Annotated in this window: 54 protein-coding genes and 1 tRNA gene (1 of these 55 only partly in view); 31 read left to right on the top strand and 24 right to left on the bottom strand. The window is 71.3% G+C overall.

Annotated elements, in window-relative coordinates; translation table 11 throughout:
• Positions 1–586, bottom strand: partial view of an ABC transporter ATP-binding protein gene (locus tag ACTT8P_RS06875; protein ID WP_442830627.1) — the 5' portion only. Its footprint begins 185 nt before the window's first position; the window shows 586 of its 771 coding nt (coding positions 1–586); the start codon lies at positions 584–586; its stop codon lies off the left edge, out of view.
• A gap of 408 nt (positions 587–994) precedes the next feature.
• On the opposite strand from ACTT8P_RS06875, the gene ACTT8P_RS06870 reads away from it, so the two are divergent.
• Positions 995–1,081, top strand: a tRNA-Leu gene (locus tag ACTT8P_RS06870).
• A 72-nt stretch (positions 1,082–1,153) separates the two neighbouring features.
• On the opposite strand, the gene ACTT8P_RS06865 is transcribed toward ACTT8P_RS06870, so the two are convergent.
• Positions 1,154–1,324 (bottom strand): hypothetical protein, encoded by a 171-nt coding sequence (locus ACTT8P_RS06865; RefSeq protein WP_442830626.1) that lies wholly within the window; start codon positions 1,322–1,324, stop codon positions 1,154–1,156.
• 209 nt (positions 1,325–1,533) lie between these two features.
• Complete coding sequence (locus ACTT8P_RS06860; protein WP_442830625.1) at positions 1,534–2,466, bottom strand: hypothetical protein; 933 nt, start codon at positions 2,464–2,466, stop codon at positions 1,534–1,536.
• A gap of 598 nt (positions 2,467–3,064) precedes the next feature.
• On the opposite strand from ACTT8P_RS06860, the gene ACTT8P_RS06855 reads away from it, so the two are divergent.
• The 7 genes from ACTT8P_RS06855 to ACTT8P_RS06825 all read left to right on the top strand — a co-directional run bounded on the left by ACTT8P_RS06855 (position 3,065) and on the right by ACTT8P_RS06825 (position 10,598).
• Positions 3,065–3,625 carry a hypothetical protein gene (locus tag ACTT8P_RS06855; RefSeq protein WP_442830624.1) on the top strand — a complete coding sequence of 187 codons (561 nt, stop codon included), beginning with the start codon at positions 3,065–3,067 and terminating at the stop codon, positions 3,623–3,625.
• On the top strand, positions 3,618–4,178 hold the full coding sequence (locus ACTT8P_RS06850) for an ATP-binding protein (protein ID WP_442830623.1): 561 nt from the start codon (positions 3,618–3,620) through the stop codon (positions 4,176–4,178). The genes ACTT8P_RS06855 and ACTT8P_RS06850 overlap by 8 nt, the downstream gene beginning before the upstream one ends.
• Before the next feature lie 181 nt (positions 4,179–4,359).
• Positions 4,360–5,529 carry a phosphotransferase gene (locus ACTT8P_RS06845; RefSeq protein ID WP_442830622.1) on the top strand — a complete coding sequence of 390 codons (1,170 nt, stop codon included), beginning with the start codon at positions 4,360–4,362 and terminating at the stop codon, positions 5,527–5,529.
• Complete coding sequence (locus ACTT8P_RS06840) at positions 5,526–6,452, top strand: lactate/malate family dehydrogenase (protein ID WP_442830621.1); 927 nt, start codon at positions 5,526–5,528, stop codon at positions 6,450–6,452. Before ACTT8P_RS06845 ends, ACTT8P_RS06840 begins: the two co-directional genes overlap by 4 nt.
• Entirely contained in the window at positions 6,449–7,582 is a 1,134-nt protein-coding gene (locus ACTT8P_RS06835) for a hypothetical protein (protein WP_442830620.1), read from the top strand. The genes ACTT8P_RS06840 and ACTT8P_RS06835 overlap by 4 nt, the downstream gene beginning before the upstream one ends.
• Before the next feature lie 808 nt (positions 7,583–8,390).
• Positions 8,391–9,563, top strand: a complete 1,173-nt coding sequence (locus tag ACTT8P_RS06830) for a 4-hydroxybenzoate 3-monooxygenase (protein ID WP_442830619.1) — start codon at positions 8,391–8,393, stop codon at positions 9,561–9,563.
• 147 nt (positions 9,564–9,710) lie between these two features.
• Entirely contained in the window at positions 9,711–10,598 is an 888-nt protein-coding gene (locus tag ACTT8P_RS06825) for a Bax inhibitor-1/YccA family protein (RefSeq protein WP_442830618.1), read from the top strand.
• A gap of 77 nt (positions 10,599–10,675) precedes the next feature.
• On the opposite strand, the gene ACTT8P_RS06820 is transcribed toward ACTT8P_RS06825, so the two are convergent.
• Positions 10,676–10,906, bottom strand: coding sequence for a DUF4287 domain-containing protein (locus ACTT8P_RS06820; protein ID WP_442830617.1), 231 nt, complete (start codon positions 10,904–10,906; stop codon positions 10,676–10,678).
• Positions 10,907–11,008: 102 nt separating this feature from the next.
• On the opposite strand from ACTT8P_RS06820, the gene ACTT8P_RS06815 reads away from it, so the two are divergent.
• Positions 11,009–11,320, top strand: coding sequence for a hypothetical protein (locus ACTT8P_RS06815; protein ID WP_361156958.1), 312 nt, complete (start codon positions 11,009–11,011; stop codon positions 11,318–11,320).
• Between the two features lie 114 nt (positions 11,321–11,434).
• Here ACTT8P_RS06815 and ACTT8P_RS06810 read toward each other — a convergent pair whose 3' ends face one another.
• From ACTT8P_RS06810 to ACTT8P_RS06800, 3 genes are all read right to left on the bottom strand, one after another.
• Positions 11,435–12,235, bottom strand: a complete 801-nt coding sequence (locus tag ACTT8P_RS06810; protein WP_442830616.1) for a hypothetical protein — start codon at positions 12,233–12,235, stop codon at positions 11,435–11,437.
• A 270-nt stretch (positions 12,236–12,505) separates the two neighbouring features.
• Entirely contained in the window at positions 12,506–13,726 is a 1,221-nt protein-coding gene (locus ACTT8P_RS06805) for an acetyl-CoA C-acetyltransferase (protein WP_442830615.1), read from the bottom strand.
• A gap of 163 nt (positions 13,727–13,889) precedes the next feature.
• Positions 13,890–14,915 (bottom strand): SGNH/GDSL hydrolase family protein, encoded by a 1,026-nt coding sequence (locus tag ACTT8P_RS06800; protein WP_442830614.1) that lies wholly within the window; start codon positions 14,913–14,915, stop codon positions 13,890–13,892.
• Between the two features lie 215 nt (positions 14,916–15,130).
• On the opposite strand from ACTT8P_RS06800, the gene ACTT8P_RS06795 reads away from it, so the two are divergent.
• Positions 15,131–16,519: a cystathionine beta-synthase gene (locus ACTT8P_RS06795; RefSeq protein ID WP_442830613.1), complete on the top strand. Its 1,389-nt coding sequence runs from the start codon at positions 15,131–15,133 to the stop codon at positions 16,517–16,519.
• A gap of 547 nt (positions 16,520–17,066) precedes the next feature.
• On the opposite strand, the gene ACTT8P_RS06790 is transcribed toward ACTT8P_RS06795, so the two are convergent.
• On the bottom strand, positions 17,067–17,471 hold the full coding sequence (locus tag ACTT8P_RS06790) for a hypothetical protein (protein ID WP_442830671.1): 405 nt from the start codon (positions 17,469–17,471) through the stop codon (positions 17,067–17,069).
• A gap of 191 nt (positions 17,472–17,662) precedes the next feature.
• On the opposite strand from ACTT8P_RS06790, the gene ACTT8P_RS06785 reads away from it, so the two are divergent.
• Entirely contained in the window at positions 17,663–18,520 is an 858-nt protein-coding gene (locus ACTT8P_RS06785) for a MurR/RpiR family transcriptional regulator (RefSeq protein WP_442830612.1), read from the top strand.
• A 141-nt stretch (positions 18,521–18,661) separates the two neighbouring features.
• The gene (locus tag ACTT8P_RS06780; RefSeq protein ID WP_442830611.1) at positions 18,662–19,246 is read left to right on the top strand and encodes a hypothetical protein; all 585 of its coding nucleotides are present in this window, start codon (positions 18,662–18,664) and stop codon (positions 19,244–19,246) included.
• Between the two features lie 81 nt (positions 19,247–19,327).
• Here ACTT8P_RS06780 and ACTT8P_RS06775 read toward each other — a convergent pair whose 3' ends face one another.
• Complete coding sequence (locus ACTT8P_RS06775) at positions 19,328–20,704, bottom strand: diaminopimelate decarboxylase (protein ID WP_442830610.1); 1,377 nt, start codon at positions 20,702–20,704, stop codon at positions 19,328–19,330.
• Positions 20,705–20,830: 126 nt separating this feature from the next.
• On the opposite strand from ACTT8P_RS06775, the gene hutU reads away from it, so the two are divergent.
• From hutU to hutI, 4 genes are read left to right on the top strand one after another with little or no spacing between them, the layout of a single operon-like run.
• Positions 20,831–22,540 carry a urocanate hydratase gene (gene hutU / locus ACTT8P_RS06770; protein ID WP_442830609.1) on the top strand — a complete coding sequence of 570 codons (1,710 nt, stop codon included), beginning with the start codon at positions 20,831–20,833 and terminating at the stop codon, positions 22,538–22,540.
• The gene (locus tag ACTT8P_RS06765) at positions 22,537–23,754 is read left to right on the top strand and encodes an allantoate amidohydrolase (protein ID WP_442830608.1); all 1,218 of its coding nucleotides are present in this window, start codon (positions 22,537–22,539) and stop codon (positions 23,752–23,754) included. Before hutU ends, ACTT8P_RS06765 begins: the two co-directional genes overlap by 4 nt.
• A complete protein-coding gene (locus ACTT8P_RS06760) occupies positions 23,751–25,094 on the top strand; it encodes a formimidoylglutamate deiminase (protein ID WP_442830607.1) in 1,344 nt (447 codons plus the stop codon). The genes ACTT8P_RS06765 and ACTT8P_RS06760 overlap by 4 nt, the downstream gene beginning before the upstream one ends.
• A 23-nt stretch (positions 25,095–25,117) precedes the next feature.
• A complete protein-coding gene (hutI, locus tag ACTT8P_RS06755; RefSeq protein ID WP_442830606.1) occupies positions 25,118–26,320 on the top strand; it encodes an imidazolonepropionase in 1,203 nt (400 codons plus the stop codon).
• Between the two features lie 159 nt (positions 26,321–26,479).
• On the opposite strand, the gene ACTT8P_RS06750 is transcribed toward hutI, so the two are convergent.
• Positions 26,480–27,394 (bottom strand): RNA polymerase sigma factor SigF, encoded by a 915-nt coding sequence (locus tag ACTT8P_RS06750; protein ID WP_442830605.1) that lies wholly within the window; start codon positions 27,392–27,394, stop codon positions 26,480–26,482.
• Positions 27,395–27,647: 253 nt separating this feature from the next.
• Here ACTT8P_RS06750 and ACTT8P_RS06745 point away from each other — a divergent pair, with 253 nt between their 5' ends.
• Complete coding sequence (locus ACTT8P_RS06745) at positions 27,648–28,025, top strand: STAS domain-containing protein (RefSeq protein ID WP_442830604.1); 378 nt, start codon at positions 27,648–27,650, stop codon at positions 28,023–28,025.
• A 204-nt stretch (positions 28,026–28,229) separates the two neighbouring features.
• On the top strand, positions 28,230–28,775 hold the full coding sequence (locus tag ACTT8P_RS06740; RefSeq protein WP_442830603.1) for an ATP-binding protein: 546 nt from the start codon (positions 28,230–28,232) through the stop codon (positions 28,773–28,775).
• Positions 28,776–29,295: 520 nt separating this feature from the next.
• On the opposite strand, the gene ACTT8P_RS06735 is transcribed toward ACTT8P_RS06740, so the two are convergent.
• Complete coding sequence (locus ACTT8P_RS06735) at positions 29,296–30,792, bottom strand: MFS transporter (protein WP_442830602.1); 1,497 nt, start codon at positions 30,790–30,792, stop codon at positions 29,296–29,298.
• Positions 30,793–31,278: 486 nt separating this feature from the next.
• On the opposite strand from ACTT8P_RS06735, the gene ACTT8P_RS06730 reads away from it, so the two are divergent.
• Together ACTT8P_RS06730 and ACTT8P_RS06725 are read left to right on the top strand one after the other, a co-directional pair.
• On the top strand, positions 31,279–31,956 hold the full coding sequence (locus tag ACTT8P_RS06730; protein WP_442830601.1) for a response regulator transcription factor: 678 nt from the start codon (positions 31,279–31,281) through the stop codon (positions 31,954–31,956).
• A 21-nt stretch (positions 31,957–31,977) separates the two neighbouring features.
• Positions 31,978–33,252 (top strand): ATP-binding protein, encoded by a 1,275-nt coding sequence (locus tag ACTT8P_RS06725; protein ID WP_442830600.1) that lies wholly within the window; start codon positions 31,978–31,980, stop codon positions 33,250–33,252.
• A 10-nt stretch (positions 33,253–33,262) separates the two neighbouring features.
• Here ACTT8P_RS06725 and ACTT8P_RS06720 read toward each other — a convergent pair whose 3' ends face one another.
• Positions 33,263–33,814 (bottom strand): GtrA family protein, encoded by a 552-nt coding sequence (locus ACTT8P_RS06720; protein ID WP_442830670.1) that lies wholly within the window; start codon positions 33,812–33,814, stop codon positions 33,263–33,265.
• 176 nt (positions 33,815–33,990) lie between these two features.
• On the opposite strand from ACTT8P_RS06720, the gene ACTT8P_RS06715 reads away from it, so the two are divergent.
• The 4 genes from ACTT8P_RS06715 (at position 33,991) to ACTT8P_RS06700 (ending at position 38,284) form a co-directional block, all read left to right on the top strand.
• Positions 33,991–35,133: a 5-(carboxyamino)imidazole ribonucleotide synthase gene (locus tag ACTT8P_RS06715; protein ID WP_442830599.1), complete on the top strand. Its 1,143-nt coding sequence runs from the start codon at positions 33,991–33,993 to the stop codon at positions 35,131–35,133.
• Complete coding sequence (gene purE, locus ACTT8P_RS06710; RefSeq protein WP_442830598.1) at positions 35,130–35,663, top strand: 5-(carboxyamino)imidazole ribonucleotide mutase; 534 nt, start codon at positions 35,130–35,132, stop codon at positions 35,661–35,663. The genes ACTT8P_RS06715 and purE overlap by 4 nt, the downstream gene beginning before the upstream one ends.
• Before the next feature lie 6 nt (positions 35,664–35,669).
• Positions 35,670–36,848, top strand: a complete 1,179-nt coding sequence (locus ACTT8P_RS06705; RefSeq protein ID WP_442830597.1) for a dipeptidase — start codon at positions 35,670–35,672, stop codon at positions 36,846–36,848.
• Between the two features lie 296 nt (positions 36,849–37,144).
• Entirely contained in the window at positions 37,145–38,284 is a 1,140-nt protein-coding gene (locus ACTT8P_RS06700; protein ID WP_442830596.1) for a dipeptidase, read from the top strand.
• A 12-nt stretch (positions 38,285–38,296) separates the two neighbouring features.
• Here ACTT8P_RS06700 and ACTT8P_RS06695 read toward each other — a convergent pair whose 3' ends face one another.
• Positions 38,297–38,689 (bottom strand): VOC family protein, encoded by a 393-nt coding sequence (locus ACTT8P_RS06695; RefSeq protein ID WP_442830595.1) that lies wholly within the window; start codon positions 38,687–38,689, stop codon positions 38,297–38,299.
• Between the two features lie 17 nt (positions 38,690–38,706).
• Complete coding sequence (locus ACTT8P_RS06690) at positions 38,707–39,069, bottom strand: VOC family protein (RefSeq protein WP_442830594.1); 363 nt, start codon at positions 39,067–39,069, stop codon at positions 38,707–38,709.
• Positions 39,070–39,157: 88 nt separating this feature from the next.
• Between ACTT8P_RS06690 and ACTT8P_RS06685 the strand changes: the two genes are divergently transcribed.
• Positions 39,158–39,664 carry a CGNR zinc finger domain-containing protein gene (locus ACTT8P_RS06685; protein ID WP_442830593.1) on the top strand — a complete coding sequence of 169 codons (507 nt, stop codon included), beginning with the start codon at positions 39,158–39,160 and terminating at the stop codon, positions 39,662–39,664.
• A gap of 1 nt (position 39,665) precedes the next feature.
• On the opposite strand, the gene ACTT8P_RS06680 is transcribed toward ACTT8P_RS06685, so the two are convergent.
• Positions 39,666–41,009, bottom strand: a complete 1,344-nt coding sequence (locus tag ACTT8P_RS06680) for a UDP-glucose dehydrogenase family protein (protein WP_442830592.1) — start codon at positions 41,007–41,009, stop codon at positions 39,666–39,668.
• A 187-nt stretch (positions 41,010–41,196) separates the two neighbouring features.
• Here ACTT8P_RS06680 and ACTT8P_RS06675 point away from each other — a divergent pair, with 187 nt between their 5' ends.
• Complete coding sequence (locus ACTT8P_RS06675) at positions 41,197–42,354, top strand: acyl-CoA dehydrogenase (RefSeq protein WP_442830669.1); 1,158 nt, start codon at positions 41,197–41,199, stop codon at positions 42,352–42,354.
• Positions 42,355–42,618: 264 nt separating this feature from the next.
• Complete coding sequence (locus tag ACTT8P_RS06670) at positions 42,619–43,134, top strand: DUF6879 family protein (protein WP_442830591.1); 516 nt, start codon at positions 42,619–42,621, stop codon at positions 43,132–43,134.
• 40 nt (positions 43,135–43,174) lie between these two features.
• On the opposite strand, the gene ACTT8P_RS06665 is transcribed toward ACTT8P_RS06670, so the two are convergent.
• On the bottom strand, positions 43,175–43,303 hold the full coding sequence (locus ACTT8P_RS06665) for a hypothetical protein (protein ID WP_361157022.1): 129 nt from the start codon (positions 43,301–43,303) through the stop codon (positions 43,175–43,177).
• Between ACTT8P_RS06665 and ACTT8P_RS06660 the strand changes: the two genes are divergently transcribed.
• Entirely contained in the window at positions 43,248–43,997 is a 750-nt protein-coding gene (locus tag ACTT8P_RS06660) for a helix-turn-helix domain-containing protein (protein WP_442830668.1), read from the top strand. The two genes, ACTT8P_RS06665 and ACTT8P_RS06660, sit on opposite strands and share 56 nt — an antisense overlap.
• A 97-nt stretch (positions 43,998–44,094) precedes the next feature.
• On the opposite strand, the gene ACTT8P_RS06655 is transcribed toward ACTT8P_RS06660, so the two are convergent.
• From ACTT8P_RS06655 to ACTT8P_RS06645, 3 genes are read right to left on the bottom strand one after another with little or no spacing between them, the layout of a single operon-like run.
• Positions 44,095–44,619 (bottom strand): DUF6879 family protein, encoded by a 525-nt coding sequence (locus ACTT8P_RS06655; protein WP_442830590.1) that lies wholly within the window; start codon positions 44,617–44,619, stop codon positions 44,095–44,097.
• Between the two features lie 50 nt (positions 44,620–44,669).
• The gene (locus ACTT8P_RS06650; RefSeq protein WP_442830589.1) at positions 44,670–44,852 is read right to left on the bottom strand and encodes a DUF397 domain-containing protein; all 183 of its coding nucleotides are present in this window, start codon (positions 44,850–44,852) and stop codon (positions 44,670–44,672) included.
• Positions 44,853–44,864: 12 nt separating this feature from the next.
• Entirely contained in the window at positions 44,865–45,719 is an 855-nt protein-coding gene (locus tag ACTT8P_RS06645) for a helix-turn-helix domain-containing protein (protein ID WP_442830588.1), read from the bottom strand.
• 141 nt (positions 45,720–45,860) lie between these two features.
• Between ACTT8P_RS06645 and ACTT8P_RS06640 the strand changes: the two genes are divergently transcribed.
• The gene (locus ACTT8P_RS06640; protein WP_442830587.1) at positions 45,861–46,316 is read left to right on the top strand and encodes an ATP-binding protein; all 456 of its coding nucleotides are present in this window, start codon (positions 45,861–45,863) and stop codon (positions 46,314–46,316) included.
• A gap of 51 nt (positions 46,317–46,367) precedes the next feature.
• On the opposite strand, the gene ACTT8P_RS06635 is transcribed toward ACTT8P_RS06640, so the two are convergent.
• Positions 46,368–46,934, bottom strand: coding sequence for an acyl-CoA thioesterase (locus ACTT8P_RS06635; protein WP_442830586.1), 567 nt, complete (start codon positions 46,932–46,934; stop codon positions 46,368–46,370).
• 119 nt (positions 46,935–47,053) lie between these two features.
• Here ACTT8P_RS06635 and ACTT8P_RS06630 point away from each other — a divergent pair, with 119 nt between their 5' ends.
• Entirely contained in the window at positions 47,054–48,328 is a 1,275-nt protein-coding gene (locus ACTT8P_RS06630) for an LCP family protein (RefSeq protein ID WP_442830585.1), read from the top strand.
• Between the two features lie 10 nt (positions 48,329–48,338).
• Here the strand turns inward: ACTT8P_RS06630 and ACTT8P_RS06625 are convergent, their stop codons facing one another.
• On the bottom strand, positions 48,339–49,829 hold the full coding sequence (locus ACTT8P_RS06625) for an LCP family protein (RefSeq protein ID WP_442830584.1): 1,491 nt from the start codon (positions 49,827–49,829) through the stop codon (positions 48,339–48,341).
• A gap of 165 nt (positions 49,830–49,994) precedes the next feature.
• Between ACTT8P_RS06625 and ACTT8P_RS06620 the strand changes: the two genes are divergently transcribed.
• A complete protein-coding gene (locus ACTT8P_RS06620; RefSeq protein WP_442830583.1) occupies positions 49,995–51,059 on the top strand; it encodes a glycosyltransferase family 2 protein in 1,065 nt (354 codons plus the stop codon).
• A gap of 11 nt (positions 51,060–51,070) precedes the next feature.
• On the opposite strand, the gene ACTT8P_RS06615 is transcribed toward ACTT8P_RS06620, so the two are convergent.
• The 3 genes from ACTT8P_RS06615 to ACTT8P_RS06605 all read right to left on the bottom strand — a co-directional run.
• Positions 51,071–52,615 (bottom strand): LCP family protein, encoded by a 1,545-nt coding sequence (locus tag ACTT8P_RS06615; protein ID WP_442830667.1) that lies wholly within the window; start codon positions 52,613–52,615, stop codon positions 51,071–51,073.
• Positions 52,616–52,697: 82 nt separating this feature from the next.
• Positions 52,698–54,353, bottom strand: a complete 1,656-nt coding sequence (locus ACTT8P_RS06610; RefSeq protein ID WP_442830582.1) for an LCP family protein — start codon at positions 54,351–54,353, stop codon at positions 52,698–52,700.
• Positions 54,354–54,629: 276 nt separating this feature from the next.
• On the bottom strand, positions 54,630–56,184 hold a 1,555-nt coding region (locus ACTT8P_RS06605; protein ID WP_442830581.1), incomplete at its 5' end, for an LCP family protein.

The raw sequence follows: 56,184 nt of genomic DNA, 5'->3' as shown, positions 1-56,184 counted from the left end.
GCAGGAAGCCCAGCACCTCGGCGCCGGACCGGGAGTCGAGGTTGCCGGTCGGCTCGTCCCCGAAGATGATCTCCGGCCGGGAGGCCAGCGCGCGGGCCACGGCGACCCGCTGCTGCTGTCCGCCGGACAGTTGCGCGGGCCGGTGCCCGAGCCGACCGGACAGCCCGACCATGCCGATGACCCGCTCCAGCCACTGCTTGTCCGGCTTGCGGCCCGCGATGTCCATCGGCAGCGTGATGTTCTCCAGGGCGGTCAGGGTCGGCAGCAGGTTGAACGCCTGGAAGATGAACCCGATCTTGTCCCGGCGGAGCTTGGTGAGCTGCTTGTCCTTGAGCGAGCCCAGCTCGGTCTCGCCGATCCGCACCGACCCGGAGGAGAAGGTGTCCAGCCCGGCGACGCAGTGCATCAGCGTGGACTTGCCGGAGCCGGACGGCCCCATGATCGCGGTGAACTCGGCCTGCCGGAAGTCGACGGAGACCCGGTCCAGGGCGACCACCTCGGTCTCGCCCTGCCCGTAGATCTTCGACAGCTCCGCCGCGCGGGCTGCCACGCCGGTCGACCGGTCGATGGGGGGTGCGGTGGTCACGGAGGCGCTCCTGTGGGGACGACGACGGGGGGACCGGATGGCCCGGTGCTCGATCCTGATCCATCGTCGCGGCCGCGGGCCGCCGTGTAGTCAGCCGCTGTTCCCGTTCCGGGGGGCGACTTCGGTCGGACTCCGACGGCTCGTGTCATACCTGCGGATGACGCCGCACCCCGAGACGGCGGGCCGGGTCGAGAACCGGTGGAGCGACCTCGTTCGGACGGTGAAATTCCGTCATTCCGCATGCGCGGCGGACCGTCGCGCGCGAGGCTATTGGCAAGTGCGGATGGCCCGTTCGGCTGTCTGATGCCCCCTCAGGCATCAATAAAATAAGACAACATCGGCCCACCCGGCCGCTGTTCGGGGGAGCCGCCCCGATAGGGTCGATCCTCGACGCGGAGCCCACGGCCTGCCCGGATGGTGGAATGCAGACACGGCGAGCTTAAACCTCGCTGCCCCTTAGCGGGCGTGCCGGTTCGAGTCCGGCTCCGGGCACCATCACTGTCACCCTACGTGACCAGTGACAATGGCCCTACGGGGCCGTCAGGGGGTACGGCCGGTCGGCTTCGGTCAGCGCTTCGTTTCGCCGAGGGCGGTGCGGAGCCAGTCGAGAGAACCCGTCTCCAGGACGGCGTCCGCGAGGGCCTGGCCGCTCTTGGTGACGATCCGGCCGCGGCCGTTGTGAATCCACCAGTGTGCGTTCTTGTATCTTCGGACTCGGTCTTCGATGCCCTGGATCATGCACTTCAGCTTGCCGGCGTCCCTGGCACACCTCTTCGGGCATGCCAGCGACCTGATCGGCTGCGATCGCGTGGGTCGGTTTGGCCCTCGTTGTACTTCTTGCCGAGGCGGTTGACATCCCCGGTCCGGGTCTCGCCAGTGTCGTGCCAGACGGCAGGGAAGTGCCGGGACCTGCCTGTAAAGGTACTGCCCGGCACTGACAGCCGGGTCTACGCGTAGGTGAGCTGCCAGCTGCGGGCCCGCTCATCGAGCTCCGCGGCAGCGCCGACTCCGCGCCGATCGAAGACCGCGAGCTGCCGGCGGATGCTGGCGATCTGCTTCACCGCGCGGTCGGAGTAGACGCCCTCGAAGTACCCGAGGGCCTGCCCCCATGTCCCGCACGCCTGTTCCAGGTGCCCCTGTGCCGCCTGTTCCCCGCCCTGCGAGGCGAGAGACAGGGCGGTGATGCGGTGCAGGCCGGTGTCGTGGCTGCTGTAGCCGCGTCCGGCGATGGCGTACTGCCGTTCCGCGTTGCGGTGGTCACGCAGCGTGCGGAAGGTCTTCGCCGCGTGGCTGCCGACCGATGCCCGGGGCGGGCCGTGCAGGGCGGTCCAGTACGGCATGACCTCGTCCTCACCGCGCGTCGCGAGGTCCTGTGCGCGGCGGATCTCCGCGACGGCCTCCGGGCCCCTCCTCGCGTTGGCGAGGGCGCGGGCGCGGCAGACGACGAAGACCGACAGCATGCCGGGCGCCGCGCGGCCGGTGGCGAGGCTGAGCGCGGCGTCCGCGAGGTCGAGGGTGTGCTCCGGGCACTGGATGTCCATGCCGTTGTGGGCCATGATCCGCAGCACCCAAGCCGTGTGCAGCGGGTTGCCGGCCTCGCGGGTCAGGGCGAGCGTCTGGAGGTAGTAGCGCTGGGCCAGGCCGTGCTCGCCGGCATCGTACGCCTTCCATCCGGCGAGGAAGCTGACGCTCGCCGCGGCGGTCAGCGCGTCGGCGCGGAGGGACTCCTTCGCGAACCGGCCGTGCACGATGTCGGCGACGTCGGAGCGGAGGTACTGCACGACGGCGGAGCGCCCGTGCCGGCCGCCCTGGCGCTCGTCGATGGACGTGAACGCGCGGAGCATGGCGCGGACGGTGTCGATGTCGGAGTCCCCGATCATGCGCCCGCGTGCGGTCTCGGCGCGTTGCTGTGCCTCCGCGGCCTGGGCGTGCGACAGGGGGAGCGCGGCGGCAGCAACGCTGTACGCCGCGGTGGTCAGAATCTTCCGGCGGTTGATGTCGGCCTCCCCAATTCGCCGTAGAATGTCGATCGCATCTGGCCCCAAGCCCAACCCAAGCAGGGCTTGGGGCTGGTCCGTGTCCGGGGCACTGAACCCCAGGTCCGATGGCCGGAGTTGACGGCCGAGACGGCGACTGATCGCCTCCACAATGTACGACGCGGTTTCGGATGCGGGCTCCTTGCTGCCGGCCACCCAGTGCGCCACCGCGGACTTGTTCGTCCGGAGGTCGTGACCGGCTAATGCGCCGATGCGCCGGACGTCGTCAGCGAGCTGCTGGTACGTCATCCCCGCTTCCCGCAGGGCCTCTCTGAGCGCATCGTCGGGCGCGCAGGAGTGAATAGTCACTCGGATCACCCTCCCAAGCAGGGCGTTAAACCCGGTAAACCAGTTTCCGGCTCCGGGGGCTACACCTCCCACTGTATGCCTCGGTGTACTCGCTGTAATCACGAACGCGAGACGGCCGCTTGGGGGCGTCGAGATGGAGCAAGACAGCACCGCCGGACACGGCGATGAACTGGAGCACTACGGGCCGACGGGAGGGATCCTCGTACACACCCGCGCCGTACGGGATTTCGCGGCGTCGACCTGGCTGTTGATGGCGGCCCCGGACATACAGCAGGCGCGGGAGGAATGGGCGGCGCACGGCGTCGCGCTGCTGCGGTGCGGCACGCTGTTTACCGTCGTCCGGGACCCGCTCGTCCTCATCGAGGCCGCCGCCGGCACGGAGGACAGGCAGCAGATCGGCGAGTACCTGTCCCAGGCGCTACTGGGCGGGCCAGCCTTCCTCGATCAGACGGCGCACAGTGTGTACTTCCTCGTCCCCGGTTCGACCGGCCGCACCTGGCGGGTGCCGGACACGGACATCGCGGGCGCCGATACCTACATCGGTGTGCCGGTGCCGGGCGTGCAGCCGGACGGCCGCCGGTACTGGCTGGTGGAGATGGACGGGCCGGGCATGCTGTGCTCGCCCAGTGCCGTCATGCAGCTGGTGATGCACGCCCGGTACCGGGCCGTCGCGGGGGGACGGGGCGGTGCGTGAGGCGCTGCGGCGCCGCCGCCTCACGCCCACCTACCGGGAGGAGACGGACGGCACGCGCGGCGTGAGCGACGTCTTCCGCCGGGAACCGGCATCCGTGCCCGCTGTCCGCCGGTTCGTCACCGACGCGGTGATGGACTGGAAGATGCCGGAGCTCGCCGACGCGGCGGAACTCGTCGTCTCCGAACTGACCTCGAACACCGTGCGACACGCGCGGGCCGACCACTTCCGGGTGACCCTGTACCGGCTGAGCGACACGGCGCTGAGGGTCGCCGTCTTCGACCGCAGCCGGGACCTCCCCGTCGTGCAGCGCGCCGACGACGAGAAGGACCACGGGCGCGGCCTGATCCTCGTGGACGCGGTGGCCGCGCGCTGGAGCTCGGAGCAACTCCGGTGGGGCAAGCGGGTGTGGGCCGAGCTGGAGATGCCCCCGCCGGTCGAGTCGCCGGTCTCCTCTGCACAGGAGCCCTACGGACGTGTCTCGCAGGCCGTTTGCGTCCTGATAGTGATCGCTGTCGCCGCGTTCCTCGTCGCGGGCGTGGCCGCGCAGCGCTGACGCGCACTCGAGAACGTCCCGTCGGTGCATGACGTGACCGCAGCGGCGGGACCCCTCCGGCCGTCCGCTTCCTCCACGGGCGGCCGGACCTCATGTCACAGACAACTGGCAGCCCGAGGAGGCGCCTGTGATCACCAGCGTCCCAGCCGTTCCGGCACAGGACAGACAGACCCCACCTCGCGTGGTCGACGTCTTCGTCCACGCTGCCGCGCTCATCCACCGCGCCGCAGCCGAGATATGGCCCACCGCGCCCGTCGAGCTGGAGTGCCACGTCCCCAGCGTCACCGGCTACGTACACCGCACCCGAGTCGGCGAGCGCATCCTGTACGCGAAAACCTCGCTGCTCGGCGTCTCCCTCGTCTCGCTCCTCCGAGGCGCCCGCGGCCCCTGGCCCGCAGTGCTGGAGGAACAACAGGCGTTTGTGCAGCAGCCTGACGGGCTGCTCCAGCGCGAAGCCGCTCAGTTGCGGCTCCTCGCCGGCCTCGACCGGCCCCGCGTGTGCGCGGTCGCCGGCCTCGCCCAGGGCGTCCTCTTCACCGAACCCGTCACCGGCCCGTCGCTGGCCGACCTGCTGCTCGTTCGCCCGAGCGACACCGCTGAGCTGCTGGCCCTCGCGTTCCACGAACTGCGCCCGCTCCACCAGGCCGGTGCCGCGCGCCGCCTCGACCCGGCTGGCGTCATCGGCGAGCGCAGCATCGCGGGCACCTTCCAGCGGAAGTTCAACGGGCTGTCCGGCGCGGCCTACATCGAGCGGCTCGGCGCGGAGCGCTGCACCCCAGAGACGAACGCGGAACTGGCGGCGCTGGTACGCCTCAGCGTCGAGCGGCTGCGGCATCTGCGTATGGGCCTGCCTGCTCCCGTGGGCACGACGCTGGTGTATGGCGACTTGAAGCCGGAACACGTCGTCTTCCCCGACGGGGCGACCGGCCGGCCGGTGCTGCTCGATCCCGGCCTGATGCGGGCGGCGCCCATGGTCGACGTGGCCAAGCTGCTCAGCCGCATGATCCTGGTCCTCATCGCCCGCCGACCTGACGCGACGACGACTCGCGAGATCCTCGACGGCTTCACCGTGTTCGCGGTGACCCGGGTAGCGCAGATGTCCGCCAGGGACCGGAAGGCGTGGCTGCGGCACCTGCTGACGCTGTGGCTGATGGACGCTCTGAACATCCTCACGACCTACCTGTCGGCCCCGGCCGCCCTGCCGCTGCCACCCTTGGGGCTGACGCTCATCGAGCGGGCCGCGCCGGTCTGCCGCCTCATCGACACGGTCAGCGCCGATCTGGCCAGGGACCCCGCCCGATCCGACGCGTGGGACCTCGCGCTCGACGAAGCGATGGCGGTCGCGTCATGACGGGCCGCGACGTGGCCGTAGGGATCGTCGGCACGGGCGCTGTAGCGCAAGCCGTCGGCGGCGTACTGGTGACCGCCAGGCTGTGCAGTCGGATCCTCGTGACCGGACGCACCGACGAGCAGGCAGCGGCACTTGCAGACGACCTCACCGACATGCGCACAGCCCTGCGCTCGACGGTCCACGCGTCCACCGCGACGGCCGCCGGCCTGCGGAACTGTGACGCCGTGGTCGTCACTGCGCGGGCCTCGTTCTACAACGCTCGTGCCACCGACGTCCGCATGGGCGGCGTGCAGGCAAACACGCCCCTGATGCGGGCGCTGGCCTCGCAGCTCGCCGGCTACCAGGGCACTGTGCTGGTGGTGACGAACCCGGTCGACCTGATGACTCGGCTCTTCGCCGAAGAGTCCGGCTGCACCCGCGTGTTCGGCATTGGCTCAAGCCTCGACACAGCCCGCTACCGGTCCACCCTCGCCCGCCTCCTGGGCGTGCCGCTGCATGCCGTGCGCGGACACGTCATCGGCGAGCACGGCGACGCCGCTGTGGTGTGCGCCTCGTCGACGACCGTCAACGGCCATCCCGTCCCGGTACCTCTTCAGGAGGTACGTGACGAACTCGTTGTCCGGCCCGGCCGGATCAGCAGCGGCATCGGCCGAACCAAGCACGGACCAGCCGGTGCCGTGGCGTCTGCCCTCCGCCTGGCCCTTGGCGTGGAGGACGGGTCCACCGAGCTGTCCGCGCCGTTTGGTGACGGCTTCCTCGGAATGCCGTTGCGGTTCACCCAGGGCCAGCCCCTACCGTGCATGCCTCTGCTCGACGACTCCGAGACTCGTCAACTGGAGGCCGCCCGCATCAAGCTCCGCGACGCCTACAGGGCCGTGCGCGGCATCCCCACCCAGCCGCTTCCCACAGGGAGAAACTCGTGACCCCTCACGCCGTACGCCTGGACGTCGCCAGTGCGACCGCGACCATCGTGTCCACCGACAAGGCCGTCACCGACTGGACGGCCCGCTACTTCGGGCAGTGGTGGAACGCCACCACCGTGGACGCAGAGAGCATCTGCGCCGGGTCGGTGGTCATCGCCAACGTCGACAGCGACCGGTACGACGACCTGGCGTACGCGGTGACGCAGGAGCCGCATACCAGCGTCGAGTACGCCAAGGCCCAGCTCCTCGTGACCCGCGACGTCTCCGCCGGCGTGTTCCGCGCCGTCTGCCCGGAACAGCGGCTCGCCTACCGATCCGAACCGGGCAGGAGCCAGCTGCACATCATCGGCTGCGACAGCGAGGCCGTCGCCACGGCGACCGCCCGCCTCGCCCGTGAGGTCGTGCGCGGCATCCTGCTGCGGGACGGGTGGGCTGTGCTGCACGCATCCGCCGTCGTCGACCAGGACGGCCGGGCCCTCCTGACCTTCGGGAGCAAGGGGGCGGGCAAGACGACCACGGCCCTCGCCCTGGCTGCCCGCCACGGCCTCCGCCTTCTCGCCAACGACCGGGTCTTCGTCCGCCCCGACGAGGACGCCGGTGTCGACGTCCTGCCGTGGCCGTCGGCTGCCGCGATCGGCCTGGGCCTCCTCGACGCCTTGAAGTGGTTCGACGTCGCGCAGGAGCGGCTGCGCGGCGGCGAGCAGCTCCACCCGACGCAGCATGAGCAGGTGACGGCCGCGCTCCTCGCGGGCGACCGCAAGCCACTGTGGAAGGAGGGCGGAACGGAGATGAAGGCACAGGTCTTCCCCGACCAGTTCGAGCGCTGGTTCAGCGTTCCCCTGGCCACCGGGGGAGGCGCCGCCGCACTCATCTTCCCCCGCATCGAGGCGGGCGCCACCCCGGCCGAGGAGAACACCGTCCGGACGTTGAGTGACGACGACTTCATGAGCGGCAAGACCGAGGACCGGTACCCGGACGTCTTCGCGCTCCTGGCCGTCGACGGCGGCGGTTCCACCAGCGTGCGGCAGGAGGTCTCGCGGCGCCTGGGCGCGATGACGCACCACTCCGTCGTCCTCGGCCACGACGTGGGCGCCAACGCCGACTTCCTCGCCAAGCTCGTCGGCGCCTGACCGGCTGCTGCCCGAGGAGGGCTGACGGTTCAGCCAGCCGTAAGGATGCGGGGGCGAACGGACGTCCGGCTGCATGACCTTGGCATGCTTGGGAACGCGGGCCGGTATTTCGAACCTTTCCCGAAAACCGGACTCCTGTGTGCAAGATAGTTGCCCGAAGAACCGGTTGACTTTGGGAATGACTCGCCGTGCCCCCGTGTGCGGTGGGGCGGCCCTGGCCCTTGCTCCGCAGGCAGGACCAGAGCCGCTGAGCGAGTCCGGCAACCCTTGCTCCGCAGCGAGGCGCCGGACTCGCGAGGTGGGCCCGGCAGACCTAATGCCGGGCCCACCGTCTTTTCGGCGCCCTTCGCCGCATGGATGCACTCCCGGGATGGAACCGGCCAAGATTGTTCGGTGAATGGCTGAGACACGAGCGGTGCTCATGTGCTCCGTCTCGCACGTCCTAGCAGGGCTTTACGGGGGTGCGCCAGAGCGTGCGCCAGTTGGCGCACCACCCCGTTGCGTAGCGGGCCGATGCGGGGGGATGCGTGAAGATCCGGGCGCATGCGACGAGGTCAGAGGATCGCCGCAGGTCAGAAGGGGTGCCGGGTCAGGTTCAAGTCCGGCTCCGGGCACTTTCTCCCTTGTGCGGCGCTTTCCCCTTGCTGCTGCTCCCGGGGCGCGCGGCCAGGGCGCCGTCGTCCACCCGTTGACACCAGCCGTTTCCGGTCGGAAACTCACCTCAGCGATCGGTGAAAGAAATTTCACCAGGCGAACACCGCGTCTCGCATCAGATATCGGCAATGACGCCAATCGAAGGGAACGACCGATGCGCACCACCGTCGGCATCATCGGGGCCGGCCCGGCCGGACTCCTGCTCGCCCGGCTGCTGCACAACGCCGGGATCGACTCGGTCGTCCTGGAGAGCCGTGACCGGGACTACGTCGAGCGGCGGCAGCGGGCCGGAATCCTGGAGCAGGGCACGGTGGACGTGCTGCGCGCGGCCGGCGCGGCCGGGCGCATGGACCGGGAGGGGCTGCGGCACGACGGCATCGAACTGCGGTTCGGCAAGCGCCGGCACCGGGTCGACTTCCCGGCGCTGACCGGCGGGCGGTCGGTCATGGTGTACGCGCAGACCGAGGTCTGCAAGGACCTCATCGCCCTCCAGTCGGAGGACGGCGGCCCGCTGCTGTTCGAGACGGAGGCGCTGGCCGTGGAGGGGGCCGAGGGCGAGAGCCCGCGGGTGCGGTTCCGGCGGGACGGCGTCGAGGACGTGCTGGAGTGCGAGTACGTCGTCGGCTGCGACGGCTTCTGGGGGGTCGCCCGCAAGGCGATACCCGAGCGAATAGCGCGCACGTTCGAGCGTACGTATCCGTTCGGCTGGCTCGGCATCCTCGCCGACATCGCCCCCTCGCACGACGAACTGGTCTACGCCCGGCACGAGCGCGGGTTCGCCCTGCTGTCCATGCGCTCCCCGTCCGTCTCCCGCCTCTACCTCCAGGTGCCCGCGGGCACGGACGCCGAGAAGTGGGCGGACGAGGAGATCTGGGACGAGCTGGAGCGGCGGTTCGAGACCGCCGACGACTGGCGGCTGGAGCGCGGGCCGATCACCCAGAAGTCCGTCACACCCATGCGGTCGTACGTCCATGAGCCCATGCGGCACGGGCGCCTCTTCCTGGCCGGCGACGCCGCCCACATCGTGCCGCCGACCGGCGCCAAGGGCCTGAACCTCGCCGTCGGCGACGTCGTCACCTTCGCGCGGGCCCTCACCCACCGGCGCGCCACCGGCTCCGACGAACTCCTCGACGCCTACTCCGCCACCTGTCTGCGCCGGGTCTGGCAGGCCGAGCGGTTCTCCTACGACATGACGACCCTGCTGCACCGCGCCCCCGACGCCACCGGCTTCGACGGCCGGCTCCAGCTGGCCCGGCTGGAGCGGATCGCCGGCTCCCGGGCCGCCGAGCGGGACCTCGCCGAGGCGTACACCGGCTTCCTCTTCTGAACGGCGGCCAGTGAGGGGAATCACCTGGACGGACAGCGTGTTCTCCGGCAGGACGAGGGAAAGATCCTCCCCAAGCACTAGGGTCATTCCTTTGCCGTTCTATTACTCTTGAGCCAAGGCCACGCACGATGGCCATGGAGGAGTGAAATGAGGAGCAGAAACCCGGTCTTCTCGCGACGGGGGTTCAGCCGCGACAACGGCTACGCGGGCTTCAACACCGCGCCGCAGGCCGGGGGACCCGCCGTCGCCACGCAGGCCAACCCGTACGCCCAGCCGACCGGCAACCCGTACGCGCAGAACCCGTACGCCCAGACCGACCTCGGCGCTCCGCCGCAGGCGCCGGCCGCCACCGGCCGGATGACCATCGACGACGTCGTCCTGCGCACCGGCTCCACGCTCGGTGTGCTCATCGTCACCGCCGCGCTCTCCTGGGCGCTGCTGCCGGTCGACGACGCCAACATCGGCAGGTCCTACGGCATCGCCATCGGCGCCGCCCTGATCGGCATGGTGCTGGCGCTGGTCCAGTCCTTCAAGCGGACGCCCACGCCGGCGCTGATCCTGGCCTACGCGGCGTTCGAGGGCGTGTTCCTCGGCGTCGTCTCCAGCGTGGTCGACAACCGCATCGCCGACGGCGCGGCCATGCAGGCGGTGATCGGCACGATGGCGACCTTCGCCGCCGTGCTGGTGGCCTACAAGGCCGGCTGGATCCGCGTCAACCGCCGCTTCGTCGGCTTCGTGATGGCGGCCTCGCTCGGCTTCGTGGCGCTGATGATGGTGAACATGCTGTTCGCCGTCTTCGGCGGCGGTGACGGCCTCGGCTTCCGCAGCGGCGGCCTCGGCATCCTCTTCGGTGTCATCGGCGTCGTCCTCGGCGCCTGCTTCCTCGCCCTGGACTTCAAGCAGGTCGAGGACGGCATCGCCTACGGCGCTCCGCGCAACGAGGCCTGGTTCGCGGCCTTCGGCCTCACCCTGACGCTGGTGTGGCTGTACCTGGAGTTCCTGCGGCTCATCGCGATCCTCAACAGCAGCGACTGACACAGGTTGCTGGAAAGGGCCCCGGGCGCGCGTCGCCCGGGGCCCTTCGCCTATTCAGGCAGCGGGTCCAGGCGCCTTCAGAGCAGCTTGCGCGCGGCCCTTCTGAGGTCGTACTCGTGCACGATCGCCTTGGCGTGGCCGTAGGCGAGATTGTGCTCGTGCCTCAGCCAGCTGACCTTCTCCTCGAAGCGGAAGAGGGCCGGGCCTTCCTCGACGGTGCGCAGCCAGTCGGAGACCGCACGACCGGTGCAGTGGGGGATGCGGGCGAGCAGGTTGCGATGGGTCTCCTCGGAGAGGACATGGGACATCGGCGCCTCCGGACGCAGGGGATGTAAGCCGGTCCTTCAGGTCACCGTGCCTGAGCGTTCGCCCGTTGGCAACAGTCCCGGAGGGCCGCGTACGCTCACGCCGTGGCTGATACGACACCTCTGACCGGTGCGCTGGAGCACTTCGCCGACCGGCTGCGGGCCGCCCCGCAGAGCAGGCTGCAACGGGGCGCCGCGGCCGAGGCGCTGGAGCTGGCCAGGGAGCTGTCCCGGCGGGCCCAGCTGGCCGAGGATCCGGCCGCCGAGCCCCGGGTGATGCCGGACGCCGGCATGTTCGCCGCCGCCGACCAGATCACCGTCGCCGGGCACGACCTGGCGCTCGTACTGGAGAGCGAGGCGGAGGTGGCGGAGGCGGTGCGGCTGGTGGCCGAGGCGCAGAAACGCGCCGGGGTGTGAGCCCCGGCGCCAGGGCTGTGTGGGGAGTCGGCGCGGGGAGTGTCTGGAGCGTCGGCGCCAGAATTGTCCAGCGAGTCGGCGACAGGAGCGTCCAGGAGTCGGCGCCAGGAGCGTCTAGAGGGACGCGATGACCCGGTCGGCCAGTACGTACACGCTCTCCTCGCCGCAGGCGAAGGTCAGCGCGTAGGCGCCGGAGACGCCGGAGCCGCCGAGCAGCACCGGGGTGCGGCCCGCGCGCAGGGCGGCGGCCAGGCGTTCCGCGGTCTCGCGGTGGCCCGGGGTCATGCACAGCGTGGTCCCGTCGGCGAAGACGTAGACGTCGAGGGTGCCCAGCGGGCCCGGCCGGACGTCCGCCAGCTCGACCCGGCCGGCCGCCAGCTCCTCCAGGGCGGTGACGGTGCGCTCGTGGTCGTTGACCACCGGGGACGGGTTCGGCACGAAGTCCGGGTGCGAGGGGTGCCGACGGCGGGCCGCGGCCAGCTCGGCGGAGTCGACCGGTTCGGCGGCCGGCTCGTCGGCCTCGGCGCCCGGTTCCGGCACCGGCTCCAGGTCGGCGAGGGCGGCCAGGTCGGCCGGGTGCGGCAGGAACGGTTCGCTGTCGGCGAGGCCCAGCAGCAGCGGGGCGTCGGAGACGTCGCGGCTCTCCTGCGCGGCCCAGAACGCGCGGGCCTCGGCCAGCTCCCGCTCGCGTTCCTCGGCCAGCGCCTCGGCGACCGCGGCGCGTATCTCGTCGGTGTCGGCCGCGGCGCGGGCGGCGGGCACCCGGCCGCGCAGCGCCGCGGCGCGGCTCTCGGCCAGTTCGGTGTGCAGGGCCGCGACCTGGCGGCGCAGCACCAGCACGCTGCGCAGGACCGCGACGCCCACGGCGCCGGTGGCTGCCGTGGTGAGCAGCAGGGCGATCGATGTGGCGCTCACTGACGTACTCCCGGTTCAAAGTCGACCCCCGACTTCCTACATCAGCTTGAAGGGCGGACTATCCCGCTGTCAGTGCGTAACGTCACGAAACGGACAGGACTTTGGGCCCCGGCGGGGTCGGTGGGGCTGGGCTGACCTGCGTAAATCTCCGGGGCGAGGGAGATAGGTCACATCCTGGGGGAGATTGGGTCACAAAACGGCCCAGAACCCTGGGGATTCCAGGGCTCCGGGCCGGGGATGACCAGGGGTCCCCGAGACGCTACGGAGGGTTCAGCTGAGGCGCTCGACGACCATCGCCATGCCCTGGCCGCCGCCGACGCACATCGTCTCCAGGCCGAACTGCTTGTCGTGCCACTGGAGGGAGTTGATGAGCGTGGTGGTGATGCGGGCGCCGGTCATGCCGAACGGGTGGCCGACCGCGATGGCGCCGCCGTTGACGTTCAGCTTCTCCAGCGGGATGCCCAGCTCGCGGTAGGAGGGGATCACCTGGGCGGCGAACGCCTCGTTGATCTCCACCAGGTCGATGTCGTCGATGGCCAGCCCGGCCCGCCGAAGGGCCTGCTTGCTGGCCTCGACCGGGCCGAGGCCCATGATCTCGGGGGAGAGGCCGGAGACGCCGGTGGAGACGATCCGGGCCAGCGGGGTCAGGCCCAGCTCGCGGGCCTTGGTGTCGCTCATGATGACCAGGGCGGCGGCGCCGTCGTTGAGCGCGCAGCAGTTGCCGGCGGTGACCAGGCCGTCGGGGCGGAAGACGGGCTTGAGGCCCTGGACGCCCTCCAGGGTGACGCCGGCCCGGGGGCCGTCGTCCTTGCTGACGACCGTGCCGTCGGGCAGCGTGACCGGGGTGATCTCGCGCTCCCAGAAGCCGTTCTTGATGGCCTCCTCGGCGAGGTTCTGCGAGCGGACGCCGAACTCGTCCATCTCGCGCCGGGTGACGCCCTTGGCGCGGGCCAGGTTCTCGGCGGTCTGGCCCATCGCGATGTACGGGTCGGGCAGCAGGCCGTCCTCGCGCGGGTCGTGCCAGCTGGTGCCCGCCTGCTGGGCGACGGCGGCGGTGCGGGCCTCGGCGTCGGCGAACAGCGGGTTGTGCGTGTCGGGCAGGCCGTCGGAGCTGCCCTTGCCGAACCGGGAGACCATCTCCACGCCGGCCGACAGGAAGACGTCGCCCTCGCCGGCCTTGATGGCGTGCAGCGCCATCCGGCTGGTCTGGAGGGAGGAGGAGCAGTACCGGGTGACGGTGCAGCCCGGCAGGTGGTCCATGCCCATCTGCACGGCGACGATCCGGCCCAGGTTGTGGCCCTGCTCGCCGCCGGGCAGGCCGCAGCCGAGCATCAGGTCGTCGATGTCCTTCGGATCCAGCTCGGGGACCTTGGCGAGGGCGGCCTGCACGATCGTGGCGGCCAGGTCGTCGGGGCGCAGCTCCTTGAGGGAGCCCTTGCCGGCGCGGCCGATGGGGGAGCGGGCGGCAGAGACGATCACGGCTTCGGGCATCACGGCTCCATTGGCGTTCGCGTACGGGTGGCTGGACTCCCTGGGAAGTTACCCGTACGTAGGGGTCGGGTCACGGGTACGGCGGTGTGACCCTGGACGCAATTTACTAAGCGCTTGCTTTTTTCGGTAGGGGTGCCACCGGGGCGGGCGCTACGAGTGGGCGCTACGACGGCTGCGCCGTGTGCTCCGGCTCCGTCTCCGACACCCGGCGCCGCCGGCGCCGCTTGAGCAGCGCCCACGGCCCGCGCGGCCCGGTCGGCATCGCCGCCGCGACCTCCGTGCCCGCCTCGTTCGCGGCCTCCGCCGCCGCCCGTGCCACCGGCAGGAAACCCTCGCGCCGCAGGGCGTCGGGACGCTCCTCCTCGGCCGGCCACAGGCCGAGCGCCGCGCACACCGTCGGCAGCACCGCCATCGCGGCGGTGGCGTAGCCGTCCGCGGAGGGGTGGTAGTTGTCGGGGCCGAACATCTCCCGCGGATTGCGGGCGAACTCCGGGCCCAGCAGATCGCCCAGCGACACCGTGCGCCCGCCCTGCTCCACCACCCCGATGGTCTGCGCCGCCGCCAGCTGCCGCGAGGTCCGCCGGGCCAGCCAGCGCAGCGGCTGCCGGACCGGTTCGATGGTGCCGAGGTCGGGACAGGTGCCGACGACCACCTCGGCGCCGGCCGTGCGCAGCCGCCGTACCGCCCCCGCCAGATGGCGCACCGAACGGGTGGCCGGCATCCGGTGCGTCACGTCATTGGCGCCGATCATGATCACGCAGACGTCCGGCAGCCGCACCGGAGCGGCCAGCACCAGCGCCACCTGCCGGTCCAGGTCGTCCGAGCGGGCCCCCGGCAGCGCGACCGAGCGCAGCTCCACCGGGCGCTCGGCGACCGCCGCCAGGCCCGACGCCAGCAGCGCGCCCGGCGTCTGCCCGGCCCGGTGCACGCCCTGCCCGGCCGCCGTGGAGTCGCCCAGCATCACCAGCCGCAGCGGGGGCGCACCGGCCGCGGGGAAGGCCGCGCCGTACAGTCCCTCCGCGTTCGGTACCCGGGTGGGCGTACCGATGCCCACCCGCCGCCTGGCCAGCTGCACCTCCGCCAGCAGCAGACCGAGCGCCGCCGCGCCGGCCAGTCCGATGCCGCCGCCGCCGTATGCCGCGCCGGCCGCGATCCGCCGGGCCACCCTCGCCCTCGACATGCTCGTCATGCGCCGCCGCCACCTCCTCACGAGCCGTACATCCCTTATTTGCCCGGTACGGACCGTTGCCCAATCTCAACGGGGAGTGAACGACCGCTCCGGGGTTCTCCACGGCGCTGCCGGGGCTCGTCCGCGGCCGTCCCGGAGCGGCGCGGGAACGGCAGGCCATAGGCTGACCGGCACAACCATCACCACCAGACTTTTCGCGGCATCCGGAGACAACGGTGCAATTTCACGACTCGATGATCAGCCTCGTCGGCAACACCCCGCTGGTGCGGCTCAACAGCGTGACCAAGGGCATCAGGGCCACCGTCCTGGCCAAGGTGGAGTACTTCAATCCGGGCGGCTCGGTGAAGGACCGCATCGCCCTGCGCATGATCGAGGCCGCCGAACAGAGCGGCGAACTGCGGCCCGGCGGCACCATCGTCGAGCCGACCAGCGGCAACACCGGCGTGGGCCTGGCCATCGTGGCCCAGCAGAAGGGCTACAAGTGCGTCTTCGTCTGCCCCGACAAGGTGTCGACGGACAAGATCAACGTGCTGCGCGCGTACGGCGCCGAGGTCGTCGTCTGCCCCACCGCCGTCGACCCGGAGCACCCGGACTCCTACTACAACGTCTCCGACCGGCTGGTCCGTGAGACGCCCGGCGCCTGGAAGCCCGACCAGTACTCCAACCCGCACAACCCGCTCTCCCACTACCACTCGACCGGACCCGAGCTGTGGAAGCAGACCGAGGGGCGGATCACCCACTTCGTCACCGGCGTCGGCACCGGCGGCACCATCTCCGGCACCGGCCGCTACCTCAAGGACGCCAGCGACGGCCGGGTGAAGGTCATCGGTGCCGACCCCGAGGGCTCGGTCTACTCCGGCGGCTCGGGCCGCCCGTACCTGGTCGAAGGCGTCGGCGAGGACTTCTGGCCGACCGCCTACGACCGCGAGGTGGCCGACGAGATCGTCGCCGTCTCCGACAAGGACTCCTTCCAGATGACCCGGCGCCTGGCCAAGGAGGAGGGCCTGCTGGTGGGCGGCTCCTGCGGCATGGCGGTGGTCGCCGCACTGCGCGTCGCCGAGCCGCTGACCGAGGACGACGTGGTCGTCGTGCTGCTGCCGGACAGCGGGCGCGGCTATCTGTCGAAGATCTTCAACGACGAGTGGATGGCCGACTACGGCTTCCTGGAGGACTCCGGCCCGAGCGCCCGGGTCGGGGACGTGCTGAACCACAAGGAGGGCGGCTCCATCCCCTCCCTCGTCCACATGCACCCCGAGGAGACGGTCGGCGAGGCCATCGAGGTGCTGCGCGAGTACGGCGTCTCGCAGATGCCGATCGTCAAGCCCGGCGCGGGACATCCGGACGTGATGGCCGCCGAGGTGGTCGGCTCGGTGGTGGAACGGGAACTGCTGGACGCCCTGTTCGCCCAGCGGGCCTCGCTTCAGGACCCGCTGGAGCGGCACATGTCGGCGCCGCTGCCGCAGGTCGGCTCCGGGGAGCCGGTCGCCGACCTGATGAGCGTGCTCGGCGCGGCCGACGCGGCGATCGTCCTGGTCGAGGGCCGGCCGACCGGGGTGGTGAGCCGGCAGGACCTGCTGGCCTTCCTGGCCGGTACGGCGAAGTAGCCGGTCTTCCTGGCCGGTATGGGGAGTAGGCCGGCTCTTCCGGCTGGTGCGGGGGAGTAGCCGGTCTTCCCGGCCGGTACGGCGGAGTAGCCGGTCTTCCCGGCCGGTACGGCGGAGTAGCCGGCCCTCCCGGCCGGTACGGCGAAGTAGCCGGTCTTCCCGGCCGGTACGGCGAAGTGGCAGAAAACGTGCGGTGAACGGCGGGCGGCGACGGCGAACTCGCGGTGGACCTCGGGTTTTCCATCCTTCGCCAACTGGTACGAGGGCGTCACGTTGACGCAGCACACGCTTAACACAGGTCCGGCACATTAGGGGATGTCGGCAGGGCGGGAGCGGCTCCCCGCCAGGCCGGCACCGAACGGCGCCAAGGACCTCCGGAGCGGCTCCCGGACCTCCATGGACGCCAGGACGCGCACCGCCCGGTCCCTGACCCGGCACCGCGTCCCTCGCGGGGACCGCCGTCGTCCCGCCCCCCGGCAACGGGGGTGCGGCGGTCCCCGCGCATGATCTTTCCCCGTCTTTCCCCGTCTTTCCCCAGAGGTTCTGGTCAGTCGTCGTCGCGGCGACCGCGGAACAGCCCCGGGTTGGTCCGGGCGGCCTGGGCGACATTCACCCCGACGATGCCGGCCCAGGCGACCAGCAGCCCCGGCAGGTCGGCGACGCCCCCGCCGATCGCGGACAGCGGGACGGCCAGGACCAGCGAGACGACACCGAAGCCGAAACGCTCGCCCCAGGAGTCGGTGGCCCTCGGAGCCCGGGAGTCCCGGGCCGACACCATCTGCTGCTCGGCGAACTGCCGGCGCACCCGGCGCTCGACGGCGCCGTCGATCCGCTGGTCCACCTTCTCCAGGAACGACTCCACCAGCGCGGAGTCGTAGTCCTCGCCCAGTTCCCTGCGGGCCCGCAGGGTCGCGTCGAGTTCCTTCTTGAGGTCGGCGTCGCGCGCGTCCATTCCCGTCATGCCGTTCACGCTACGGAGCGGGGGTGCCCGTGGCACTGGGGGTAACCCCCGTCTTCGGGGTGGGGCGCCGGGGGTGCGATGCATGACTGTATGCAGGGTTTGGGGCTGCTGAATAGGATGTGACGGGCCCGGTAACCTCCCGGGACGGGCTCAGTAGGACGGACTCAGGAGGGGGGCATGTCATGAGCGAGCACGCCGGAGGCGTGGCCGACAGCCCGGCCGCGCGGCTTCAGGCGCTGTTCGAGGGGCACCGGCTGACGCCGACCCAGCGGCGCATCGCGCACAGCATGGTGCGGCGCGCCGCCGACGTGCCGTTCCTGTCCAGCGTGGAGCTGGCCGAACTGGCCGGGGTCAGCCAGCCGTCGGTGACCCGCTTCGCCGTCGCCCTGGGTTTCGACGGCTACCCCGACCTGCGCCGCCATCTGCGCGAGGTGGCGCCCGCCGGGCCGGTGACGGAGACGCCGGCCAGCAACGAGTACCAGCAGGCGGTCGAGGCCGAGATCGAGAACCTGCGGCACCTCGCCGAGGTGCTCGCCGACCCCCGCCCGGTGCGGCGCGCCGGACGCCTCCTCGCCGCCAGCCGCCCGCTCCTCGTCCTCGGCCTGCGGGCCGCCGCCGCCCAGGCGCAGGGCTTCGCCTACTTCGCCGCCAAGGTGCACCCCGACGTCCGGCTGCTCGGCGAGGGCGGCACGATGATCCAGGACCGGATCGACGGCGCCGTGCGGGCCGGGGCGAGCGCGCTGCTCTGCTTCGCGCTGCCGCGCCATCCGCGTGAGGTCGTCGACGCCCTGGCCGCGGCGAAGGAGGCCGGGCTGACCGTCGTCACGGTGGCCGACTCCGCCTTCGCGCCCGTCGCCAAGGTCTCCGACCTGCTGCTGCCCGCTGCCGTCGGCACCGGGCTGGCCTTCGACACCGCCTGCGCGCCGATGCTGCTCGGCCGGGTGCTGCTCGAGGCCATGTGCGACGACCTGCCGGACGCCCAGGCACGGCTGGAGGAGTTCGACGCCCACGCGGCGGCCCGGGGGCTGTTCGTGGAGTAGGCCCTGCGTGGGCGCTGAGTAGGCACTGAGTGGGCACTGAGTGGGCGCTCTCAGATTCGTCTCACCTTGCGTCGTTAATCTGCGGGCCCGGTGCGGTGGCACACCCTCGGACGCTAGGCAGATGTTGCACGGGAGGCAGACGTGGCACGCGGAGGACAGGGGCTGGCCCGGGTGGCCGTCGTGGTACGGGCGGGCGCGGCACCGATGTGGTGGCTCGGCGTGATCGCGGCGGGCGTCGGCGTACTGGTGCCCGGCGTGACCGGGCGCCGGATCGGCGTCCTGGCCGGGGCGGCGCTGTTCGTCGTCGCGGCCGGCGTGGTGGCGTACGTCCGCCGCAAGCGGTACACCCTGCTGGCCGGCACGGCGGCCCGGGCCGGCAAGCACGACGTCCTCCAGGACCGGGCGGTGACCTCGCGCAACTGGCGTCGCGGGCACCGCTGGTGGCTGCTGCTGGCCTTCCTCGCCGCGCTGGGCAGCGCGTTCGCCGTCCCGGCGGCCGGCGGGCTGCTGCTGGCCGGCTGCGGGGCCGGGCTCTGGCTGAAGGCGGCGTGGCTCGGCCGCCGGGAACGGGCCGGGGACGCGCTGCTGTGGGTACGGGTCGACTGGCTGACCCGCGGCGCCGGGCGCCCCGCGGGCAAGGCGGTCAAGGCGTACCGGGGGACCGGCATCGCGGCCGGGGACGCCGCTCCGGGCGGGGCACGGCGGAAGACGGCGGCACTGGTGTGACGCCGGCGGGGTGACCTCCTCAGAGACGCGGGGGTCGGGTGGCTGGGCGCGCGGTTCCCAGCGCCCCTTGGAGACATCGCCTCACCCTGGCTCGGGAAGCACCAGCGCGTTCGCGTGCCCGCCGCCCGCCTCCGCGACGATCTCCGCCACCGACTGCGCCTCCCGGACCACCGCGAACCCCACGCCCCCGTCCGGCGCGGGCCCGAACCCGAACACTCCGGGCCGCGCCAGCGAGTTGTACGCGTAGTGCTGCGCGAAGTAGTACGCCCCGGTGTCCAGCGCCGCCGCGTAGTCCCCCTGACCGAGGCGCGGCAGCGCCCGCCCCGTCGCCAGCAGGTCCCCCGCGAAACAGGCCGGGCCGGCCACGTCCTGCACCACCGGCGGCCCCTCCTTGGGACGCCCCGCCCCGTCGTACGCGGCGATCCGCAGCGGCCACGCGTCCGGCGCGTACACCGTCCGCGTCGCCACCTGCACCCCCGCGTGCGTCACGGCGACCGGCCGGCCCCCGGCGCTCTTGGTGTACTCGACCCGCGCCACCACCGTCCCGTGCTTGGCCAGCAACGACCGCCCGAACTCCGTCACCAGCCCGTACCGCCCGCCGAACAGCCCCGGCACCGCCGCCCGCAGCGCCCGCGCGTACTCCCGGCAGGTCGGCGTCGTCGGCTCCGAGGCGAAGTTCACCGGCAGACCGCCGCCGATGTCGACGGTGTCCACCTGCCGCCGCCCGGCGCGCCCGTTGATCTCCTCGGCCAGCGCGTACACGGCGGCCACCCCCTCGGCCATCCGGGCCGGCGCGATGCCCTGGGACCCGGTGTGCACATGCAGCCGGGTCAGCCACGGCCGGTCCAGACACGCCCGCACCAGCCACTCCCGGGCCCCCTCGTCCCGCAGCGCCACCCCGAACTTCGAGGTCGCCGTCGCCGTGGACAACGCCTCGATGGAGCCGCCACCGACCTGCGGATTCACCCGGACGCCCAGGGGTGAGACGGTCCGCGTGGAGCGCAGCAGACCGTCGAGGCGGTCCAGTTCTTGCGCACTGTCCGCGTTGACGGCGACGCCCAGCGCCAGCGCCTCGCGCAATTCCTCGGGCGTCTTGGCCGGCGAGTCCAGCACCGTGCGCTCCGCCGGCACCCCCGCTGCCCGGGCCAGCGCCAGTTCACCCGGGCTCGCCACCTCCGCGCCGATGCCCTCGTCCCGCAGCAGCCGCAGCACCGGGACCAGCGGACACGCCTTCACCGCGAAGGCGTGCAGGACGGGCGTGCCGGGCGCGGTCACCGCCGCGAACGCCGTCCGCAGCGCCGCCGCCGACTCCCGGATGCCGGTGACGTCCAGCAGGGCCAGTACGGGCGTGCCCGGTCCGAGCAGGCCCTGCGCCACGGCGGCCCGGACCGCCGCGTCCCGCCGCGCGACCCGCCGCTCACCCTCGCCGCTGTCGTCGCCGTCATCGTCGTCGCTCATGCGGTCCAGCCAAACACTCACGGCTCGCGGACGCCGTCCCCACGGTGTATTGACTAGCTCTATTCATGAAGTAACCATGTGAATAGAAGGCGTAATGTCCGTGGGAGCCGGCCTCAGGAGGCAGTCATGTCAGGACCCCACCCCGTCCGCGCCCCGCGCGGCACGCAGCCGAGCGCTCTGGGGTGGCAGCAGGAGGCCGCCCTGCGGATGCTTCAGAACAACCTCGACCCGGAGGTCGCCGAGCACCCCGAAAAGCTCGTCGTCTACGGCGGCACCGGCAAGGCGGCCCGCGACTGGCGCTCCTTCGACGCCATGGTCCGCACGCTGGAGACCCTCAAGCAGGACGAGACGATGCTGGTCCAGTCGGGCCGCCCGGTCGGCGTCATGCAGACCCACGAGTGGGCCCCGCGCGTCCTCATCGCCAACTCCAACCTGGTCGGCGACTGGGCCACCTGGGAGGAGTTCCGCCGCCTGGAGGCGCTCGGCCTGACCATGTACGGGCAGATGACGGCCGGTTCCTGGATCTACATCGGCACCCAGGGCATCCTCCAGGGCACCTACGAGACCTTCGCCGCCGTCGCCGCGAAGCTGCACTCGATCGGCAAAGGGGTCGACGGCACCCTCGCCGGGACCATCACCCTCACCGCCGGCCTCGGCGGCATGGGCGGTGCCCAGCCGCTCGCGGTCACCATGAACGGCGGCGTCGCCCTCTGCGTCGACTGCGACCCGCGCGCCATCGACCGCCGTATCGAGCACCGCTACCTCGACGTACGGGCCGACAGCCTGGAGCACGCCCTCCACCTGGCCACCGAGGCCCGCGACCGGCGCGAACCGCTCTCCATCGGCGTCCTCGGCAACGCCGCCGAACTCGTCCCCCGGCTCCTCGCGAGGAGCGCCCCGATCGACATCGTCACCGACCAGACCTCGGCCCACGACCCCCTCGCCTACCTCCCCACCGGCATCGCCTTCGAGGACATGGCCGACGCCGCCGCCAAGGACCCGGCCGGCTTCACCACCCGCGCCCGCGAGTCCATGGCCCGGCACGTGGAGGCCATGGTCGGCTTCCAGGACGCCGGCGCCGAGGTGTTCGACTACGGCAACTCCATCCGGGGCGAGGCCCGGCTCGCCGGCTACGACCGGGCCTTCGCCTTCCCCGGCTTCGTCCCCGCCTACATCCGCCCGCTGTTCTGCGAGGGCAAGGGCCCCTTCCGCTGGGCCGCGCTCTCCGGCGACCCGGCCGACATCGCCAAAACCGACAAGGCGATCCTGGAGCTGTTCCCGGAGAACGAGTCGCTGGCCCGCTGGATCAAGCTGGCGGGGGAGCGGGTCCACTTCCAGGGGCTGCCCGCCCGGATCTGCTGGCTCGGCTACGGCGAGCGCGACAAGGCCGGTGAGCGGTTCAACGACATGGTCGCGAGCGGTGAGCTGGCCGCACCGGTCGTCATCGGCCGCGACCACCTCGACTGCGGCTCCGTCGCCTCCCCGTACCGGGAGACCGAGGCGATGCTCGACGGCTCCGACGCGATCGCCGACTGGCCGCTGCTCAACGCCATGGTCAACGTGGCCTCCGGCGCCTCCTGGGTGTCGGTCCACCACGGCGGCGGCGTCGGCATGGGCCGCTCGATCCACGCCGGGCAGGTCACGGTCGCCGACGGCACCCCGCTCGCCGGCGAGAAGATCCGCCGGGTGCTCACCAACGACCCCGGCATGGGCGTCATCCGGCACGTGGACGCCGGGTACGACCTCGCGGAGTCGGTCGCCGAGGACAAGGGCGTGCGCGTCCCCATGCGCGAGGGCGACGACCCGCGGGGCCCCCAAGAAGGCGGCACCGCGTGAGCTTCCACCGCATGTGGGCGGAGCTGCTGCCGGTCGGCCGCGGCTCCGCCGCCGGTGGCTACCGCAGGTTCGCCTGGACCGGCGCCGACGCCGACTGCCGGGCCTGGTTCCGGGAGCAGGCCGTCACCCGCCAGCTGGCCTACGAGGCCGACCGCAACGGCAACCAGTGGGCCTGGCTCGGTGACCCGGCCGCCGGGGACGCCGTCGTCACCGGCTCCCACCTGGACTCCGTGCCCGACGGCGGCGCCTTCGACGGCCCCCTCGGCGTCGTCTCCGCCTTCGCCGCGCTGGACGAACTGCGCCACCGGGGAGCGCGGTTCGCCAAGCCGCTCGGCATCGTCAACTTCGGCGACGAGGAGGGCGCCCGCTTCGGTCTGGCCTGCGTCGGCTCCCGGCTGACCGCCGGCCTGCTCACCGCCGAGCAGGCCCACCGCCTGACCGACGGCGACGGGGTGACCCTCCCGAGGGCGATGGCGGCCGCCGGGTACGACCCGGACGCCATCGGCCCGGACCCGGAACGGCTCGACCGCATCGGCGCCTTCGTCGAACTCCACGTCGAACAGGGCCGCGCCCTGGACCTGTCCGGCGACCCGGTCGGCATCGCCTCCGCCATCTGGCCGCACGGCCGCTGGCGGTTCGACTTCCGCGGCGAGGCCAACCACGCCGGCACCACCCGCCTCACCGACCGGCACGACCCGATGCTGCCGTACGCCGAGACCGTGCTCGCCGCCCGCCGGACGGCGGAACTCGCCGGCGCCGTCGCCACCTTCGGCAAGGTCGCCGTCGAACCGAACGGGGTCAACGCCGTGCCCTCCCTGGTGTCCGGCTGGCTGGACTCCCGCGCGGCGGGGCCCAAGACCCTGGACGCCGTGGTCGCCGGCATCGAGCAGGCGGCCCGCGACCACGCCGAGGCCCACGGCGTCGACCTCACCGTGGCCCGCGAGTCCTTCACCCCGGTCGTCGAGTTCGACCACGCCCTGCGCGACGAACTGGCCCGCATCCTCGGCACCGGGACGGACCTGCGCGTCCCCGTCCTGGGCACCGGCGCCGGACACGACGCCGGAATCCTCGCCGGACGCGTCCCGACCGCCATGCTGTTCGTGCGCAACCCCACCGGCGTCTCGCACTCCCCGGCCGAGTCCGCCACCGAGGACGACTGCACGGCCGGGGTACTCGCCCTCGCCGACGTACTGGAAGGACTCGCGTGCCCGTGACCGACCCCCAGCGCACGTACTGGCTCGAACACGCCTGGCTCGGCGACCACGTCGAACCGGGCGTCGCCGTCGAGGTGGCGGACGGCCGCATCCGCGCCGTGCGCACCGAGACCGACACCCCGCCGCCCGGCGCCGAGATCCTGCGCGGCCTGACCCTGCCGGGCCTGGCCAACGCGCACAGCCACGCCTTCCACCGCGCCCTGCGCTCCACCGTCCAGGTGGGCTCCGGCACCTTCTGGACCTGGCGCGAGGTGATGTACTCGGTCGCCGACCGCCTCACCCCGGACACCTACTACGCCCTGGCCCGGGCGGCGTACGCCGAGATGGCGCTGGCCGGCGTCAGCTCGGTCGGCGAGTTCCACTACGTGCACCACGCCCCCGGCGGCACGCCCTACGCCGACCCCAACGCCATGGGCGAGGCGCTGATCGAGGCGGCCGCCGACGCCGGGGTCCGGATCACCCTCCTCGACACCTGCTATCTCTCCGCCGGCTTCGGCCGGCCGCCCACCGCGCACCAGCTCCGCTTCTCCGACCGGACGGCGGAGGACTGGGCGACACGCTGTTCAGTTCTCAAGGAACGGGATCACGCGCGGATCGGGGCCGCCGTGCACTCGGTGCGGGCGGTGCCCGCCGAGCAGTTGGCGACCGTGGCCGGGTGGGCCGAAAAGCGGCGGGCCCCGCTGCACGTCCACCTCTCCGAGCAGACCGCCGAGAACGACGCCTGCCAGGAGGCGCACGGGTGCAGCCCGGCCCGGCTGCTCGCCGACCACGGGGTGCTCGGACCGCGCACCACCGGCGTGCACAACACCCATCTGAGCGACGACGACATCGCCCTGATCGGCGGCAGCGGCACCGGCACCTGCATGTGCCCGACCACCGAACGGGACCTCGCGGACGGCATCGGACCCGCCGCCGCGCTCCAGAAGGCCGGCTCACCGCTGTCCCTCGGCTCCGACAGCCACGCCGTCGTCGACCTGCTCGGCGAGGCGCGCGCCATGGAGCTGAACGAGCGGCTGCGCACCCGCACCCGGGGCCACTGGACGGTCACCGCCCTGCTGCGCGCCGCCACCGCCGACGGACACGCGGCCCTCGGCTGGGACGACACCGGCGCCATCGAGGCCGGCCTGCGCGCCGATCTGACGACCGTCGCCCTGGACTCGGTCAGGACGGCCGGGCCGCTGCCCCGGCTCGGCGCCGAGACGGCCGTATTCGCGGCGACTGCGGCGGACGTCCGGCACACCGTCGTGGACGGCCGGCACGTGGTGCGCGACGGGGCGCACACCCTCGTACCGGATGTGCCGCACGCGCTCGCGCGGGCCGTGGCGGCCCTGCGCGCCTGACCCCGCCGACCGCGAAGGACGCCATGAACAGCAGCACCAGCACCGGCAGCACCAGTACCAGTACCGTCATCACCAACATCGCCACGCTGGTCACCAACGACCCCTCCCTCCAGGACGGAAGCCCGCTCGGCCCGGTCCGGGACGCGGCTGTCGTCATCGACGGCGACCGGGTCGTGTGGACCGGTGAATCAAGCAAAGCACCCGCCACTGACAACCGGGTCGACGCGGGCGGCCGGGCGGTCCTGCCGGGCTTCGTGGACTCCCACTCGCACCTGCTGTTCGCGGGCGACCGCACCGAGGAGTTCAACGCCCGTATGTCCGGCCGGCCCTACCGTGCGGGCGGCATCCGCACCACCGTCGCCGCCACCCGCGCCGCGAGCGACGCGGAACTGGAGGCGGGCCTGACCCGTTACCTCGAAGAGGCCCTGCGCCAGGGCACCACCACCTTCGAGACCAAGTCCGGGTACGGACTGACCACCGCCGACGAGTCCCGCGCCCTCGCCGTCGCCGCCCGCCACACCGACGAGGTCACCTTCCTCGGCGGGCACATCGTCGCGCCCGAACTCGCCGACGACCCGGCCGCCTACGTGGACCTCGTCACCGGCGAGATGCTCGACGCCTGTGCCCCGTACGCCCGTTGGATCGACGTCTTCTGCGAGCAGGGCGCCTTCGACGGCGACCAGGCCCGCGCGATCCTCACGGCGGGCAGGGCCAAGGGCCTGCACCCCCGCATCCACGCCAACCAGCTCTCCCACGGCCCCGGCGTCCAGCTCGCCGTCGAACTCGACGCGGCCAGCGCCGACCACTGCACCCACCTCACCGACGCCGACGTGGACGCCCTCGCGCACAGCCGTACGGTCGCCACGCTGCTGCCCGGCGCCGAGTTCTCCACCCGCGCCGCCTGGCCGGACGCGCGGCGCCTGCTCGACGCCGGAGTCACCGTCGCGCTCTCCACGGACTGCAACCCCGGCTCGTCGTTCACGTCCTCCGTCCCGTTCTGCATCGCGCTCGCGGTACGGGACATGGGGATGACGCCGGACGAGGCCCTCTGGTCGGCCACGGCGGGCGGCGCGGCGGCCCTGCGGCGCACGGACGTCGGCCGCATCGCGCCGGGGGCGTACGCCGACCTGGTCTTCCTGGACGCCCCGAGCCATGTGCACTTGGCCTATCGGCCGGGTGTCCCGCTGGTCAGCGAGGTCTGGCGGAGGGGCGTACGCGTGGTCTGACGTGTGATGCGACTCGTGGTGCGACGTGTGATGCGACTCGTGGTGCGACGTGTGATGTGACTCGTGGTGTGACTCGTGGTGTGACGCGTGGTGCGACGACAGCCCGAAGGGGCGGCCGGGGCCGCCCCTTCGCAGCACAGCAGGCCGGACGGCCGGCCCTCACTCCTCGACCGTCAGCCCCTTGCGCAGCTTCACCAGCGTGCGGGAGAGCAGCCGGGAGACGTGCATCTGGGAGATGCCCAGTTCCTCGCCGATCTCCGACTGGGTCATGCCCGCGACGAAGCGCAGGGAGAGGATCTTCCGGTCGCGCGGCGGCAGCTCGGCGATCAGCGGCTTGAGCGACTCGACGTACTCGATGCCCTCGAGCCCGTGGTCCTCGTAACCGATCCGGTCCGCCAGCGCGCCCTCCGCGTCGTCCTCCTCCGGCTGGGCGTCCAGCGAGGCTGCCGTATACGCGTTCGAGGCAGCCATGCCCTCGACGACCTCGTCGTTCGTTATGCCCAGGCGCTCGGCCAGCTCGGCCACCGTCGGCGCGCGGTCGAGCTGCTGGGCCAGTTCGTCACCGGCCTTGGCCAGGTCCAGGCGCAGTTCCTGAAGGCGGCGCGGGACGCGCACCGACCAGGAGGTGTCGCGGAAGAACCGTTTGATCTCGCCGATGATGGTCGGCATGGCGAACGTGGGGAACTCCACGCCCCGCGACAGTTCGAAGCGGTCGATCGCCTTGATCAGGCCGATCGTGCCGACCTGGATGATGTCCTCCATCGGCTCGCTGCGCGAGCGGAAGCGGGAGGCGGCGAACTTGACCAGCGCGAGGTTGAGCTCGACGAGCGTGTTGCGTACGTACGCGTACTCGTGCGTGCCTTCCTCCAGCGACTCCAGGCGCTCGAAGAGGGTCTTGGACAGGGCCCGGGCGTCGGCCGGGGCGACCTCGTCGTACGCGGGGATGTCCGGAAGCCCGGCGAGGGCGCCGTCGTGCTCGACGGCCCGCTCGGAGTGGCCGATGGGATCCAGATGTTCCGGAGGGGGTGTCGACGTCGCTTTCTGGGTACGCGATCCGTCGAGCCGGGGTGACATGATGTCCTCCATCGTTCTCGGCATACGGCTGCCGAAGCCAATTGCGTGCACTGCGGTGTGCGGCGCCTCCAAAGCCGGCCGTGTCGGTTGTTGTGTTCTTACTAGCCCTACCGGCTTCACCAAGCCCTCCGCAAGTGCTTTATGTTCGGGTATGTCCGTTTCTGTGCGGATGTTCGGGTGTCGAAGGCCGTAGGGAAGGCGTAGTGTTCGGGGGCGTCAGCAAGCAGTCACGACGTCGGGAGAGAGAGACGGCATGGACCGCGGGACGGTCGGCAGCACACAGTCTGGCCGGCTTCTGGTGGAGGTGCGGCAGGAAGGCCCCAGTGCCGTCGTGACTCCGGCGGGTGAGTTGGATCACCACACCGCCGATCTGTTGCGTGAGCCACTGGACGACTGCCTGGACAAGGGTTTCAGCCGCCTTGTCGTCGATTGCTCGCGCCTGGAGTTCTGCGACTCCACGGGACTCAACGTCCTGCTCGGCGCGCGGCTGAAGGCGGAGGCCGCGGGGGGTGGCGTCCATCTGGTCGGCATGCAGCCCGTGGTGGCGCGGGTCTTCGAGATCACCGGTGCGGACGCTGTCTTCACCGTTCATGACACCCTGGAAACGGCCCTGGCGGACGAGAGCGGCTGAGCCGCTCCGCGGAACCGGCGGGGTGTCCCGCGCGTCCCCTGTGACCGGTGGTTTCGCCCCGTCCGGTGTTTCCTGCCCAATACAGGGGTGTTCTGTCGGTCCGGTCGGGCAGGAGACATCCTGAACAGGGTCGGCCGACTGACTGTGGACTGACTGTGTACGACGTTGAATCATGAATTGGTGAATCGGTGAGGTGAAGCGCTGATGAGCACCACCCGGCCCTACTCGCCGGGCGACCGCGGTCCGGAGCCCAGCGGCGCCTCCGGGGCGTCCGAGGGGGGCATGCCCGTGACCGGGGCGTCCGAAGGGGGCGGGGGCGCGCCGACGGCTGCCGCCACCGGCCGCCAGTCGCGCAGGCTGAGCTTCGACGGCGCCAGCGGTGTCGTGCCGCTGGCCCGCGACTTCACCCGCCAGGCGTTGTACGCGTGGGGCTGGCTGCCGGCCGCCTCGGCCGACCGGCGGGCCGCCGCGGAGGACGTCCTGCTGGTCGTCTCCGAACTGGTCACCAACGCCTGTCTGCACGCCGAGGGGCCGGACGAGCTGTGGATCAGCTGCGACCGCAAGGTGATCCGGCTGGAGGTCTCCGACCGGGGCACGGGCCAGCCGGCGCCCCGCACCCCGCACCGCGCCGGCCGCCCCGGCGGCCACGGCATGTTCATCGTGCAGCGGCTGTGCCTGGACTGGGGGGTCGTACGGTCCCCGGGCGTCGCGGGCAAGACGGTGTGGGCGGAACTGGCGGCCCCCGCGTAATCCTCCGGAGGCCGGCTGCGGGCTGCCTCTGGGGGCGCGGCTGCGAGAAAGGCGGCTCGTGCGGGGTCCCCTGTTACGGCGGTCCGTGGTGATGACGAAGGCCGGTCCGTGCGGGCAGAGGCCGGTCCGTGCGGGCAGGGCTGCGCCCGGGGAGCCGCCGCGGGTGTGCCGTCCCTTCGGGGACCGCCGCCACGGACGCTCGCCGCCATGAGCCGGTCAGGCCGGATGCTCGCGAAGGTGGCCTACGAGGTCGGGGGCCCGGCGCCCGTCCCTACGGGAACTTGCAGGAATGCCGCTCCCGGGGGGCCCCGCGACAGCCGTCCCAGGCTTGCCGCCGCCGTACCTCTCGTAGGCGTAGGCGTAGGCGTAGGCCGAGGGCCCACAGCCCCGGGGCCGGGGGCCCGAAGCCCACGGACCCGGCCCGCCGGTCGTCCAGCGCCCCGCCTCGGAGAAACCCCGAAGGGCCACCGCGTCCACCCAAGGGACGCGATGACCCTCCGAAAAGCCGGGCCGGCAGGGCTCAGTGGACGTCGCCCATCATCGTCCTGACGCGCTTGCGGTACATCCACACCGCGATGCCCGCGATCACGGCGAGCGTGGCCTCCGCGGCGACGATGCCGGTCTTGTTCAGGTCCACGCCGGCGATGGAGAGCAGCCCCGTCGTCGCGTCGCCCGCGGTGACCGCCAGGAACCAGACGCCCATCATCTGCGAGGCGTACTTCACCGGCGCCATCTTCGTCGTCACCGACAGGCCGACCGGGGAGAGCAGCAGCTCACCGCAGGTCTGGACGAAGTAGATCGCCACCAGCCACAGCGCCGCGGCCTTGTGACCGCCGTCCGCGATCGCCAGCGGGGCCAGGAAGAGGAAGAAGGACGCGCCGACCAGCACCAGGCCGAACGAGAACTTCACGATCGTGCTCGGCTCCTTGCCGCGCCGGGCCAGCGCCAGCCACAGCGTCGCGAAGACCGGGGCCAGCGCCATGATGATGACCGGGTTGACCGACTGGTACCAGGAGACCGGGAACGACCAGCCACCGACGCTGTTCTCGGCCGAGGAGTCGGCGAAGATCGACAGGGTCGAGCCGCCCTGGTCGTAGATCATCCAGAAGACGGCCGCGGCGACGAAGAACCAGATGTACGCGGACATCTTCGACTGCTCGGCCCGGTCCAGGGACCTGTCGCGCTTGATGCGGGTCAGCACCAGGATCGGGATGATCACGCCGAGCAGGGTCAGCGGGACCAGGATCCAGTTCAGCGTGTAATGGCCGGAGAAGCCGACGATCGCGTAGAAGACGACGGCGATCGCGGCCCAGAACGCGGCCTTGCGCAGCGTCGAGGTCTTCTCGGCGGCCGACAGCGGCTTGGGGACGACGCTGGAGTGGGCGTCGAGGTGGCGGCTGCCGATCAGGAACTGGGCGACCCCGATCGCCATGCCGACCGCGGCCAGCGCGAAGCCCAGGTGCCAGTTGACGTTCTCGCCGATGGTGCCGATGACCAGCGGCGCGACGAAGGCGCCCAGGTTGATGCCCATGTAGAAGACGGTGAAGCCGCCGTCCCGGCGCGGGTCGTCGGGGCCCTGGTAGAGGTGGCCGACCATCGTGGAGATGTTGGCCTTCAGCAGACCCGAGCCGATCGCGACCAGGCCGAGACCGGCGAAGAACGTGCCGGAGGACGGCAGGGCCAGGGTCAGGTGGCCGAGCATGATGATGCCGCCGGCGATGGCGACGGTCTTGCGGGGACCCCACACGCGGTCGCCGAACCAGCCGCCCGGCATCGTGAGCAGGTACACCAGCGACAGGTACACCGAGTAGATCGCGGTGGCGGTGCCGGCGTTCATGCCCAGGCCGCCCGGGGCCACGAGGTACAGCGGGAGCAGAGCCCTCATGCCGTAGTAGGAGAACCGCTCCCACATCTCGGTCATGAAGAGGGTGGCCAGACCCCTCGGGTGGCCGAAGAAGGTCTTCTCGGACCCGGGGGTGCCCGGGGTGACCGAGTCCTTCGTCAGGCTGGACGCCATGGTCGATCCTTGCTGGTCGGGACGCGCTCACAGAGGCGATGCGCGCCCGGTGGGGGGCAGGCCGGCACCGGCGGTCGTCATCCGTCCGCCCCACGCCTACGGGGCTCTCCGCCCCGGATCACGGGACGGCGGACGGTGACCACCGGGATCCACGCCTCGGCGCGCGGCTCTGCGCTGCGAGGCCCGGCCACAGGTCATTCCTTTCAAGGCCGGCGGATGGCCGGCCCGCACACAGCAAGGACCTTCGGCGTCAAGAGCGTAAGAGCGGCCAAAGGTCCCTGTGGTGCTTCAGGCGTTAAACCACCATAAGGCAAAGTACTGCCCGGTATGGAAGGGTTTGAGATGCGCATCACAGGGAGTGATGGAACCGGAATACTACATTCCGGCCTCTGACAGGGGATGGGGCGTATCCGGCATGTCCGGAGGTAAGAGCGCCCCGCACCGATCTCACCTCGGGCGTTGCCCCGGGCGGACTACCATCGGGTCATGACCCGTGTACTGCTCGCCGAGGACGACGCGTCCATTTCGGAGCCGCTGGCCCGCGCACTGCGCCGGGAAGGGTACGAGGTCGAGGTGCGTGAGGACGGACCCACGGCGCTCGACGCCGGGATGCAGGGCGGTGTGGACCTGGTCGTGCTGGACCTGGGCCTGCCCGGCATGGACGGCCTGGAGGTCGCCCGCCGGCTGCGTTCCGAGGGCCACTCGGTGCCGATCCTCATCCTGACCGCGCGCGCCGACGAGGTGGACACCGTCGTCGGCCTTGACGCGGGCGCCGACGACTACGTCACCAAGCCCTTCCGCCTCGCCGAACTGCTCGCCCGGGTCCGGGCCCTGCTGCGGCGCGGCGCCACCGAGGCCCAGCAGCCGCCCGCCACCCACGGCGTGCGCATCGACGTGGAGTCGCACCGCGCCTGGATGGGCGAGGAGGAGCTCCAGCTCACGGCGAAGGAGTTCGACCTGCTGCGGGTGCTGGTGCGCGACGCCGGCCGGGTCGTCACCCGCGACCAGCTGATGCGCGAGGTCTGGGACACCACCTGGTGGTCCTCGACCAAGACCCTCGACATGCACATCTCCTGGCTGCGCAAGAAGCTGGGGGACGACGCGGCCAACCCGCGCTACATCGCCACCGTGCGCGGCGTCGGCTTCCGCTTCGAGAAGAACTGATACGCGGGTACGTAGGGGAACATGCGCCGTCGACTGATCCAGTCCACGCTCGCCGTGGTGCTCGTCGTGATCGCCGTCTTCGGCGTCTCCCTGGTCCTCGTCGAGGCGCGGACCATCAGCTCCACCGCCCAGGAGCGGGTGGACCTGGAGGCGGCCCGGCTCGCCAGCATCGTGGACAGCCGGCTGCTGGGCACCGGCAGCGTCGACGCCGAGGTGCTGCGCCGGCAGGTCGAGGGCGACCGCTACGCCGTGATCCGCATCCCCGGCAAGCCGCCCATCGAGGTCGGCGACGCACCGTCCGGCGAGGTCATCCGGGGCGCGGCCACCGGCGAGGAGGGCGAGACGGTCGTCGTCCAGGAGCCGCGCTCCTCGGTGACCCGGGAGGTCGGCCGGACCCTGCTGATCATCGGCCTGGTGGCGCTGCTCGCGGTGATCGCCGCCGTGCTGCTCGCCGTCCGCCAGGCCAACCGACTGGCCTCCCCGCTCACCGACCTCGCCGAGACCGCCGAGCGCCTCGGCTCCGGCGACCCGCGCCCCCGGCACAAGCGGTACGGCGTCCCCGAGCTGGACCGGGTGGCCGACGTACTGGACTCCTCCGCCGAGCGCATCGCCCGGATGCTCACCGCCGAGCGCCGCCTGGCCGCCGACGCCTCGCACCAGCTGCGTACGCCGCTGACCGCGCTGTCGATGCGCCTTGAGGAGATCACCCTCACCGACGAGCCGGACACGGTGAAGGAGGAGGCGACCATCGCGCTGGCCCAGGTGGAGCGGCTGACCGACGTGGTGGAGCGGCTGCTGACCAACTCCCGGGACCCGCGCAGCGGCTCCGCCGTCACCTTCGAGCTGGACGACATCATCCAGCAGCAGATCGCCGAGTGGCGCCCCGCCTACCGCAGCGAGGGCCGGGCCATCGTCTCCTCCGGCAAGCGGCACCTGACCGCCGTGGGCACCCCGGGCGCGGTCGCCCAGGTGCTGGCCGCGCTGATCGAGAACTCGCTGATGCACGGCGGCGGCACGGTCGCGCTGCGCACCCGGGTCACCGGCAACCAGGCCGTGGTGGAGGTCACCGACGAGGGTCCTGGCGTCCCCGCCGACCTGGGGGCGCGGATCTTCGAGCGCACCATCAGCGGACGCAACTCCACCGGCATCGGGCTGGCGGTCGCCCGTGACCTCGCCGAGGCGGACGGCGGACGCCTTGAGCTGCTCCAGTCCAACCCGCCGGTCTTCGGACTCTTCCTGTCCCGCACCGCGCCGCCGAAGTCGGACCCGACGGAGGCGGACCGGACGGTCCGGTGAGGGGCGGGGCTCAGCGGGAGCGGCCCGGCGCCGGCACCACCGTCGGGCTCTCGTGCTCCAGGAACGATTCCGCACGGGCGACGGCGTCCCGGGCGGGCAGCGCCTTGAAGACCCAGGAGCGGTAGGACCAGAAGCGGAACAGCGTGGCCACACCGATGCCGACGAACTTGAAGACGTTGCTCTGCAGCGGGCTGTCCCAGCCGAAGCCGTACGTCGCCGTGTAGAGCACGCCGTTCTCGATCACCAGGCCGATCGCGCTGAACAGCAGGAACAGCGACATCTCCTTGGTGCGGCCGCTCTTGTCGCGGTCCCGGTAGGTGAAGTACCGGAAGCCCACGTAGTTGAAGACGATGGCGACGACGGTGGCGATGATGCTGGCCCGCACCACCTGGAGGTCGGTCGTGTGCCGCATCAGGTTGAAGACCAGCAGGTTGACCAGGACGCCGGCGCCGCCGACCGCGCCGAACTTCAGCACCTCCCGGACCACGCCTTCGAGCCGCTGCCGCAGCGCGCCGCGAGCCCCGGGGGGCGCCTTTCGAGGCGCCGAGGAACCATGTCCCATGGTCGTGCAGGCCCCCGCTCGGTCGGTTCGCGTCAACCCGGCCATGCTAACCACCCGACCGCGTCAATTTCCTGTGGACGGCGGGAGCGGGCCCCGGGCAGCCGGGTTCCGCCCGCTGAAACCCGCTGAAACGGCCGGGAAGCGTCCTCCGCGCGGGCTGCCGATACGCTAGGGGGGTGACGTTCCCGGTAGTCGGCATGGTCGGCGGGGGGCAGCTCGCTCGTATGACACACGAGGCGGGCATCCCGCTCGGCATCAGGTTCAAGCTCCTCAGTGACACTCCCCAGGACTCGGCGGCCCAGGTGGTGAGCGAGGTCGTCGTCGGCGACCATCGCGACCTGGACACGCTCCGTGAGTTCGCCCGTGGCTGTGACGTGATCACCTTTGATCACGAACACGTGCCCACCGAGCACCTGCGGGCCCTGGAGGCGGACGGCATCCCCGTCCGCCCCGGCCCGGACGCGCTGGTGCACGCCCAGGACAAGGGCGTGATGCGGGCGAGACTCACGGAGATCGGCGTGCCCTGCCCACGGCACCGGATCGTGCGCGATCCGGCCGATGTGGCGGCGTTCGCGGCGGAAGGCGGGGGAGGTTTTCCGGTCGTCCTGAAGACGGTCCGCGGCGGATACGACGGCAAGGGCGTGTGGGTGGTGGACTCGGAGGCGGCGGCCGCCGAGCCGTTCCGCGCCGGTGTGCCGGTGCTCGCCGAGGAGAAGGTCGACTTCGTCCGCGAGCTGGCCGCCAACGTCGTACGGTCGCCGCACGGCCAGGCCGTCGCCTACCCGGTCGTCGAGTCGCGGCAGGTGAACGGCGTCTGCGACACGGTGATCGCGCCCGCCCCCGGCCTGGACGAGGACCTGGCGCTGCGGGCCGAGGAGATGGCCCTGTCCATCGCCAAGGAACTCGGCGTGGTCGGCCATCTGGCCGTCGAGCTGTTCCAGACCCGGGACGGCCGCGTCCTCGTCAACGAACTGGCGATGCGCCCGCACAACTCCGGCCACTGGTCGATGGACGGCGCGATCACCTCGCAGTTCGCCAACCACGTCCGCGCCGTCCTCGACCTGCCGCTCGGCGACCCGCGCCCGCGCGCGCCCTGGACGGTCATGGTCAACGTCCTCGGCGGCGACTACCCGGACATGTACTCCGCGTACCTGCACTGCATGGCCCGCGACCCCCAGCTGAAGATCCACATGTACGGCAAGGACGTGAAGCCCGGCCGCAAGGTGGGGCACGTCAACACCTACGGCGACGACCTGGACGACGTACTGGAGCGCGCCCGGCACGCCGCCGGTTACCTGAGAGGGACGATCACCGAATGAGCCCCGCCGCCCGTCCCGTCGTCGGCATCGTCATGGGGTCGGACTCCGACTGGCCCGTCATGGAGGCCGCCGCCAAGGCCCTGGACGAGTTCGAGATCGCCCACGAGGTCGACGTCGTCTCCGCGCACCGGATGCCCCGCGAGATGATCGCGTACGGCGAGGAGGCCGCCGGACGCGGGCTGAAGGCGATCATCGCCGGCGCCGGCGGCGCCGCCCACCTGCCCGGCATGCTCGCCTCCGTCACCCCGCTGCCGGTCATCGGCGTGCCCGTGCCGCTGAAGTACTTCGACGGCATGGACTCGCTGCTGTCCATCGTGCAGATGCCGGCCGGGGTGCCGGTCGCCACCGTCTCGGTCGGCGGCGCCCGCAACGCCGGGCTGCTCGCCGCCCGCATCCTCGCCGCGCACGACGAGGAGCTGCTCGGCCGGATGCGCGAGTTCCAGCAGGAGCTGAACGACCAGGCCACCGAGAAGGGCAAGCGGCTGCGCACCAAGGCGGAGGGATCGGCTTCCTTCGGTTTCGGGAAGTAGGCCCCCATGACCTCACTGGAGACAGCCCGGGAACTGCTGCGCGAGTTCCCCGTCGTCGACGGCCACAACGACCTGCCCTGGGCACTGCGCGAGCAGGTCCGCTACGACCTCGACGCCCGGGACATCGCCGCCGACCAGTCCGCCCACCTGCACACCGACCTGGCCCGGCTGCGGGCCGGCGGGGTCGGCGCGCAGTACTGGTCGGTGTACGTCCGCTCCGACCTGCCCGGCGCGCTCACCGCGACGCTGGAGCAGATCGACTGCGTGACGCAGCTCATCGACCGCCATCCGGGGGAACTGAGGGCCGCGCTGACCGCCGCCGACATGGCGGCCGCGCGGGCCGAGGGCCGGATCGCGTCGCTGATGGGCGCGGAGGGCGGCCACTCGATCGAGAACTCGCTCGGCGCGCTGCGCGGGCTGTACGCGCTCGGCGTGCGGTACCTGACGCTCACCCACAACGACAACGTGGCCTGGGCGGACTCCGCGACCGACGCGCCCGGCGTCGGCGGGCTGTCGGCGTTCGGCCGCGAGGTCGTGCGCGAGATGAACCGCGAGGGCATGCTGGTCGACCTCTCGCACGTGGCGGCGACGACCATGCGGGACGCGCTGGACACCTCGACCGCGCCGGTGATCTTCTCGCACTCCTCCGCGCGGGCCGTCTGCGACCACCCCCGCAACATCCCCGACGACGTACTGGAGCGGCTGCCCGCCAACGGCGGCGTGGCGATGGTGACGTTCGTGCCGAAGTTCGTGCTCCAGGCCGCCGTGGACTGGACCGCCGAGGCCGACGCGAACATGCGTGCGCACGGCTTCCACCCCCTGGACTCCGGCCCGGACGCGATGAAGGTGCACCACGCCTTCGAGCAGAGCCGGCCGCGCCCGGTCGCCACCGCCGGCACGGTCGCCGACCACCTCGATCACATGCGCGAGGTGGCCGGCGTGGATCACCTCGGCATCGGCGGCGACTACGACGGCACGCCGTTCACCCCGGACGGCCTGGACGACGTCGCCGGCTACCCGAACCTCATCGCGGAGCTGCTCGACCGCGGCTGGTCCAAGGCCGACCTGGCCAAGCTGACCTGGAAGAACGCGGTCCGGGTACTGGGCGCGGCGGAGGACGTGGCCCGCTCGCTGAAGGCCACCCGCGGCCCGTCCAACGCGACGCTCGCGGACCTGGACGGCTGACGGGGCGCTGCGCGCCGGGGCGGGGGCGGGGCGGGGGGATCGGTGCGGCCGGTCGTCCCGCCCCCCGGTACATCCGGTCGCCCTCCCGGTACATCCGGTCGCCCTCCCGGTACATCCGGTCGCCCCCCCGGTACATCCGGTCGTCCCCCCGGGACGCCTCCGACCAGGTGACCGGCGCGGCCCGGGACCGCTGACCGGCACTGACCGGCGTACCCCCTGACGGCCCACCCACCAGGAAGCCCGTCACGCTCCGTGCGACGGTGTCGGTATCGCACGACGACCGTACGGAGCCCGCCATGGCAGACCTCCAGGACGACCTGCACCCGAGCACCGAGGCCGGCGAGCTCGACGACCTGCCCGCGTCCTTCCCCGCCGAAGTGGCCGAAGTCCTCGCCCCGGAGCCCTACACCCCCGTCTCCGACCCGGACGGCGCACCACTGGAGCGGGCGCACGCCGTACTGGCCGCGCATCCCGTGGCCGACGGGTACAGCGGGCTGCCCTGGGCGCTGAAACACCTGCCCTGGTACGACCTGGAGATCGGTGAGAGCGCCGTCGACACCGACGTGCCCCGGCTGCGCGAGGGCCGGGTCGGCGCGCTGTTCGCCGCCCTGCACCTGCCCGAGGCCATCGACGGCGACCGGGCCGTCGGCGCCACGATGGAGCAGCTCGACCTGGTCAAGACGGTCGTCCGGGAGCACCCCGAGGGGCTGCGCCTGGCGTACGACGCGGGGGAGGCGATCGACGCCCGCAACTGCGGCCGGGTCGCCGTGCTGCCCGGTCCCGCAGGGGCCGCCGCCGTCGGGAACTCGCTCGGCATCCTGCGCTCGCTGCACCTGCTCGGCCTGCGGGTGCTCACCCTGACCGGCGTCACCTGGGCGGGCGGGACGGGGCTGACCCGGTTCGGCGAGGAGGTGGTCCGCGAGATGAACCGGCTCGGCGTCATCGCCGACCTCTCCGGCGCCTCCCCGGAGACCTTCCGCCGCACCTTCGCCGTCTCCAAGGCGCCCGCGCTGTGCACCCGCTCCGCCGCCCGCGCGCTGCGCCCGCACCCCGCCAACCTGCCCGACGACCTGCTGGCCGAGCTGGGCGCGGCCGGCGGCCTGTGCCTGGTGCCGCTGACCGCCGAGCAGACCGGCCCCACCGTCCGCGACGTCGCCGACCACCTGGACCACGTCCGCGAGGTGGCCGGACCCGGGGGCGTCGGCCTGTCCGGCACGTACGACACCGGCACCGCCCACCCGCAGGAGCTGGGCGACGCCTCCTGCTACCCCCGGCTTGTCGCCGAGCTGCTGCGGCGCGGCTGGGACGAGGCCGACGTGGCCCTGCTGACCTGGGGCAACGTCCAGCGGGTGCTGCGCGGGGCGGCGTTCACCGCCCGCGCGTTCCAGGCCCGGCGGCAACCGTCGACGGCGACCATCGCCGACCTCGACGGCTGACGGCGGTACGCCTCAGTGGTGCTCGATCCGGCAGAGGCAGAACGGATGCCCCGCCGGATCGGCGTACACCACGAAGTCCTTCTTCTCCCGGTCCTCCGCGTCCAGCACCCGGGCGCCCAGCGCCAGCACCTTCTCCTGCGCGGCGTCCATTTCCTCCCACGTCGACCCGCCGTCGAAGTCGAGATGGAACTGCTGGGCGTCGCGGTCCGAGCGCGGCCACTGAGGCGGGGTCAGGTCCGGCGCCCGCTGGAAGGACAGCCGGGGCCCGTCGGGGACCTGGAGGACCACCCAGTCCGGGTCGTCCTGCCGGGGCGTGCCGCCCACCACCTGGGCGTAGAAGCGGGCCAGTGCGAGGGGATCGGGGCAGTCGAGCACGACGGAACGGAAACGTGCGGCGGGAGCCATGCGTGCGACCTCCTGGGTCAGCCGGCGGCGCAGAGACAGAACGGGTGCCCGGCCGGGTCCGCGTAAACCCGGAAGGACCGGGCGCGGTCCGCCGCGTCCAGCGGCTTCGCGCCCAGCGCGAGGACGGCCTGCTCGGCCGCGTCGAGATCGGGCACGTCCAGGTCGAGGTGGACCTGCTGCGAGTGGTCGGGCGCGGGCCACTTCGGCGGTACGAACCCGGGGGCGGCCTGGAAGGCGAGCTGCTGCCCGCCCGGCAGCTTCAGGTCGACCCACTCGCCCTGGTCCTCGACGGTCCCGCCGAGCACCTCGGCGTAGAAACCGGCCAGGGCGTGCGGATCGGGGCAGTCCAGGACGACGACACTCAGTTCGGCGACGGCCATGACTTCCTCCTCGGAGTCGGTTACCGGCAAGGGGAGGGTATCCAGTAACGGTTACTGCATCACCCGATTTAGCGGTAACGTCACGGGCATGACGGACAGATCCCCCGCGCCGGGGCGGCTGGCGCTGGTGGAGTCGCTGGTGAACACGCTCGACGTGGAGACGGGCACGGACACGCTGGGCACACCGGAGGGACGGGCGGCGTTCCGCCTCACGGCGGATGAGGTGCCGGCGGCCGTCGCACTGCGTGAGTCGCTGCGGGCCGCGCTGCTCGCCCACGCCGGCCATCCGCCGCACCGCGCGGTGACCCCGCTGGGGGAGCTGCTGGCCCAAGGGCCGCTGGTGGTGACGGTCGACGCCGCCGACGGCTCGGCCGCGCTCGCGCCCGCCCACCCGGAATCCCTCACCGCCCGGATCGCCGCCGCCGTCGCGGAGGCCCTGGTCGCGAACACCTGGAACCGGCTGAAGGCGTGCGAGGCCACCGACTGTCTGTGGGCGTACTACGACCGCAGCCCCGCCGGCCGCGGCCGCTGGTGCTCGATGCGGGTGTGCGGGGCGCGCGCGAAGATGCGCCGCTACCGGGCCAAGGGGGCCTGAACTACGCGGTCGGCCGGCCCATCGCCCGGTACGTCCAGCCGGCCCGCCGCCACGCCTCCGGGTCCAGCGCGTTGCGCCCGTCCAGGATCACCCGGGCGCCCGCCACCTCGCCGAGCGCCTCGGCGTCCAGCTCGCGGAACTCCCGCCACTCCGTCAGGTGCAGCACCACGTCCGCGCCGCGCACCGCGTCCGTCGCCGACTCGGCGTAGCCGAGGGTCGGGAAGAGCCGCCGGGCGTTCGCCATGCCCTTGGGGTCGTAGACCGTGACCTGGCCGCCCTGGAGGTGGATCTGCCCGGCGACGTTGAGCGCGGGGGAGTCCCGTACGTCGTCGGAGTCCGGCTTGAAGGTGGCGCCGAGCACCGCGACCCGCTTGCCGAGGAACGGGCCGCCGCCCAGCGCCTGACGGGTCAGCTCGACCATCCGGCCGCGCTGGCGCATGTTGATGGAGTCGATCTCGCGCAGGAAGGTCAGCGCCTGGTCGGCGCCCAGCTCACCGGCGCGGGCCATGAACGCCCGGATGTCCTTGGGCAGGCACCCGCCGCCGAACCCGATCCCGGCCCGCAGGAACTTCTTCCCGATCCGGTCGTCGTAGCCGATCGCCTCGGCCAGCTTGGCCACGTCGCCGTCGGCGGCCTCGCACACCTCCGCCATCGCGTTGATGAAGGAGATCTTCGTGGCCAGGAAGGAGTTCGCGGACGTCTTGACCAGCTCGGCGGTCGGGAAGTCGGTCACCACGAACGGCGTCCCTTCACCGACCGGCGTGGCGTAGACCTCGCGCAGCAGCTTCTCGGCCCGCTCGCTGCGCACGCCGACCACGATCCGGTCCGGGTGCAGGGTGTCCTGGACGGCGAAGCCCTCGCGCAGGAACTCCGGGTTCCAGGCCAGCTCGGCGTCCCCGCCCGCCGGGGCGTGCTCGACCAGGTAGGCGGCCAGCCGGTCGGCCGACCCGACCGGCACCGTCGACTTGCCGACCACCAGCGCGGAACCGCGCAGGTGCGGGGCGAGCGAGGCCAGCGCCGACTCCACATAGCTCATGTCGCAGGCGTACTCACCGTGCTTCTGCGGGGTGTTCACGCACAGGAAGTGCACGTCGCCGAAGGCCGCGACCTCCTCGAAGTCGCATGTGAAGCGCAGCCGCCCGCTGGACCCCTCGATCCCGGCGACATGCTTGCGCAGCAGTTCCTCGAGCCCCGGCTCGTACATCGGGACCTCGCCGCGCCGCAGCATGTCGATCTTCTCCGGCACCACGTCCAGACCCAGCACCTCGAAGCCCAGCTCGGCCATGGCCGCCGCGTGCGTCGCGCCGAGATAGCCGGTGCCGATCACGGTGATCTTGAGGGCCATGGATGCTCCAGGGGTGTACGGCGACGGTGCGGGAGCGAGCATAACCGGGGGCATGGTCCGGGCTTCGGACGGGCAGCCTGCGGCTGTCGTCAAGCTCACCTACCCACCCGCGCCGACCCGGTTCTAAAATCTGGGTTACTTAACAGTAGTTAGCGTCATGACCGCATCGTTCTGGAGCGTGAAGACCTTGGCCGGATCGGCTGACTTCGACCTGTACCGCCCGTTGGAGGAGCACGACATGCTCCGCGACGCCGTCCGTTCGCTGGCCGAGGCGAAGATCGCGCCGCACGCCGCCGCGGTGGACGAGGAGGCCCGCTTCCCGCGCGAGGCGCTGGCCGCGCTGACCGCGAACGACCTGCACGCGGTGCACGTCCCCGAGTCCTACGGCGGCGCGGGCGCCGACGCGCTCGCCACCGTGATCGTCATCGAGGAGGTGGCCCGGGTCTGCGCCTCCTCCTCCCTCATCCCGGCGGTGAACAAGCTCGGCTCCCTCCCGGTGATCCTCTCCGGCTCGGAGGACCTGAAGAAGAAGTACCTGTCCCCCCTCGCCAAGGGCGACGGCATGTTCTCGTACTGTCTCTCCGAGCCGGACGCGGGCTCGGACGCGGCCGGCATGAAGACGAAGGCGGTCCGCGACGGCGACTTCTGGGTCCTCAACGGTGTGAAGCGCTGGATCACCAACGCCGGCGAGTCCGAGTACTACACGGTCATGGCCGTCACCGACCCCACCAAGCGCTCCAAGGGCATCTCCGCCTTCGTCGTCGAGAAGTCCGACGAGGGCGTCTCCTTCGGCGCCCCGGAGCGGAAGCTCGGCATCAAGGGCTCCCCGACCCGCGAGGTCTACCTGGACAACGTCCGCATCCCCGCCGACCGCATGATCGGCGCGGAGGGCACCGGCTTCGCCACGGCCATGAAGACCCTGGACCACACCCGCATCACCATCGCCGCCCAGGCCCTCGGCATCGCCCAGGGCGCGCTGGACTACGCCAAGGGCTACGTCCAGGAACGCAAGCAGTTCGGCAAGCCGATCGCCGACTTCCAGGGCATCCAGTTCATGCTCGCCGACATGGCCATGAAGATCGAGGCGGCCCGCCAGCTCACGTACGCCGCCGCCGCCAAGTCCGAACGCGGCGACCGTGACCTGACCTTCCAGGGCGCGGCCGCCAAGTGCTTCGCCTCGGACGTGGCGATGGAGGTCACCACGGACGCGGTCCAGCTGCTCGGCGGATACGGCTACACCCGTGACTATCCGGTGGAGCGGATGATGCGAGACGCGAAAATCACCCAGATTTATGAGGGCACGAACCAAGTTCAGCGGATCGTGATGGCCAGGAACCTCCCCTGAGGACCTGACGAACGGACCGAGCCCCGGCCGGCCCGGGCAGCGTCAGCTGCGGGGGCCGGGGCTGCCGGGGGCTTCTTCGCCGCGTCGACTACGCGACCGGGCAGGCCGGTGTCGCGTTCGCACGATGCGGTGAGCAGGTCACCACGGCCAGGGACAGGTACGCAGGACGTTCCAGGAGCAGTCCGGCGAACGGTTCGGTACCAGACAGTGAGGCGGTCGTCAGGATTCCGGCCCGGATGATCCCGATGATCAGGGAGGCGTGTGATGCCGTCGAGCGTGCCCAGCTTCGCTGAGCTGCTTGGCCAGTGCGAGCGATCCGCCGTTCACCTGGAACTCCGTGATTCATATGCCTCCACCGATCGGTTCGAGGCGTGGAAGCGGGGTGAGCGGATCGATTGGGAGGACCGCGCGTCCTGGTGGCACCCCTACGACCAGTTGATCACGGACACCGTGGCCCGGGACGTGGCGATCCGCCGGGCCCGGGTGGTCTCCGAGCCGGTGTCGGACTACATCCGCTGGGAGTACTACGTCACCCGCGCCAATGTCACGGCGGGCGAGGAAGTGCGGTGGTTGCCGCGGCGGCGGGCTACGAGTATCGCTCTGCCGGGCAATGACTTCTGGCTCTTCGACGGCACCCTGCTCCGAGTGCACCATTTCTCAGGTGATGGAGTGGTGGTGGAGGACGAGATCACGGTTGACCCGGAAGCCGTGAAACTGTGCTCCGCCGCCTTCGAAGCGGTCTGGGAGCGAGCGATCCCGCACCACCTGTACGAAATTTGATGAAAGCCGGCTCCATGTCCCCAAACCCCTCCTCGCGTGTTCAGAAGGCCCGTGAGGAACTGGCCGGGCGTCTGCGTGAGATCAGGAAGGACGCGGGGATCAGCGGGCGGGAGCTGGCCGTCAGGTGCGGCTGGTCGGAGTCGAAGTCCTCCCGGATCGAGAATGCCAAGACTCCTCCGTCAGACGCGGACATCAAAGCGTGGTGTCGAGCCTGCGGCGTTGATGGCCAGGCCCCCGACCTGATCGCTGCCAACAGACAGTCCGCAGATGCCCATGTGCAGTGGAGACGACTCCAGCGAAGCGGCCTCCGCCGGTTGCAGGAGTCCACCGGAGACCTGTACCAACAAACAAAGATCTTCAGGGTCTACGTCTCCGATGTGATTCCCGGTTTCCTCCAGACACCCGGATACGCCGCTGCCCTGCTGTCGTCCATCGCAGAATTCCGAGGGACCCCGGACGATGTGACTGATGCTGTTGCGGCCCGTATGAGACGTAACGAGGTGCTGAGGAGTGGCACACGCCGGTTTTCATTCGTACTGGAGGAGTCGGTATTGCGGTACCGGCTGTGTGGCGCGGACACCATGGCGGCCCAGCTTGGTCACCTGCTTGGGGTGATGGAACGTCCGAACGTCGCCGTGGGGCTCGTCCCGTTCTCAGCGCAACGAACCGTTTGGCCCATGCCAACGTTCACGATCTTCGACGACAGCAGGGTGCACGCGGACAGGCTGGACGCGGCTGCCACCCTCACACAGCCCAGCCAGGTCGAGCTTTACGCCCGAGCCTTTGAGCGGCTGTCACAGGGGGCCGCGCGGGGAGCGGCAGCGCGACGCTTGATAGCGGATGCGGTGGCGTCTCTCACGTGATAGCGGGAGCTCCCCTCTGTGAGGGTGTTCGTGCAGGTCACTGACGAACGAGCCCCGGCCGGCACCGACAGCGTCAGCTGCGGAGGCCGGGGCTTCTTCACGTCCCGTACTTGGCCCACCATTCGACGAAGGGTTCCGCCTCGGCGAGAGCCGTGTCACGGTACCCGGTGAATTCCACCACCCGTTCGGGCTCCAATAGCGCTGAGCCGACGTACTTTCCGGTCTCGTCGTAGTTCATCACGACCACGGACGCGGAGTCGAAGCACCAGAAGTCGGGGACGCCGGCCAGCGGATTGGGCTTGTCGGTGATATCGAGAATGAAGAACTCCTCGCCGCCGGTGCTGTTCTTTCGGTAGCCCCAGCCGAGTTCGAAGGACAGATAGTCCGTGAGCGGGCGCGACAGAATGTGTACCCGATGGACTCGCTTTCCGGCTCTGGTGTGCGAGCGGAGTTCTTCCACCCACCCGGCGTTGTAGTCACTCGGCTGTGGCTGCCCAGCCAGGAAGGCGTGATACGCGTCGACGTTCCCGGATTTGCTGTAGTCATCCAGGGTCTCCAGGCGGAAAGCCTCGCACTCGAAGGAGTCGAAAAATTCTCCGAGGGTCTTGGATGAGCTTGTCACGGATGGCCTTCTGTAGGAGAGCGGGGGAGTCAGGCAGTACGAGGCTCTGCTCAATGGCTCTTCTTCGTTGCGTGCGAGAGGAAGGCGGCCCAGGCGGCAGGGGGGAAGGCGAGGACTGCGGGCGCGGGCTTTTTGGAGTCGCGGACCAGGATCGCGGTCGGCACACTGGCTGTCTCTACGCAGTTCGAACTGTCACCGCTGTACGTGGACTTCCGCCATTGAAGGTTTTTCACGATCAGCCTCTCTCACATCTCCCGGATGAGGTTCTGGATGGCGTCCCGCGATCCGGCGGGGTCGAGGGCGCAGGACTCCATGTGATCCAGAACGGCACGGTACTTGCTCAACTGCGCGTCTGCGTCGAGAAATCCGCAGCCCCCGTGGTGGGTGTCCAGTTGCACGGTGTCGAGTTGGGGTACGGCCCCCTCGACGTAGTCGAAGGACTGTCCCGTGCTGGGGTAGCGCTCCGCCCCGAAGGGAATGACCCGCAGCGTGACGTGCGGCAGTTCGCTCATCTCCAGCAGATGGGTGAGCTGGCCTCGCGCGACGGCGGGGCCGCCGAAGCCCATGCGGAGAGCCGACTCGTGAATGATCGCCGAGTACGGAGTCGGGGCGTCCCGGTGAAGGATGCCCTGGCGCTTGACGCGATGGGTGAGGCGGTGCTCGATCTCGTACTGCCGCATGGCCGGGACCACTGCGCGGAACAGCGCGCGGGCGTGGTCGGTGGTCTGGAGGAGCGCGGGAATGTGTATCGCGAGGGCTACGCGCAGTGCGGTGGCGTGGTGCTCCAGTTCGGCCAGGTCGACCAGGGCCGCGGGCAGGTGCTCGCGGTACTCCTCCCACCAGCCACGAACCCGACGCCCGGTCATCGCGGCCAAGGCGGTGATCAGGACATCGTCGGCACAGTCGTAGGCGGAAGCCATCGCCCGGACACGGTCGGCGCTGAGAGGGCTGCGTCCGGTCTCGATCATGCTCACCCGCCCCTGGTTGACGCCCAGGTGAGAGGCGGCCTGGGTGACGGTGAACCCGGCATGTTCCCGCAGTTTGCGCAGTTCAGTGCCCAGGCGCCGCTGGCGCAGGGTGGGGTTGCTGACGGGGGGCAAGACACCTCTCCTCGGACCGCTGTGCGGGTGCACTCGTAACCCACACGAGGTAATAGCTGTTACATCTTCTCAATGTGGGAGATGGATCTCCCGAGAGGTTCTACGGTGTTCTCCATACCGCCCAACTTCCCGGAGGCCTTCATGGGCACCGTATCCCCGTCCGATACCTGGGCATACGCCCTCCGCCTGCCACACGACCCCAGAGCCGCACGCGTCGCACGGGTGACCGTACGGGCCGCCCTCGCGGGACATGGGCAACGCGAACTGCTGGACGACGTCGAGCTGTTGACGTCCGAACTGGTGACCAATGCCTACCGGCACACGCGCGGGCCGTGCTCGCTACGGCTCAGCGCGTTGGGGGACGGGCGGCTGCGGGTGGGGGTGTGGGACAGCCACCCGTACGTGCCCGCGCCGTTCGCCGACCCGTCCGGCGGGCGGATCGCAACCGCGCCGCTCGGCGCGCGTGGCGGGCGAGGGCTGCACCTCGTACAGGAGTACGCCGAGACGTGGGGCGGCTGGACGCTCGGGGAGGGGCTGCTCGGACGCGGGGCGGGGAAGCTGCTCTGGTTCGAGGTGAGAGGGCCTGGCCCTCGGTAGGGCAGGGCACGCCCCCGTGCCGCAGAGCCGTACAGCCGTACAGCCGGTCCGCTAGTCCGCGAACCCCTCCGCCGCCCGGCGCTCCCGCAGTTCCATGATCGCGCGGCGGCGGGCCAGCCGGTGGGTGCGGCGGATCCGGGCCTCCTGGTGGCGGCGCCGGTCGCGCTCGGTCTCCGGGAGCACCGGCGGTACCGCGCGCGGCTTGCCGTCCGCGTCCACCGCGGCGAAGACCAGGTAGGCCGAGCCGACCTGGGTGGGCGGCGCCGACTCGTTCCAGCGCTCCGCCAGGACCCGCACCCCGACCTCCATCGACGTCCGGCCGGTCCAGTTCACCTGTGCCTTCACATGGACCAGGTCACCGACCCGGACCGGTTCGAGGAACGCCATCTCGTCCATCGACGCGGTGACGGCCGGGCCGCCCGAGTGACGTCCGGCGACGGCGCCCGCCGCGTCGTCCACCAGCTTCATGATCACGCCGCCGTGCACCGTGCCCAGCAGATTGGTGTCGTTGTGGGTCATGATGTGGCTCAGGGTGGTGCGGGAGGCCGAGGTCGGCTTGCCCGGGATCTCCGGGGCCGCCGCGTCCTCGGCCGGAGCCTGTGGTGCCTGGTCTGTCATGACCTCCACCTTAAGCGGGGGCGACATCGGTGTGATTTGTGTCAGCTTGGCAACAGCGCTGCCCTGATTTTCCGACGACCCTTGTATAGGGCACAGCCGAGACCTGCACACTGGTCCGCATGAGCGATTGGCCCGAGGGAAGGCCCGGCGACAACGGCGGCCGGTACGGACGCGGCAGCGCGAGCGCGCAGCCCGAGAGCGCCCGCGTGATGCGGCAGGTCCGGCGCGGCCAGACGCCGCCGCCCGGCCCGGGGGCGCCGCCGTACGGCGCCGGGGTGCCGCAGCAGCCGACGTACGTCGACGGCGGCGGGCACGGCGGGTACGACAGCGGCTACAACACCGGCCAGGTCTACGGCAGCCCCGGCGGCCAGGGCCCGGCCGGCCCCGGTCCCGGCGGCCCGGGGCGCCCCGCGCCCAACTGGGGCCGCCGGATCAAGTGGACCGCGATCACCGTGGCGACCGTGCTGGTCGTCACGTTCGTCGGTACGTACTTCTGGGCCGACTCCAAGCTCAACCGCGACGTCGACCTGTCCAAGGTGATCGACCGGCCGGACGCGGGCGAGGGCACCAACTACCTGATCGTCGGCTCCGACAGCCGCGAGGGCATGACCGACGCGGAGAAGAAGGAACTGCACACCGGCTCCGCCGAGGGCAAGCGCACCGACTCGATGATGATCCTGCACACCGGCGACAACGGCTCCACGCTGGTCTCCCTGCCCCGGGACTCGGACGTCGAGATCCCCACGTACAAGGGGTCCGAGTCCGGCAAGACCTACCAGGGCACCGGCCGGCACGTGAAGCTGAACGCCGCCTACGCCGAGGACGGCCCCGAGCTGCTGGTGCGCACCGTCGAGTACAACACCGGCCTGCACATCGACCACTACGTCGAGATCGGCTTCGGTGGCTTCGCCAACATCGTGGACGCGGTCGGCGGTGTCACCATCGACATCCCGCAGGACATCAAGGACACCAAGTCCGGCGCCAACTTCAAGAAGGGCGAGCAGACCCTCAACGGCGAGGAGGCCCTCGCCTTCGTCCGCACCCGGTACGCGCTGGCCGGCTCCGACCTGGACCGCACCAAGAACCAGCAGAAGTTCCTGTCCGCCCTGGCCAGTCAGGTGGCGACCCCGTCGACCGTGCTGAACCCGTTCAAGCTCTACCCGACCATGGGCGCCGGCCTGGACTCGCTCGTCGTCGACAAGGACATGGGCCTGTTCGACCTGGCCGGCATGTTCTGGGCGATGAAGGGCGTCAGCGGCGGCGACGGCACCTCCATGAACATGCCGATCGCGGGGAACACCTCGAACGGCAATCTCCAGTGGGACAGCGCCAAGGTCAAGACGCTGGTGGACGAGCTGAAGAACGACGAGAAGGTCACCGTCTCCGGCAACTGAGCCGCCGGTCTCAGGTCCGCTTCCCGCACACCACCTCGTCGCCCCGGACCACGGCCCCCGTCCGCCGCGGGGGCTGTTCCGGCCGCACCTCGCGGACCTCCGCGAAGTCGGCGCCCGCGATCACCTTCAGCGTGCCGCCCTGCCCCGGGACCGCCCGCAGCTCACTGCCGGGCAGCGCGGCGGCCAGCGACTTCGCCGAGTTGTCCCAGCGCGGGTCGTAGGCGACGACGGTACGTGCCACGTCCGGCGCCGGGGCGTTCACCGGGGCGCCGGAGGTGCGGAACCCGGTGGCCCGCAGCGCCTTGTCGACGCGCTTGCCGAGCCCGGCGGTGCGGGTGCCGTTGGCGACCTGGACCCGGATCTGCCGGGGATCGACCGGGACCCGTACCACCCCGGTCCTCGGGGCCGGCCGGTGCGCGGCCAGCGGCTGGTCCTCGCGCAGCGCCGCGAACAGCCGCCCGGCCGCCGCGTCGTCCCACTTCAGGGTGGAGCCGACGCCCTTCACGGCGTACCCCATCGGCTGGAGGGGGACGGTGGTGAACTCGGACGACGACGGGGAGAAGTCGCGCATCGCGCGGCCCAGGGCGAGCATCTCGCCGGTGCCGAAGCCCCGGTCGGCGCGGACCGAACCCAGTACCGCCTTCGTCACGTCCCGGAACTTCATCGGGTTCAGCAGGATGCCCGACGAGGTGGCCCGGTCGATGGTGGCCGCCATGAACCGCTGCTGGCGCTGCATCCGGCTCAGGTCGGACGCCCCGTCCAGATGGCGGGCGCGGACGTACTGGAGGGCCTGGCCGCCCTTCAGGGTGTGCGTGCCGGCCGGCAGGTCCAGGCCGGTGTAGCGGTCCTTGAGCGGCTGCGCGGTGCAGATCCGGACGCCGCCGAGGACGTCGACCGTCTTCATGAAGCTGGTGAAGTCGACCTCCAGGTAGTGGTCGATCTTCACCTTGGTCATCGCCTCGACGGTCCGCACGGTCAGCTGCGGGCCGCCCTCCGCGTACGCCGCGTTCAGCTTCAGCGGATGCCCCTTGTGCCGCTCGCCGGTGGTGCGGTCGGTGTGCGCCGGGAGGACGGCGTAGGAGTCGCGCGGCAGGCTGACCACGCTGGCCCGGTCCCGGTCCGCCGAGATGTGCACGATCATCATCGTGTCGGTGCAGTGGCAGGGCGCGCCGCCCAGCCGGTACGCGCGCCGCTCCCGCTCGGAGATCCGGTCCCGGCCGTCGGTGCCGACCAGCAGCACGTTCATGCCGTGCCCGGCCCGCGGCCGGTTCTTCATGTCCTTGAAGGCGTCGACCCGGGTGAGGTCGGAGTCCAGGCCGGTCAGCACCGCGTGCCCGATCCCGGCCGAGGCCAGCACCACCACCGACAGCGCGGACGACACCCGCACGGCCCAGCGCGGGCCGCGCCGCCGCGCGGACGCGCGCCGGACGGGACGCGCCCGCCGGTGCCGCGGCGGCGTGGCCGGGACCCTGGGGGCGGGGGAGCGGGGCGGCGTGGGCAAGGGGACACCTCCGCGAGGACAGGCCCTGGTGTGCCGGAACGGTGTGCCGGAGTGGGGTACCGGTCGTGTGATCCTGAGCACCGTAGGCCGATACGATCTGCGGACCGGGGCAGCGGCCCCCGCGGCGCGCACCCGGGTCCCCCGTTCGCGGTAACGTGAGCCGTGATGAACGCCAAGTCCGACGTGCGGCTCCCCGCCGTTTCCGTGATCATGCCCGTCCTCAACGAGGAACGTCATCTGCGCGGCGCCGTCCAGGCCATCCTCGCCCAGGAGTATCCCGGCGAGATGGAGGTGGTGATCGCCGTCGGTCCGTCCGCGGACCGGACCGAGGAGATCGCCGCCGAGCTGGTCCGCGAGGACCCCCGCATCCATGTGGTGCCGAACCCGACCGGCCGCACCCCCGCCGCGCTGAACGCCGCGATCAAGGCGTCCCGGCACCCGGTCGTGGTCCGCGTCGACGGCCACGGCATGCTCTCGCCCGGCTACATCGCCACGGCCGTACGGCTCCTGGAGGAGACCGGCGCGCAGAACGTCGGCGGCATCATGCACGCCGAGGGCGAGAACGACTGGGAGCACGCGGTGGCCGCCGCGATGACCTCGAAGATCGGCGTCGGCAACGCGGCCTTCCACACCGGCGGCGCGGCCGCCCCGGCCGAGACCGTCTACCTCGGCGTCTTCCGCCGCGAGGCGCTGGAGCGGCAGGGCGGCTACAACGAGGAGTTCATCCGCGCCCAGGACTGGGAGCTGAACTTCCGCATCCGCGAGGCCGGCGGCCTGATCTGGTTCTCGCCCGAGCTGAAGGTCTCCTACCGGCCCCGGCCGAGCATGAAGGCACTGGCCAAGCAGTACAAGGACTACGGCCGCTGGCGGCACGTCGTGGCCCGCTACCACTCCGGCTCCATCAACCTGCGCTACCTCGCCCCGCCCACCGCGGTGTGCGCGATAGCCGCCGGGATCGTGGTGGGCGCGGTGCTCACCCCGTGGGGCTTCGTGGTCCCGGGCGGCTATCTGGCCGCGATCGTCGCCGGGTCGCTGCCCGCCGGGAAGGGGCTGCCCCTCAAGGCCCGGCTCCAGATCCCGGTGGCGCTCGCGACCATGCACATGTCCTGGGGCTGGGGCTTTCTGACCAGCCCGAAGTCGCTGGCCCGCAGGGTGATCGCGTCGCGGCGGGCGGCGGTGCTGCCGGACGCCGACGCCGACGCCGCCACCCCCGCCGCCGACGTCCGCTGACTCAGGACGCCTCAGGACCAGGTGAACGCCGGGTTCACGTGCATGCACGCCGACTCGTCGGCGCCGTTGAGGGCCTCGGCCGACTCCGGCGTGGTGTCGTCCTCCTTCGGCGCCTCGTAGGCGCCGCTGTCGCGCCAGTCGGCGCCGACGAAGACCGTCACACCGGTCACGTCGGTCGACTTCTTCACCGAACTCGACAGGACACCCAGCGACTTGGCGACCCGCAGCGCGTCGCCCTCCAGGTCGGCGCTCGGATACCGCACCACCGTGGTGTCCTCGCCCTCGTACCCGCCCTGGTCGGCGACCGCCTTGCCGAAGCCGTCCGCGACGAGCTGGTCCGCCACCGTACCCGCCCGCCCGCCGACCGCGGCCCGGGTGTCGGTGCCGGTGGCGTTGCGCACCTGCACGGCGATCTCGTCGTCGGCGGCGGCCGGATCGTCCGGCGCCTCGGACGCGGCCGGCTTCTTCTTCGCGTCCTTGCCGTCCAGCGCGATGTCCTCGCGCACCAGCCGGAACAGCTGCTCGGCGTCCTCGGTGGGCTCGACCCGCGCCCCCACGTACCGGTTGGGCATCGTGGTCATGGTGATCCGCTTCGGCTCGACCTTGCGCAGCTCGTTGCTGAGGTCGTACAGCTTGGAGACCGAGCCGAGGCCGGAGTCGACGGTGAGTGCCTCGGTGGCCTCCTCGGCCAGCCGGCGCAGCTTGACCGGGCTGCTCAGCGTGGCGTTCTCGCGCAGCACGCGGACCATCGAGTTCATGTACATGTGCTGTGCCTTGGCGCGGGCCAGGTCGCTGCCGTCCTCGAAGCCGTACCGGGTGCGCAGCCACTGGAGGGCCTGCTCGCCCTGGATGGAGTGGGTGCCCTCCGTCAGCTTCAGACCCGAGCCGTGGCCCTGGCTGTCCCGGGAGTGGATGTTGGCGTCCACGCAGACCGGGACGCCGCCGATGGCGTCCGCCATCGACACCACACCGGAGAAGTCGACCATGACGAAGTGGTCGATGTGGATGCCGGTGAGCTCCTGCCAGGTGGCGACCGTGCAGCCGGGGCCGCCGTGGCCGAGGCTCTGGTTGGTCATCGCCCGGCCGTCGCTGGCCGGATAGACGGTCCCGTCGTCCGGGTCGGTGCACTTCGGGATCTGCACCAGGGTGTCGCGCGGCATGCTGACCACCGACATGTTGCTGCGGTCGGCGGAGAGGTGCACCAGCATCTGGACGTCCGCGAGCGGCGCCGAGCCGAACGTCTCCTTCGCGCCGCCGAGTTCCTGGTTCTCCTCGGTGTCCCGCGCGTCCGAGCCGATGACCAGGATGTTCAGCGGGGTCTGCCCGGCGGCGTTCGGCGTCGGCGCCGCGACCTTGCTGTCGCCGAGGTTCAGCTCCGCCTTCTCGATGTTGCCGTTGAGATGGCGGTAGTAGAGATATCCGGCGCCGGCCGTCGCGCATATCACCACGGCGAGGGTGATCGCGGTCCAGCGCAGCGCCCGCCTGCGGCGGCGCCGCGGCCGGTGCCCGTGCGTCCCTTCGTTCCCGGGGTCTCCGTCGCCGGGCGGCGCGGCCACCTCCGGCGCGCTGTTGTGCGTCTTCACTGCGTGTCCCTCCCCGCCGACGAGCCGCGGGACGGCGCTGCCGCCGCCGGCGTGCTCAGCTGGCGCACTTCACCTCGTCGGCCGTGGACTTGCGCACGTTCGTCGACGCGGACGACGCGGAGTCGAGTTCTACTCCGGCGCCCTCGAAGTCCTTGCCCAGGGTCAGTGTCATGGTGGGCAGGCCCTGGGCGTCGGTGACGGACTCGCCGGGCTTCATGGCCGAGCCGGACAGGCCGAGCAGGTCGGCGAGGCGGCGGGCCTGGTCGGCCTGGTCGGGGTCGTATTCCAGTTGCGTCTTGCTGAGTTCCTGCTCGGCGTTGCCGCCGTTCTCGGACTTGGTGACGCCGGCCGTCGTCTGGAGCCAGTTCAGCTCCTGCTGGGCGCTGCCGGCGGCGGCGCCGCCGTTGAGGACCTGGACCCGGACCTCGGCGGCGTCCGCCTTGGTGCCCTTGAGGCGGGCGGCGACGGCGGCCTTCTCCTTCTTGGCCTGCTGCTTGACCTCGGTGAGGGAGACGTCGTTCTTGATCATGTCGAAGAGCTGCGGGGCCTCCGACTGCCGCAGCACCACGGTCGCCTTGATCGTCTCCGCCGGGTTGTCGTCGACCGGCACGGTGGTGAACGAGATGTTCTTCGGCGGTACTTTCTTCAGCTCCAGGGCGACGTCCTTGAGCGTGCCGACATTGCCGATGGCGCTGTCGACGGTGAGCGCCTTCGTCGCCGCCTCGGCCAGCTTCAGCAGCTTGGTGGGGCTGGTGAGAGTGTCGCCGGAGGACATCTTGCGCATCAGCGAGCCCAGGAACTGCTGCTGCACCTGGATGCGGTCCAGGTCACCGCTGTTGCCGAAGGAGTGCCGGGTGCGGACGAAGGCGAGCGCCTGCTCACCCTCGACCGTGGTTTTGCCGGCGTCCAGATGGAGCTTGGACTCCTTGTCGTCGACGGCGTGGTCCACGCACACCTCGACGCCGTCGACCGCGGTGGTCAGCGTCTTGACCGCGTTGAAGTCGGCCATCATGAAGTGGTCCGGCTTGATGCCGGTCACCGCCTCGACGGTGCGCATGGTGCAGCCCGGGTCCCGGCCGCTCTCGCCGAGGCTCCGGTTGAACCGGACGCCCTGGAGCCCCGGGATCACCTTCTCGGTGCCGTCCTCCTGCTCGGTCGGGCAGTCCGGGACGTCGACGATCAGGTCGCGGGGGATGCTGAGCGCGGTGGCGTTGGAGCGGTCCTTGGCGACGTGCAGCAGGATGTTGGTGTCGGCGTGGCCGGTGCTGCCGGTGTCGCCGTAGCCCTCGTTGCCGTCGCCGGTGCGCTTGTCGGTGCCGATGACGAGGATGTTGAACGCCTCGTTCTTGCGGAAGCTGCTCGCGCCCGCGTCGCCGACGTCCGTCGTGGAGACGTTGCCCTCGAGGTGCTTGAGGTAGAAGTAGCCGCCGGTGCCGGCCGCGAGGATCACGAAAGCCATCGTGGAGCCCGTCCACAGCAGGACCTTGCCGGCCTTGGGCTTCTGCTTCGCCGGGCGGCGTCTTCGCTGGGGCGGGACACCGGGAGCGGGGGCGGGCGCGGTGCGGGGGCCCGGTACCCGGGCCGGTGCGGGAGAGCGGGGCGACTGCCGGGAGTGCGGTGCTCGAAGCTCGTATTCGCCGGTCTGGGGGTTGCGTACCCACTGGTCTGCGGGGTCGATGTCGTCCGCCCGCCCACGGCCTTGCGCGTCCACGGTTGTCCGAATCCTCCATCGGGAGTCACGCGGCACCTTGCCCGGAAGGCGCGCGGTCAGCATCAGCAAGTGCGCGACGCCTGGCGGGGCTTCACGGCAGTGGGCACTGGAGTGCTCACATTATCCGCCTGAATCAGCGCCGAACTGCGTCGGGTCCCGGCCTCCAGGTACGGTCTCCGCCCTTTGACGTGTGTCCACCGAGAGGTGGACCAACGGCGGCCCCGATGGGTTGTACGGCGGGGCCGCCCTGTCAGACGTGAGATGCGGCCGCCGGGTTCACTCGGCGCACTTGACCTCGTCGGCCGTGGACTTGTCCACGTCCACCGACGTGTTCGACGAGGAGTTGAGCTTGACGCCGGCGCCCTTGAAGTCCTTGCCCAGGGTCAGTGTCATGGTGGGCAGGCCCTGGGCGTTGGTGACGGACTCGCCGGGCTTCATGGCCGAGCCGGACAGGCCGAGCAGGTCGGCGAGGCGGCGGGCCTGGTCGGCCTGGTCGGGGTCGTATTCCAGTTGCGTCTTGCTGAGTTCCTGCTCGGCGTTGCCGCCGTTCTCGGACTTGGTGACGCCGGCCGTCGTCTGGAGCCAGTTCAGCTCCTGCTGGGCGCTGCCGGCGGCGGCGCCGCCGTTGAGGACCTGGACCCGGACCTCGGCGGCGTCCGCCTTGGTGCCCTTGAGGCGGGCGGCGACGGCCGCCTTCTCCTTCTTGGCCTGCTGCTTGACCTCGGTGAAGGAGACATCGTTCTTGATCATGTCGAAGACCTCGGGGGCCTTCGAGTCGTCCACCACGACCGTGACCGGTGTCTCCTCCGCCGGGTTGTCGACGACCGGCAGCGTGGTGAACGTCAGGTTCTTGACGTTGAGCTTGCCCAGCTCCAGACCGAGGTCCTTCAGCTTGCTGATGCTGTCCAGCTGGGAGTCGACGGTCAGCGCCTCGGTGCCCGCCTCGGCCAGCTTCAGCATCTTGGTCGGGCTGGTGAGGGTGTCGTTGGACTTCAGCTTGCGCATCAGCGCGCTGAGGAACTGCTGCTGGAGTTCGATCCGGCTCAGGTCGCCGCCGAAGCCCACGGAGTGCCGGGTGCGGACGAAGGCGAGGGCCTGCTCGCCCTCGATGGTGTGGGTGCCCGCCGACAGCTTCAGATGCGAGTCGGGGTCGTCGATGTCCTTGGCCAGGCACACCTCGACCCCGCCGACCGCCGTGGTCAGCGTCTTGACCGCGTTGAAGTCGGCGACCATGAAGTTGTCCGGCTGCACCCCGGTCAGCTCGGTCACCGTGCGCACGGTGCAACTGGGCGTACGGCCGTCCTGGCCCAGGCTGGTGTTGAAGCGCACGCCGGTGGTGCCGGGGATGACCTTCGTCGAGCCGTCCTCCTGCTCGGTCGGGCAGTCCGGGACGTCGACGATCAGGTCGCGGGGGATGCTGAGCGCGGTCGCGTTGGAACGGTCCTTGGAGACGTGCAGCAGGATGTTGGTGTCCGCGTGCCCGACGCTGCCCGCGTCGCCGTAGCCCTCGTTGCCGCTGCCGGTGCGCTTGTCGGTGCCGATCAGCAGGATGTTGATCGCCTTGTCCTTCTGGAAACCGCCGGTGCTCGCGCCGTCGTCGGAGACGGCCGTGATGTTGCCGTTGAGGTGCTCCACGTAGAAGTACGCGGCCGCGGCCGTGCCGAGGATCACGAAGGCCATCGTGCCGCCGGTCCACATCAGGATCTTGCGGCCCTTGGACTTCTTCTTCGCCGGGCGCCGTCCGCGCCGGCCGGGCGGCGGCTCCTCGGGGGCGCCGCGCCGGCGCCGGGGCGGCGGTACGTCGCGGCCGGGGGCCTCCGGACCCGGGGCC

The organism is Streptomyces sp. JW3 (assembly GCF_052216785.1).
In the GTDB taxonomy this organism is placed as follows: domain Bacteria; phylum Actinomycetota; class Actinomycetes; order Streptomycetales; family Streptomycetaceae; genus Streptomyces.
The sequence above is the reverse complement of the archived record's forward strand: the minus strand, read 5'-3'. Positions and strand labels throughout refer to the sequence as shown.

Coding starts and splice junctions, on each gene's coding strand:
- ACTT8P_RS06865 (WP_442830626.1), bottom strand. CDS start 1,324: ATGATCCAGGGCATCGAAGACCGAGTCCGAAGATACAAGAACGCACAC.
- ACTT8P_RS06860 (WP_442830625.1), bottom strand. CDS start 2,466: ATGATCGGGGACTCCGACATCGACACCGTCCGCGCCATGCTCCGCGCG.
- ACTT8P_RS06855 (WP_442830624.1), top strand. CDS start 3,065: ATGGAGCAAGACAGCACCGCCGGACACGGCGATGAACTGGAGCACTAC.
- ACTT8P_RS06840 (WP_442830621.1), top strand. CDS start 5,526: ATGACGGGCCGCGACGTGGCCGTAGGGATCGTCGGCACGGGCGCTGTA.
- ACTT8P_RS06830 (WP_442830619.1), top strand. CDS start 8,391: ATGCGCACCACCGTCGGCATCATCGGGGCCGGCCCGGCCGGACTCCTG.
- ACTT8P_RS06825 (WP_442830618.1), top strand. CDS start 9,711: ATGAGGAGCAGAAACCCGGTCTTCTCGCGACGGGGGTTCAGCCGCGAC.
- ACTT8P_RS06820 (WP_442830617.1), bottom strand. CDS start 10,906: ATGTCCCATGTCCTCTCCGAGGAGACCCATCGCAACCTGCTCGCCCGC.
- ACTT8P_RS06805 (WP_442830615.1), bottom strand. CDS start 13,726: ATGCCCGAAGCCGTGATCGTCTCTGCCGCCCGCTCCCCCATCGGCCGC.
- ACTT8P_RS06800 (WP_442830614.1), bottom strand. CDS start 14,915: ATGACGAGCATGTCGAGGGCGAGGGTGGCCCGGCGGATCGCGGCCGGC.
- ACTT8P_RS06790 (WP_442830671.1), bottom strand. CDS start 17,471: ATGGACGCGCGCGACGCCGACCTCAAGAAGGAACTCGACGCGACCCTG.
- ACTT8P_RS06785 (WP_442830612.1), top strand. CDS start 17,663: ATGAGCGAGCACGCCGGAGGCGTGGCCGACAGCCCGGCCGCGCGGCTT.
- ACTT8P_RS06775 (WP_442830610.1), bottom strand. CDS start 20,704: ATGAGCGACGACGATGACGGCGACGACAGCGGCGAGGGTGAGCGGCGG.
- hutU (WP_442830609.1), top strand. CDS start 20,831: ATGTCAGGACCCCACCCCGTCCGCGCCCCGCGCGGCACGCAGCCGAGC.
- hutI (WP_442830606.1), top strand. CDS start 25,118: ATGAACAGCAGCACCAGCACCGGCAGCACCAGTACCAGTACCGTCATC.
- ACTT8P_RS06750 (WP_442830605.1), bottom strand. CDS start 27,394: ATGTCACCCCGGCTCGACGGATCGCGTACCCAGAAAGCGACGTCGACA.
- ACTT8P_RS06745 (WP_442830604.1), top strand. CDS start 27,648: ATGGACCGCGGGACGGTCGGCAGCACACAGTCTGGCCGGCTTCTGGTG.
- ACTT8P_RS06740 (WP_442830603.1), top strand. CDS start 28,230: ATGAGCACCACCCGGCCCTACTCGCCGGGCGACCGCGGTCCGGAGCCC.
- ACTT8P_RS06735 (WP_442830602.1), bottom strand. CDS start 30,792: ATGGCGTCCAGCCTGACGAAGGACTCGGTCACCCCGGGCACCCCCGGG.
- ACTT8P_RS06730 (WP_442830601.1), top strand. CDS start 31,279: ATGACCCGTGTACTGCTCGCCGAGGACGACGCGTCCATTTCGGAGCCG.
- ACTT8P_RS06725 (WP_442830600.1), top strand. CDS start 31,978: ATGCGCCGTCGACTGATCCAGTCCACGCTCGCCGTGGTGCTCGTCGTG.
- ACTT8P_RS06720 (WP_442830670.1), bottom strand. CDS start 33,814: ATGGGACATGGTTCCTCGGCGCCTCGAAAGGCGCCCCCCGGGGCTCGC.
- purE (WP_442830598.1), top strand. CDS start 35,130: ATGAGCCCCGCCGCCCGTCCCGTCGTCGGCATCGTCATGGGGTCGGAC.
- ACTT8P_RS06705 (WP_442830597.1), top strand. CDS start 35,670: ATGACCTCACTGGAGACAGCCCGGGAACTGCTGCGCGAGTTCCCCGTC.
- ACTT8P_RS06700 (WP_442830596.1), top strand. CDS start 37,145: ATGGCAGACCTCCAGGACGACCTGCACCCGAGCACCGAGGCCGGCGAG.
- ACTT8P_RS06695 (WP_442830595.1), bottom strand. CDS start 38,689: ATGGCTCCCGCCGCACGTTTCCGTTCCGTCGTGCTCGACTGCCCCGAT.
- ACTT8P_RS06690 (WP_442830594.1), bottom strand. CDS start 39,069: ATGGCCGTCGCCGAACTGAGTGTCGTCGTCCTGGACTGCCCCGATCCG.
- ACTT8P_RS06685 (WP_442830593.1), top strand. CDS start 39,158: ATGACGGACAGATCCCCCGCGCCGGGGCGGCTGGCGCTGGTGGAGTCG.
- ACTT8P_RS06680 (WP_442830592.1), bottom strand. CDS start 41,009: ATGGCCCTCAAGATCACCGTGATCGGCACCGGCTATCTCGGCGCGACG.
- ACTT8P_RS06670 (WP_442830591.1), top strand. CDS start 42,619: ATGCCGTCGAGCGTGCCCAGCTTCGCTGAGCTGCTTGGCCAGTGCGAG.
- ACTT8P_RS06640 (WP_442830587.1), top strand. CDS start 45,861: ATGGGCACCGTATCCCCGTCCGATACCTGGGCATACGCCCTCCGCCTG.
- ACTT8P_RS06635 (WP_442830586.1), bottom strand. CDS start 46,934: ATGACAGACCAGGCACCACAGGCTCCGGCCGAGGACGCGGCGGCCCCG.
- ACTT8P_RS06630 (WP_442830585.1), top strand. CDS start 47,054: ATGAGCGATTGGCCCGAGGGAAGGCCCGGCGACAACGGCGGCCGGTAC.
- ACTT8P_RS06620 (WP_442830583.1), top strand. CDS start 49,995: ATGAACGCCAAGTCCGACGTGCGGCTCCCCGCCGTTTCCGTGATCATG.